The organism is Dickeya sp. MK7, from assembly GCF_000406305.1.
GTDB classification, from domain to species: Bacteria; Pseudomonadota; Gammaproteobacteria; order Enterobacterales; family Enterobacteriaceae; genus Dickeya; species Dickeya fangzhongdai.
In genome coordinates this window covers 835,525-893,195 of the sequence record NZ_CM001984.1, presented here as the reverse complement: position 1 = coordinate 893,195, position 57,671 = coordinate 835,525, and the positions used below count along the sequence as shown (strand labels likewise).

Below are 57,671 nucleotides of genomic sequence, written 5' to 3'. Positions count from 1 at the left end.
TGGCAGTGCCGCCACTACTACCCGGTATTGCAGCGTTTCGCCGAGCGTTTTCCTGATGTGGAGTTCGAGTGCCTGATTGCGGAAGACGAGGACGTCGTGGACCTGCTGCAGTCGCAGCGCGCCCATGTCGGCGTGTTGCAGGCGCAGGCGCATTACCCCATCGACATTGCGGTATCCCGGCTGCAGGTGAAAACCGAAATGGCGATCTACGCGGCCCACAGCCACCCGTTGGCGCAGCACGCGCCGGTGACGCAGGAACAGCTCGCCACGGCGCGTCAGTTGTGCCTTCACACCTACAGCCAGCGGGAGCGGCCGCAGTCCGAAGGCGCTACCTGGTCGACGCCGTCGTATCTGATGCTGCTGGAAATGGCGGAACAGGGGTTTGGCTGGAGTATCCTGCCGCGCTGGCTGGTGAACGAGTACGCGCGCAACCGGCTGGTGGAACTGGCGCTGCCCGGCTGGCCGCGGAAAATTGAGGTGGACATCGCCTGGTCGCGCCCTTTTCCACCCGGCCCGGCCGGCCTGTGGCTGATCGATACCCTGCTGGAACAGCGTGAATGAATATCCGCTCGTAAGGCCTGATGCCCTATTCAATTGGGTAATCAATAAACCTTATTTATTTAATGGATATTGCGTTGTCGCACGCCGCACTTAATTAATTTAAATAAATGACTTAATATGGCGCGCCCAGCGGTCATTTTTGCCGGCAACCTCGTCACGTTTCGGTCTGAGATATATTTTCAACGAAAACATGACAGAGATAAAAATAATGTGACTTGTTGGCGTGGTACTCCCTGTCATAAAGCCATAGTATGTGAGGCGGTATCCCTCAAGGGGCGCGGTACTGGCGCAAGTTAAGGAATATCACCCGACGTTTATTGCTTTTGTCGTCGTGCCCGAGGCGATTGACACAACAATAAGACCGGCACAAAAGCCCTAGACGGAAAATAAGACCCGATGAATCACTCAATTATGCGGCTGCAAGTGAGAAGAATATGTCGAATAAACCGTTCTATTACCAAGATCCGTTTCCATTAGCGAAGGATAAAACCGAATATCGCTTAATCAGCAGCGATTTTGTTTCCGTTAGCCAGTTTGAAGGCCAGGATATTCTCAAAGTCGACCCGCAAGGGCTGACGCTGTTAGCCCAGCAGGCATTCCACGATGCCTCTTTCCTGCTGCGCCCTTCCCACCAGCAACAGGTCGCCGATATCCTGCTCGACCCGGAAGCCAGCGAAAACGACCGTTATGTCGCCCTGCAGTTCCTGCGTAACTCCGAAATCGCCGCCAAAGGCATCCTGCCTACCTGTCAGGATACCGGCACCGCCATTATCGTCGGCAAGAAAGGCCAGCGCGTATGGACCGGCGGCAACGACGCCGAAGCGCTGTCGCGCGGGGTGTACAACACCTTTATCGAAGACAACCTGCGTTACTCCCAGAACGCGGCGCTGGACATGTACAAAGAGGTCAACACCGGCACCAACCTGCCGGCGCAGATCGACCTCTACAGTACCGAAGGCGATGAGTACAAATTCCTGTTCGTTACCAAAGGCGGCGGTTCCGCCAACAAGACCTATCTGTATCAGGAAACCAAAGCGTTGCTGTCGCCGGGCAAGCTGACAAACTACCTGGTGGAAAAAATGCGTACGCTGGGTACCGCGGCCTGCCCGCCGTACCACATTGCCTTCGTCATCGGCGGCACGTCGGCGGAAACCAACCTGAAAACCGTCAAACTGGCCTCCACCCGCTACTATGACGAACTGCCGACCGAAGGCAACGAGCACGGTCAGGCGTTCCGCGATGTGGCGCTGGAACAGGAACTGCTGGAAGAAGCCCGTAATCTGGGGCTCGGCGCCCAGTTCGGCGGCAAATACTTCGCCCACGATGTGCGTGTGATTCGCCTGCCGCGTCATGGCGCCTCCTGCCCGGTCGGCATGGGCGTGTCCTGCTCGGCGGACCGCAACATCAAAGCCAAGATTAACCGTCAGGGTATCTGGCTGGAGCAGTTGGAAACCAACCCCGGCAAATACATTCCGGACCACCTGCGTCAGGCCGGCGAAGGCGAAGTGGTGCGCATCGACCTGAATCGTCCGATGGCCGACATTCTCAAGACGCTGTCGCAGTACCCGGTGTCCACCCGCCTGTCGCTCAACGGCACCATCATCGTGGCGCGCGACATTGCGCACGCCAAGCTGAAAGAGCTGCTGGACAACGGCGGCGAACTGCCGCAATACGTGAAAGATCACCCGATCTATTACGCCGGGCCGGCCAAAACGCCGGAAGGCTATGCCTCCGGTTCGCTCGGCCCCACCACCGCCGGCCGCATGGACTCCTACGTTGATCTGCTGCAATCCCACGGCGGCAGCATGATCATGCTGGCCAAGGGCAACCGCAGCCAGCAGGTGACCGACGCCTGTAATAAACACGGCGGTTTCTACCTCGGCAGCATCGGCGGCCCGGCGGCGATTCTGGCGCAAAACAGCATCAAGAGCCTGGAGTGCGTGGAATACCCGGAACTGGGTATGGAAGCTATCTGGAAAATCGAAGTAGAAGATTTCCCGGCCTTCATTCTGGTGGATGACAAGGGCAACGACTTCTTCCAGGTGATTCAGTCGCAGAAATGCACCCGCTGCGGTTGATTATCCGTTAGCTTGTCCTTCAAACCCTGGCGCATGCCGGGGTTTGTTATTTTATTCCCAACCGTTTTGCCATTCGGTGCAGGTTGCCGCTATCCACCGCCAGTTCGCGGGCGCAGGACGACCAGTTACCCTGATGTCGCGCCAGCGTGTCGCTAATCACCTGCCGCTGATAATGCTCCGTCGCGTCCCGCAGGCTGATGCCGCGCCACGGCGGCACGGTATCGACGGCGGCCGGGCGAGGCGCGTCAGGCAAAACGCCGTCCAGATTCAAATGTTCCGGACGCAATGTCAGATCGCCGGTCGCCCCACCGGCCCGCGCCACAATGGTCGCCCGGTAGATCACATGTTCCAGCTCGCGCACATTCCCCGGCCACGGATAACACGTCAGCAAATGGGTCGCTTCCGGCGACAACGCCAGACGCTGCAACCCCAGCCGGGCCCGGCTGCGTTCGCAGAAAAACCCGGCCAGCAAGGCAATATCCTGACCTCGCGCCCGCAGCGGCGGCACCGACAGCGGAAACACGCTCAGGCGATGGAACAGATCGGCGCGAAAAGCGCCTTCCTGCACCGACTGTTTTAAATCCCGGTTGGTGGCCGCCAGCACGCGCACATCCACTTTCAGGCTACTGTCGTCGCCTACGCGCTGCAAATCGCCGTACTGCAATACCCGCAGCAGCTTGGCCTGTAACGTCAGCGACAACTCGCCAATTTCATCCAGAAACAGCGTACCGTTGTCCGCCAGTTCGAACTTGCCGGTACGATGGTGGATCGCGCCGGTAAACGCCCCTTTCACGTGACCAAACAGCTCGCTTTCCGCCACCGACTCCGGCAGCGCGGCACAGTTCAGATACACCAGCGGACGGTCCGCACGCCGCGACCCCTGATGGATGGCCCGCGCCACCAGCTCCTTGCCGACCCCGGTTTCCCCCATGATCAGCACGTTAAGATCGCTGTCGGCCACGATAGCCACCTCTTTTTTCAACTGCTGCATGGGTGCAGACAATCCCACCATCTCGTCAGCATCCACCTCCGTCATGAGAGCGGCGTCTGACAGCGGCGCCAGCGTTTGTCGTTCCAGTTGCTCCATCAGCAGCGCATTGCTCAAGGCAACGGACGCCATCGCGCCAATCAGCCGCAGTTCTTCATCGCTAAAATGATCGAACTGGTGGGGATCCATACCATCAATGGTCAGCACGCCGATCAAGGTGTGGTGAGCAAACAGCGGCAGACCAACGCAGGCATGGACCTTCAACGCTTCCTGACCGGGAATCAGGCCATCGTAAGGATCCGGAAGCTGGCTGTCCGCCGGGAAACGCACCACGTCGCCCGCCCGGGCTATCGCCTCCAGCCGGGGATGCTCGGATAACCGGAAACGTCGCCCCAGCACGTCCGGCGCCAGTCCATCGGTCGCCAGCGGACGCAACAGCTGGCTTTCATAACGCAGCAACGCTGCCGCATCGCAGCATAACAGCTGGCGCAAGCCGTTGAGCAGGCGCTGAAAACGGTCCCGGGTTGAAAGCCCTTGTTGCAGTTCAATGGCAATGTGCGCAAAGGAATCTATCGATAGCGGCATGGTGTGTCTTTTTCACAAATAAGTGTCAAAAAGACATTACTCAGTCATTGTCATAATGACAATGTTTATTTTTAAAGTACTTAAAAATCAAATAAATAAAATCTGGCACGGCTCGTGCAATCACATCGTATCCACCTTAAATACGCTAATGGAGTGTTACGATGTCTATTCATGTTAAGAATAATATTCACTGGGTCGGGCAACGGGATTGGGAAGTGCGTGACTTCCACGGAACCGAATACAAAACGCTGAAAGGCAGCAGCTATAACAGCTACCTGATCCGGGAAGAAAAAACGGTGCTGATCGACACCGTTGACCACAAGTTCAGCCGTGATTTCGTCCAGAACCTGATGGCGGAGATCGATCTGGCGCAGATCGACTACATCGTCATCAACCATGCCGAAGAAGATCACGCCGGGGCGCTGAGCGAACTGATGTCCCACATCCCCGATACGCCGATCTACTGCACCCATAACGCCATCGACTCCATTACCGGCCATCACCATCACCCGGAATGGCATTTCCACACCGTCAAAACCGGCGATTCGCTGGATATCGGCAATGGCAAGCAGCTGGTATTCATCGAAACCCCGATGCTGCACTGGCCGGACAGCATGATGACCTACCTGAGCGGCGACGCAGTCCTGTTCAGCAATGACGCTTTCGGCCAGCATTACTGCGATGAGCATCTGTTCAACGATGAGGTCGATCAGGGTGAACTGTTTGAACAATGCCAGCGTTATTTCGCCAATATCCTGACGCCGTTCAGCCGTCTGGTCACCGCCAAGATCAACGAAGTGCTGGGGTTTAACCTGCCGCTGTCGATGATCGCCACCTCCCACGGTGTGGTGTGGCGCGACGACCCGGCGCAGATTATTCATCACTATTTGCGGTGGGCCGACAGCTATCAGGAAGATCGCATCACGCTGTTCTACGACACCATGTCCAACAACACCCGCATGATGGCTGACGCCATCGCGCAAGGCATCCACGATGTCGATCCGGGTGTCGCCGTAAAAATCTACAATGTGGCCCGCCACGATAAAAACGAAATTCTGACGCAGGTCTTCCGCTCCAAAGGCGTGCTGGTCGGTTCTTCCACCATGAATAACGTGATGATGCCAAAAGTAGCCGCCATGCTGGAGGAAATCACCGGTCTGCGTTTCCAGAATAAGAAAGCCTCCGCCTTTGGCAGTTACGGCTGGAACGGCGGCGCGGTTGACCGTATCCAGACCCGGCTGATGGATGCCGGCTTTGAGACCACGCTGTCGCTGAAAACCAAGTGGCGTCCGGACGGGTCTGCGCTGGCAATCTGCCGGGAACATGGCCGTGAAATTGCCCGGCAGTGGGCCTTGCATCCGTTAACCGTATCGCCCGCCGCCGCTATCGAAGCCTCCCAAACGGCGGAGTTGGCGGAAACACCGGCGGTAATGGCGGCGGCATCGACCTGCGCCTGCAACGGCACGTCAGCAGCGCAAGATAGCAACCGGATGCAGTGCAGCGTATGCCAGTGGATTTACGACCCCGCCATCGGCGAACCCATGCAGGACGTCACGCCGGGCACGCCCTGGTCTGATGTGCCCGACAGCTTCCTGTGCCCCGAATGCGGCTTAGGCAAAGACGTGTTTAATCCTATCCATATTTAATCCTATCCATATTTAATCCTATCCATTAACTAAGGAACGGACATGTCCGACGAAATCATTGTTATCGGGGCGGGTTTCGCCGCCCGGCAGCTGATTAAAAACCTGCGTAAGCAGGATACCCAACGCCCGATTCGCCTGATCACCGCCGACAGCGGCGACGAGTACAACAAGCCGGAACTGAGCCATGTGCTCAGTCAGTATCGCCGCGCCGACGATCTGACGCGCATGAGCGCGGCGCAATTTGCCGAAGAACAGCGGATTACGCTGTTGGCGCACACCCCCGTCACCGGCATTGATGCCGGACGGCGGCAGGTCATGTGCGATACCCGGCGCTACGATTACCACACGCTGGTGCTGGCGACGGGCGCCAGCGCCGTGATACCGCCGATTCCCGGCCATCAGTGGATGCTGACGCTCAACAGTCAGCAGGAGTATCGCCGGGCGGAAACGCGCCTGACGCAGGCAACCCGCATTCTGATACTGGGAGCGGGTTTGATCGGCAGCGAACTGGCGATGGATATGGCGCTGGCCGGTAAGCAGATCACCCTGGTGGATCGGGCATCGCACCTTCTTTCTGCGTTGCTGCCCGTCGAAATCAGCGCCCGGCTGCAAACCGCCCTGCTGCAACAAGGCGTGGAACTGATGCTCAATACCGGACTTCAACAGCTGGAAAAAACCGACGCCGGCCTGAAGGTCACGTTGATGTCCGGGCGTACGCTGGAAGTCGACGAAGTGATCTCCGCCATCGGATTGCGCGCCAATACCTCGCTGGCCGCTGCCGCCGGACTTGCGGTTAATCAAGGTATAGTGACCGACAACCGGCTGCGTAGCTCTGATCCGCATATTTACGCGCTGGGAGACTGCGCTGAAATCAGCGGCAAGCTGCTGCCCTTTTTACAACCGATTCAGTTGACCGCCAGCATCGCAGCCAACAGCATTATCGCAGCCAGCAGTACTGCGGCCAGCACCGGTAATAGCGCGGTCAAGCATGTGCCGGAAGGGAACGGTTCCCTCACCCTGCCCGCGATGCTGATTAAAGTGAAAACCCCGTTGTTTCCATTACAGCTGGCTGGCGAAACGCAGAACCCGGAACTGGTCTGGCACCTCGTCGCGGATCATGGCGGGATGGTGGCAAAAGGTATGCTGGGAGAGCAGTTGCGGGGGTTCGTCGTGGGGGGCGATCGCATGAAAGAAGCCTTTCCGCTGTTACGGCAATTGTCATCATGAGCTGCATCATGTCGATGGCAACAGCCGCCATGCAGGCAGCAGCGTTATTTCATGCATTTATAATACATATTTCTGGTCACACCATTGCGTGATTAATAGAATGTCCCCCAAACAATTCGAGTTGCAGAAAGGCGGCGACTGGGTGAGTGGCAAATCGGCTTACGCCGGTTTGAACGCCGCCAACGCATCTGCAACGTGAAGTATGACGGATATAGCGGGATACGCGGACGCACGAGGTCTTTATGCAAGAACTGATTTGCTATAAACACATGCCGGTATGGAACAGCAGCACGCTGCCAGCGGCATTCCAGGAAAAACACAACACCAAAGAAGGCACCTGGGCAAAGCTACATATTTTAAAAGGCGAGCTGACTTTCGACCTGCTGACAGAACAGGGCGACACCAAAGAACGCTTCCACTTCTCGCCACAACAGCAGCCGCCCTACATTGAACCGCAGTGCTGGCATCGCATCGTCTCGTTTTCAGACGATCTGGAATGCCAGTTGGGGTTTTACTGCACGGCAGAAGACTATTACCACAAAAAATATGAGCTGACGCGCACCCACTCGGAAGTGATCAACGCTGTGCGTCATGTGCAGCCGGGAAAAGCGCTGGATCTGGGCTGTGGCGGCGGGCGCAACGCGCTCTACCTGAACCTGAAAGGGTTTGACGTCACCGCCTGCGACAAGAACGTCATGAGCATTGATAAGCTCAATAGCATCATCGCTGATGAGCCGCTCAGCCGGATTGAGGCGTTCGTCCACGACATCAATCAGGCCGATATTCGTCACCAGTACGATTTCATCCTGTCGACAGTGGTGTTCATGTTTCTGGAACGAGCGCGCATCCCGGCGATTATCAGCAATATGCAGGAGCACACCGTCGCCGGGGGCTATAACCTGATCGTCGCCGCCATGTCCACCGACGACTTCCCCTGCCCGATGCCGTTCTCGTTCACCTTCGGGCACAACGAGTTGCACGACTATTACCGTGACTGGGAAATCGTGAAATACAACGAGGATGTGGGAGAACTGCACAAAACCGACGCCAACGGTAACCGCATCAAACTGCGCTTTGCCACACTGCTGGCGCGGAAACCAGCCTGAACCTGACGCCTGAAAAATCAGGGCCGGAAAACCGGCCCTGCAGGAAGAAGAGTCGACGGCGCGCCGTCTGATAATCAGCTGGCTTTACGCTCAGCCGCCTGACGGTAAGCCACCAAATCCTCGATGGTCAGTACCGGCATATCGTGCTGTTTCGCAAATGCGATCACTTCCGGCGCGCGGGCCATAGAGCCATCGTCATTGGTCAGTTCGCACAGTACGCCGAACGGTTTGAACCCAGCCAGACGCATCAAATCCACAGTGGCTTCGGTATGACCGCCGCGCGCCAGCACGCCACCCGGCTGCGCACGCAACGGGAACACATGACCGGGACGGTTCAGGTCGCTCGGGCGAGCATCATCGGCAGTCGCCGCACGAACCGTGGTCAGACGGTCAGCGGCGGATACGCCGGTGGTAACGCCTTCGGCGGCTTCAATCGTGACGGTGAACGCAGTTTGATAATGGCTGGAGTTGTGTTCCACCATCATCGGCAGCTCCAGCTTTTGACGGCGTTCTTCGGTGAGGCACAGGCACACGATGCCGCTGCCGTGACGAATGGTCAGCGCCATCTGTTCAACGGTCATGGTTTCGGCCGGGAAAATCATGTCACCTTCGTTTTCCCTGTCTTCATCGTCCAACACCATCACGCCACGGCCGTGACGCAACGCATCCAGCGCACGTTCAACACGTTCAGCGGGAGTACCAAATTCGGAAAGTAAAGTCTGATTCATGGTAAAAAAACCTCATTATTAATATGGATTACCAGAATCAGGGCGAACTTGAGGAGTCGTTTTTGCACTGAAAAACAGCGGCAAAAACGCAAAAATAACGCGTGCAGGCGCAAACCTGTCAGAAACCGTTACTCTCTCCCATCCGGACTATTACCGTCGGCCCCGGAATTACACCGGATCTGCTGACCTCAAACGATATCGTCTGAGCGCTCGCGGGCTTCCAGCCGGCCTGATGGCGCAAACTGGTTTACCGCCGGTGGGGAATTACGCCCCGCCCTGAGAATAAGCAGGATTACTATAGCGCTAACTGGAGGGACGGGCAATCTCTAACCCCGCTTATGGATCGCAAAATTCATCGTATGAAAATCACTTTTTGTTTATACAACGCTAGTCTGGCATTACACTTGGGTTATATTCGCCATTCGTCAAACAGTTCAGGAAAGCGTCATGATTGACCCGAAAAAGTTAGAGCAGATTGCCCGTCAGGTGCAGGAATCCATGCCGAAAGGCATCCGGGAATTTGGCGAGGATGTAGAGAAGAAAATCCGTCAGATTCTGCAATCACAGCTGGGCAAGCTGGATTTGGTCAGCCGCGAAGAGTTTGACGTGCAAACCCAGGTATTGCTGCGAACCCGCGAGAAACTGGCACTGCTGGAACAGCGTCTGAGCGCGCTGGAAGCAAAAGCCGCCGGCAACGAACCGACGCAACAGTCGCCAGCCGATCCGCAATAATTCCCGCCGGCGCGACGCCAGACAGGGCTTGCCGCCCTGTCTGCTTTCAGTCAGCCGTCACCGCCTCGCGCCTGGCCGGCAGCATCAGCCATAGCGCCGCCAGCATCCCCAACGCATACAACGACTTCCAGCCGAGCGTCAGCAACAGCGCCGCGCACAGGACGCTGCCGATGATCGCCATTACGCGGGAACGCCCGCGCAACAGACGCCAGCCCGCCAGCATGCACAGCAGATAAATCAAAAATGAAAATGCCGTTGGCGTAAACAATCAGTTCGGACAGCGGCAGGTTCAGCCAGTAAATGATCAGACAGCAGATCAAACAGCAAGCCACCACCAGCGACAACGCATTCACCGGCGTACGCGATGCCGATAGCTGGGCCAGACGGCTTTCTTCAGGCGCCTGTGACCACACCAGCCGGGCAAAACCCTGAGTATAGATATTCACACTGGCGAAACAGGCGAGATAACCCACGATGCAGGCCAGCCACAAGGCATGATCGCCGAACAAACGCACCACAATACTGGGCAAAGATGCGGTAGCCGCCTGATGAGGGCCATAAGCCCCGAAGTGCAGCACTGCGACAGTACATCCCCAGTAAACGGCGCCCGCCAGCAGCATGCCGATCAGCAACGCTCGAGGAAAATCCCGCTCGGGCGATTTGAACTCCGTCGCCAGATGGGCAAAGGCTTCCAGCCCGACGAAGCACCAGAACATCACCGCCAGCGCATCCAGCATCTTCGCTCCGTTAATGTCCGCCAGCGCAGGCCACGAAATCTGGGACGGCGTAATCCGGCCCTGCCACCAGATCGCCGCCACCAGTAAGACCACCAGCAGCGCAATCAGCGTCTGTACCGTGGCGCTGGAGCCGGCGCTGCGCATTCCCAGCAGCCAAATCACGGCCAGCGTCAGCAATTGCACCAGCAGCAAACCGCCGGCATTGAGGCCAAAGGCCGCCTGCCAGAAACCGGCCGCGATTTGCATCGCCGCAGGCAAACCGACCGGGATGACGGACAAGAACAACCAACCGGTGACCCTGGCCAGACGGGGGCCAAACGCCAGCCGAACAAAGTGCGCCGCGCCGCCGGCATTCGGAAAGTGCCGGCCAAGCGACGCAAAAGCGATGGCAATCGGAAACACTAGCGCAATCAGCAGCGGCCAGGCCCACAGGCTATCGCCCCGCGCCTGCTCCGCCACCAGTGCGGGTACGGCAAACACGCCGGTCCCCAGCAACGAGGTCGACAACAACCCGATGCCCTGAACCAGCCCCAATTCCTGTTTTAACGTATTACTGCCGCCCACTGTCTGCACCTTGTCGCCGGCCGGCGCGCATCTCGCCCTGCGCCGACACACTGAACGTGAACGCCGCCAGGACGATCACGATGAAAGTAAAAAGCCCCCGCGGACGGAGGCTTCTGAAAAGTATAAGAATTAACAACACATTCGCCGTTATTCGCCCTGAACGTTATTCGCCATTAGCCTTGAGTACCGCACGAATACGAGCTTTATAGGCTTCCACTTTCTGCGGCGTCACCAGACGACGCTCGTCGTCCAGCACCACGCCGCCCACGTCATCGGCGATACGCTGAGCCGACTGCAGCATCAGCTTGAAATTCTGGCTGGCGTCGCCGTAAGACGGCACCATCATAAAAATCGACACGCCCGGCGTGGTGAACTCGGACATCGCTTCTACGTTGAAAGAACCGGGTTTGACCATGTTGGCCAGGCTGAACAGCACCGGGCCGCTGCCTGCCGGGTTGACGTGACGATGGAAAATGTTCATTTCGCCGAACTGGAAACCGGACTGCAATACGCTTTGCAACAACAATTCGCCGCCGATCACGCCGCCCTGATGAGCCGCCACATGCAGCACCAGCACGGCCTCCTGCTGCGATTCATGTTGTGCGGTCGCAGGCGCTTCAGGCGCCGCCGGCTCGGATTGCCGGTCATACGTTTCCGGCGGGGTTTCGTCGACAATGCGCGCCGCCGATTCGGATACCGGCTGCGGTTGCTGATACTGGGGAGCGGACTGAGACTCGGCGCGCGGCGCCGCAGGCTGAACGGGTTGACGCAACGGCGCTTGCGGCTCGACGTCATCCAGCAATGGATCATAGGCCGCCGGTTCCTGCCCGAAGGACGGCGCTGAACGCTCGCCCGAAGGCGCATAGTTGCCGGACGAAGGATTCTGCTGGCCGCGGGAATGCGTTACCCGCACCTCGCCGACCCCTTCGTCAAGCTCTTCCAGCGGGGCGTCATCACGCTTTGGCTTCAGGCGTTTTACCGGACGATCGCGGAAAAGGGACGAGCGTTCCTTACGGCTTGTCCAAAGACCGTGCAGTAACAGTGCTATAATTGCGATCGCGCCAACAACAATCAAGATCAGACGCAGGTCCTGCATCATTGCTATCCCAGTTATTCCAATACGTTGCCACTACGGCAAATACACATACCTCTAACTGTATTTGCCTGTGTACCCAAGTGCAAGTCTGGGCGCTAGTTTATGATAATAAAGATCGACAGCGGGCATTTTTTTGCCGTTTTTTCATGCAAATCGCAACTAGCCAGCTGAAAATCATCCCGATATGATGCCGTAACCTGCATATCATAGGGTGAGAACAGCACCATGTCTTATACGCAACACCTTGATCCCAAACACAGCGGCCTGCATTACTTTCTGAAAGGCTGGCAACTTCTCTCACTGCCCGGCATCCGCCGTTTTGTCATTCTTCCCATGCTGGTTAATATCCTGCTGATGGGCGGCGCCTTCTGGTGGTTGTTCCGCCAACTCGGCACCTGGATACCGCAATTGATGACCCATGTGCCGGATTGGCTGCAGTGGCTGAGCTACCTGCTCTGGCCGCTGGTGACCCTCTCCGTGCTGCTGGTGTTCAGCTATTTCTTCAGCACGATCACCAACCTGATTGCCGCGCCGTTCAACGGCCTGCTGGCGGAACAGTTGGAAGCACGGCTGACCGGTCAGCCGCTGCCGGCCAGCGGCATCCTCGATATCGCCAAAGACGTCCCCCGCATCATGCGGCGCGAAATTCAAAAACTGGCCTATTATTTACCGCGGGTGCTGGTGTTGCTGTTGCTGTATTTCGTGCCCGGCATCGGCCAGACGGTGGTGCCGGTGGTGTGGTTCCTGTTTGGCGCCTGGATGCTGGCGATTCAGTATTGCGATTACCCGTTCGACAACCACAAAGTCGGTTTTTCAGCCATGCGCCAGGCGCTGCAGCAGAACAAGCTGACCAATCTGCAGTTTGGCGCGCTGGTCAGCCTGTGCACCATGGTGCCCTTGTTGAATTTGTTGATCATGCCGGTAGCCGTCTGCGGTGCTACGGCCTTGTGGGTGGATCGTTACCGTCATCTTTCCGCTACGCTGCATCGGTCCTGATCAAGACGGCGACAGTAACCTGTTCTATAACTGGATATTGATGAAAATATATTTCTTCAGAACATATCGATATAGCGATTCTTTACTTCACTGGCTGTCCCGAACGAGTATTCTCTCTAAGGTTCGCAAAAATTTCATACAGTTATTAAGGACGGGCTATGAGTAAGATCTACGAAGACAATTCTTTCACTATCGGCCATACGCCGCTGGTTCGTCTGAATCGCATCGGCAATGGGCGTATTCTGGCTAAGGTGGAGTCACGTAACCCGAGCTTCAGCGTAAAATGCCGCATCGGCGCCAACCTGATTTGGGATGCCGAAAAGCGTGGCGTGCTGAAACCCGGCATCGAACTCGTAGAACCGACCAGCGGTAATACCGGTATTGCACTGGCGTATGTGGCGGCGGCGCGTGGTTATAAACTGACGCTGACCATGCCGGAAACCATGAGTATCGAACGTCGCAAGCTGCTCAAGGCGCTGGGCGCCAATCTGGTGCTGACCGAAGGCGCCAAAGGCATGAAAGGCGCGATTGCCAAAGCCGAAGAAATCGTGGCCAGCGACCCGCAACGCTACCTGCTGCTGCAGCAGTTCAGTAACCCGGCCAACCCGGAAATTCACGAAAAAACCACCGGCCCGGAAATCTGGGAAGACACCGACGGCGAAGTCGACGTCTTTATTGCCGGCGTGGGCACCGGCGGCACGCTGACCGGCGTTAGCCGTTACCTCAAGAACACCAAGGGTAAAGCCATCATCTCTGTTGCCGTTGAGCCAACCGACTCTCCGGTCATCACCCAGGCACTGGCCGGCGAAGAAATCAAACCCGGCCCGCACAAGATCCAGGGGATCGGCGCCGGTTTCATTCCCGCCAACCTGGATCTGAAGCTGGTCGATCGCGTTGAGCGCGTCACCAACGAAGACGCTATCCACACCGCGCGTCGTCTGATGGAAGAAGAAGGCATTCTGGCGGGTATCTCTTCGGGCGCAGCGGTAGCGGCCGCCCTGAACCTGCTGAAGGAGGAGGAATTCGCCAACAAAACCATCGTGGTGATCCTGCCCTCTTCCGGCGAACGTTACCTCAGTACGGCGTTGTTTGCCGATCTGTTCACCGAACAGGAACTGCAGCAGTAAGTTTCTCCTAGTCGAATAAGTTTCCCCTGGTCGCAAATGTGATTTAAAAGTTAAAAAAGCACCCTGCGGGGTGCTTTTTTGTGGCCGAGTTCAAACTTTCTGTTACTTACACATTGCTTTTCACGGTCAGGTTTAGTATTTAACCGAACAATTATTTTGATGCGTGAAATTAATATCCGTCGAGGCCCCCACATACGGATATCATTCCAGCGACATGGAGCAGCACGGCCGGACGCTTCATCAATCGCAGGATCAACAACACGGGGCCATGTCGACGTTAACCAGGGGTAAGCGCACACCGTTTTCCTCAACCGCATCCCGGCCTGTCCTGAACCATTCAGGGCAACCAAACAGGCTAAAGTTCAGTACATACACTAAACTTTAGTTCCACAACATGAACCTAATCCAACAAGTTGGGGAAAACAGAATGTTCCAGCAAGAAGTAACGATTACCGCGCCAAATGGCCTGCACACTCGTCCCGCCGCACAGTTCGTGAAAGAAGCCAAAGGGTTCACCTCTGAAATCACCGTTACCTCCAACGGCAAAAGCGCCAGCGCCAAGAGCCTGTTCAAACTGCAGACCCTCGGTCTGACCCAGGGTACCGTGGTCACCATTTCCGCCGAAGGTGAAGACGAGCAGCAAGCCGTTGAACATCTGGTTAAACTGATGGCTGAGCTTGAGTAAACGGCCCACTCTCTTTAGTGAACATCAGAATCAAGTAAGGTAGGGTTATGATTTCAGGCATATTAGTATCACCGGGAATTGCTTTTGGTAAGGCGCTGCTACTGAAAGATGACGAGATTGTCGTCAACCGGAAAAAAATCTCTGCAGACCAGGTCGATCAGGAAATCGAACTCTTCCTGACGGGTCGCGCCAAAGCCTCAAAACAGCTGGAAGCGATCAAGCAAAAAGCGGCTGAAACGCTGGGGCCAGAGAAAGAAGCCATCTTCGAAGGGCATATCATGCTGCTGGAAGATGAGGAGTTCGAGCAGGAAATCATCTCCCTGATTAAAGACGACCACGCGTCTGCGGACGCGGCGGCGTTTTCCGTCATCGAGACCCAGGCGAAAGCGCTGGAAGAACTGGATGACGAATACCTGAAAGAGCGCGCCGCAGACATGCGCGACATCGGCAAGCGCCTGCTGAAAAACATTCTGGGCCTGCACATCGTCGACCTGGGCGACATCCAGGACGAAGTGATTCTGATTGCCAAGGATCTGACCCCGTCCGAAACCGCGCAGTTGAACCTGAACAAGGTGCTGGGTTTCATTACCGATATCGGCGGACGTACGTCCCATACCTCGATCATGGCGCGCTCGCTGGAGCTGCCGGCCATCGTGGGCACCACCGACGCCACCCAGAAAATCAAGAACGGCGATTTCATCATTCTGGACGGGGTAAACAACAAGATTTACCAGAATCCTGATCAGGCCACCATTGACCAGCTCAAGGCCGTTCAGGAACAGTACAACACCGAGAAATACGAACTCGCCAAACTGAAAGATCTGCCGGCCATCTCGCTGGACGGTCATCAGGTGGAAGTGTGCGCCAACATCGGCACCGTGCGCGACGTCGCCGGCGCTGAGCGTAACGGCGCGGAAGGCGTGGGCCTGTATCGCACCGAATTCCTGTTCATGGACCGCGATGCCCTGCCGACCGAAGAAGAGCAGTTCCAGGCTTACAAAGCCGTCGCGGAAGCAATGGGCGCTCAGGCGGTGATCGTGCGTACGATGGACATCGGCGGCGACAAAGACCTGCCGTACATGGATCTGCCGAAGGAAGAGAACCCGTTCCTTGGCTGGCGCGCGATTCGTATCTGCCTTGATCGCAAGGAAATTCTGCATTCGCAGTTGCGCGCAATTCTGCGTGCGTCCGCGTTTGGCAAACTGCGCATCATGTTCCCGATGATCATTTCGGTGGAAGAAGTGCGTACGCTGAAAGCCGAACTGGAGATGCTCAAAGGCCAGCTGCGGGCGGAAGGCAAAGTGTTCGACGAAACAATCGAAGTCGGCGTGATGGTGGAAACCCCGGCCGCGGCGGCCATCGCCCACCATCTGGCGAAGGAAGTCGACTTCTTTAGTATTGGGACAAATGACTTAACCCAGTATACTCTGGCGGTAGATCGCGGGAATGAGCTGATTTCTCATCTCTATAACCCGATGTCTCCAGCCGTGTTGACCCTGATCAAGCAGGTGATCGACGCGTCGCATGCCGAAGGCAAGTGGACAGGCATGTGCGGTGAACTCGCGGGCGACGAACGTGCTACACTACTGCTGCTGGGGATGGGTCTGGATGAATTCAGCATGAGTGCCATCTCGATTCCTCGCATCAAGAAAATTATTCGCAATGCCAACTACGAAGATGCGAAAGCGCTGGCGGAGCAGGCATTAGCCCAGCCGACAGCTGAAGAGTTAAGCAGTCTGGTAAGCCGGTTCATTAAAGAAAAGACGCTTTGCTGATACCGCTGTGCTGACCCAATATTAATGCTTAGGAGAAAATCATGGGTTTGTTCGATAAACTGAAATCTCTGGTTTCTGATGACAAAAAAGAAACCGGCAGCATCGAAATCATTGCCCCGTTATCCGGTGAAATCGTCAACATCGAAGACGTGCCTGATGTGGTATTCGCAGAGAAAATCGTCGGCGATGGCATCGCTATCAAACCTAGCGGTAACAAAATGGTCGCGCCGGTGGACGGCACCATTGGTAAAATCTTCGAAACCAACCATGCTTTTTCCATCGAATCAGACAATGGCATCGAGCTCTTCGTTCACTTCGGTATTGATACCGTTGAACTGAAAGGCGAAGGCTTTAAACGTATCGCGGAAGAAGGGCAGCGCGTCAAAAAAGGCGACGTGGTGATCGAGTTTGATCTGCCGTTGCTGGAAGAGAAAGCCAAGTCTACCCTGACCCCGGTCGTGATCTCCAATATGGACGAGATCAAAGAGCTGACCAAACTGAGCGGCACCGTTGTCGTTGGGGAAACCCCGGTTATTCGCATCAAGAAGTAAGCGACTTTCCGTCATGAAAAACGGCACCTTCGGGTGCCGTTTTTGTTTCTTCGCGCCACGTAATCATCATCAGCCCTGATCAAGCCGCCGGGACCACGCGAGACTGTTGCCAGAAAAACCATTCCAGCAAAATTTATTGCCAGCGAGGGATGCAAATACGGATCTGCAACCCGCCCTGCTCCCGGTTCTCCGCTTCGATGCGGCCGCCGTGCGCCACCACCGCTTTGCGGGCGATGGCCAGCCCCAATCCGTACCCTTTGCCCGACTGCGGCGAATCGATGCGCATGAAAGGATCGAAAATACTGGAGAGTTTGCTTTCTTCCACGCCCGGCCCGCGGTCCGCTACGCCGACGCACCACTCTTTCTCATCCCGTGACAGCGTGACCAGCACCTGCTGACCGCGCGAAGAGAAACGCAGCGCATTGCGAATGATGTTATCCAGCGCATGCCGCATCAGCTCCGCCGAGCCTTTGACGGTGTAATCATCGTAATCGCTAATATTGAGTGCGATGTCCACGCCCGGCACCTGCGCTTCATAACGCGCATCGTTGACCACCGCATTCACCAGCCCGAGCAGATCGAAATACTCTTCGGTGTTGACCGCGTTGTTTTCCGCGCGGGACAGCGTCAGCACTTCGCCGATCATCTTGTCCATCCGTTCCGCTTCACGCTCGATGCGCTGCAAGGCGTTTTCCACGTTGTCAGGGTTCTGACGCGCCAGCCCGATCGCCAGTTGCAGTCGAGCCAGCGGCGATCGCAATTCGTGGGAGACGTCGTGCAGCAGTTGCTCGCGCGCGCCTACCAATACCGACAGGCGACCAACCATAGCGTCAAAGTCGCGCGCCACATCGCCGATCTCATCATGGCGGCGGCGCATCGACGGATAAAGCCGTACCGACAGGTCGCCCTGCGCGACACGCTCGAAGCTGGCCCGCAACCGGCCCAGCGGACGCGCCAGGTTCCACGCCAGCATACCGCTGAACAGCAACCCGCCCAGCGCGCCAATCCAGATCATCGGCGGCGGCAAATGCAGGAAAAACGGCATCGGCGCCGGACCGTTCTCCGGCATCAAATCCTGCCGCCAGCGAGCGGTATTGAAACTCACCCGGTAGCGCTGCCCGTCAGGGCCTTCCACTACCTGTAACGACGCGGCGTCCGGCCGTTCCGGCATTCCGCCCGGCCCAGGTATTGGCCCCGGTCCGAACCCCGGCCCCGGGCGTCCGGACGGTTCGCCCAGCATCCCCATTTCCGGCGGCGGTTCAGCGCCTATCCCGGCCACGTCCTCGTTGTCGCCGATAATCGAGACATTGATGTAACCACGTTCGCTCTTCGGCCAGTCGGCCAGCGTGCGCCCCAGTTCAGCCATGCCGCCCTGACGCAACGCCTGCGTCGCCAGCGCCATTTGCAACGACATGGTGTGTCTTCCCAGACGAACCTCCGGCGGCTCGTTACGCCCGCCGTAAAACGAGAAGCCTACCCACAGCAGTTGTGAAATGACGAAAAACGTCAGCCACAAACCGAGCAGGATCTTCCAGAACAGCCTTCCATGCATGATTAACGGATCCGGTATCCGACGCTGCGCACCGTCTCGATGGTCAGGTTACACCCATCCAGCGCCGCCAGCTTTTGACGAATATTGCTAATATGTACATCCACGCTGCGGTCATAGGCCTCCCGGCGGCGTCCCAGGCATTTCTCCGACAGCTCATCCTTGGTCACCACCCGCTCGGACGAGCGCATCAGCAGCTCCAGCAGGTTGAATTCCGAAGCGGTAAGATCAAACGCCTTGCCGCGCCACTCGCTGCTGCGGGTAGAAGGGCAGATCGCCAGCTCGCCGTAGTTCACCGTCCCGGTGTCCTCGCTTTTTTCCGCCTTGTCTTCATAACGGCGCAGCACCGCACGCAGACGCGCCACCAGCTCACGCGGATAGCAGGGCTTCGGCACATAATCATCCGCGCCCATTTCCAGCCCGATCACGCGATCGATGTTATCGCCCTTGGCCGTCAACATAATGATGGGAATCGAGCGGTTGCGACGTACTTGCCGCAGTACGTCAATTCCGCTCATATCCGGCAGCATGATGTCCAAAATCATCGCGGTATACTGATCGGACATGGCGCCGTCCACTCCTTCCTTGCCGGTCATCACCTGTGAAGTGCTGAACCCTTCCGCCGTGAGGTATTCACACAGCATGTGCCCCAGTTCAGCGTCATCGTCTACCAGTAAAATTTTCATACTTTCATTCCCATGCATTGTTACCGCTCCTATTGTCAGGGCTGGTTGCAATCTGCGCAGCACCATTTACGGAATCCTTACCTTTCACTGTTCGAAACATAACGCATTCGAAGCGGGATGACGGGTAAATTATACGCAGCCCGTGTTCCCTGATTCAGGGATACGTCGCGTATTTTGTCCCGGTTCTTCGTTTCGGCGTTTTACTTAGCCAAGGATGCTTTTGTTTTGATGAGATTCCGACCCAGCTCCAGCCGTTTCTGGTGGCTTTTGGCCGGCCTTGCCGCCATTACCCTGTTCGTCGTCTTTCGCCTGTCCCGGCCGGCGCCCCCGCCGAATTATATTACGGCCACGGTGGATGTCCGCGATCTGCAACAGACTGTGCTGGCCGACGGTACCGTCAACGCGCGTAAACTGGTTAGCGTCGGCGCGCAGGTTTCCGGGCAAATCAAAGCGCTGCACGTATCGCTGGGCGACAAGGTGAAACAGGGGCAGTTGCTGGCCGAAATCGACGATTTAACCCAGCAGAACGCGCTGCGGGACAGCAAGGCGGCGCTGGATAACATTCAGGCGCAACGCGCCTCCAGGCAGGCCACACTGCGTAATAACCAGCTCAGTTGGCAACGCCAGCAAAATCTGATGCAAAAAGGCGTCGGCGTGCGGGCGGATTACGACAGCGCCAAAGCTACGCTGGAAGCCACGCAGGCCGATATCGACGCGCTGGACGCCCAGATTGTACGGGCGAAAATCGCCGTCAACACCGCGCAGGTCAATCTGGGTTACACCAAGATCGTCTCGCCGATGAACGGCACCGTGGTGGCGCTGCCGGTGGAACAGGGGCAAACCGTCAACGCGGTACAGAGCGCGCCGACTATCGCCAAGGTCGCCAACCTCGACACCATGACGATCGAAGCCAAAATCTCGGAAGCGGACGTTATCAACGTCAGGACCGGCATGCCGGTGTGGTTCACCATTCTCGGCAACCCGAACAAACGCTATCAGGCGGTGCTGCGCGCCATCGAACCGGCGCCGGAATCCATCAGCAGCGAAAGCAGCAGCACCAGTGGCAGCGGCACCACCAGCAACAGCGCCAGCACCAGTTCCTCCAGCTCCGCCATCTACTACAACGGCCTGTTCGATGTCGACAACCCGGACGAAACCCTGCGTATTTCCATGACCGCGCAGGTCTATATTCTGTTGTCCGAAGCGAAACACGCCATCGTGGCGCCGGTCAGCGCGCTGATTAACCGTCAGGGAAAACTGTTTGTTCAGGTGACCCAGCCGCAAGGCCGGCCGGCGCTGCGCGAAGTGACCACCGGCATCAGCGACAACGCCTATATCCAGCTGATTTCCGGCGTGCTGCCCGGCGAGGAAGTGGTGATCAGCCAGCAGACGGCAAGCGACGGCAGCGGCGCGTCGTCCCCGCCACCGCCGCCGATGGGATTTTAAGCCATGAGCGCGCCTCTGTTAGCGCTGCGCCAGGTCCACCGCAGTTTTATCAACGGTGAACAACGCGTCGATGTGCTGAAAAACATCAACCTGACGATTCATGCCGGTGAAATGGTGGCGATTGTCGGCGCGTCCGGCTCCGGCAAGTCCACGCTGATGAATATCCTCGGCTGTCTGGATAAACCGACTCAGGGGGATTATCAGGTAGCCGGCGTCTCCACCCTGACCCTGAATGACGACCAGCTTGCCGCGTTACGCCGCGAGCACTTCGGGTTCATCTTTCAGCGTTATCACCTACTTAATGACCTGAACGTGGGCGATAACGTAGAAATGCCGGCGGTGTATGCCGGTCAGGCACGCCACAAACGCCGCCAGCGCGCTGCCGCCCTGCTGGCGAGGTTAGGTCTTGCCGGTCGTCTGCAGGACTCGCCCAACCAACTGTCGGGCGGGCAGCAGCAGCGCGTCAGCATCGCCCGCGCGTTGATTAACGGCGGCCAGGTGATTCTGGCGGACGAACCTACCGGCGCGCTCGACAGCGCCAGCGGCGAGGAAGTGCTGTCGATTCTTCATGAGTTGCATCAGCAAGGGCACACCATCGTGCTGGTCACCCACGATATGCGCATCGCCCAAATGGCCGGCCGCATCATCGAGATTCACGACGGTAAAATCGTGGCCGACCGCAACACGGCCGACGACATGACGCCGGCAACGCCGACGCCCCCGGCGCCGCTACCGGCCAAAACGCTGACCAGCGGGTACGACCGGCTGCAGAATGCCTTCAGGATGGCGCTGCGCGCCATGAACGCCCAGCGGATGCGTACCTTCCTGACCATGCTGGGGATTATTATCGGCATCGCCTCGGTGGTGTCGGTAGTAGCGCTCGGCAAAGGCTCGCAGCAACAGGTGCTGGAACACATCAACGCTATGGGCACCAGCACGCTGGAGATCTTTCCCGGTAAGGATTTCGGCGACATGCGCTCCGCCGCCATTCAGACGCTGCGCGTCAACGACCTGCGCCCGCTGGAACAGCAACCCTACATCCACAGCGTCACCCCCACCGTCTCGACATCGGTGACGCTGCGTTACGCCAATAAAGCGGTATCGGTCAGCGTCAGCGGCGTGGGCGAGCAGTTCTTCACCGTGCGCGGCTATGTCCTGTCGGAAGGCGACGGGTTCTCGCCGCTTAGCGTTGAACGTCTGACGCAGGAGGCGGTCATCGATCAGAACACCCGCAATAAGCTGTTCCCCAACGGCGAGAACCCGCTGGGACAGGTGATTTTTCTCGGCACCCTGCCTTGTCGCATCATCGGCGTCGCCACCCGCAAACAGTCCGGCTTCGGCAGCGATGAAAACCTGAATATCTGGGTGCCCTATACCACCGTGATGCGCCGCATGGTCGGTCAGTCATACCTGCGCAGCATTACCGTGCGGGTTAAAGACAATATCGACCTGAGCGTAGCGCAACAGGGCATCACCCAGATTCTGACGCGCCAGCACGGCAACAAGGATTTCTTCGTCATGAACACCGACAGCATCCGTCAAACCATCCGGCAGACCACCGCCACCATGACGCTGCTGGTGTCCGCCATCGCGCTGATTTCGTTGATTGTGGGCGGTATCGGCGTTATGAACATCATGCTGGTGTCGGTGACCGAACGCACGCGGGAGATCGGCGTCCGCATGGCGGTCGGCGCGCGCACCGGCGACATCATGCAGCAATTTTTGATTGAGGCGGTGTTGGTGTGTCTGTGCGGCGGAGTATTGGGCGTGATGCTGTCGCTGCTGGCCGGCGCAATCGCCAGCCATGTCAGCGGCGTGACATTCCTTTATTCCGCCGCCTCGATGGTGGCGGCGTTTCTCTGCTCCAGCCTGATTGGCGTGATTTTCGGCTTCTTCCCGGCGCGGCGCGCGGCCCGTCTGCAACCGATCCACGCGCTGGAGCGGGAATAAACACAGGCGTGGCGCTTAGCCAAACACGCCGGTGGAAAGATAGCGATCGCCGCGATCGCACACCACGGTGACGATCAGGCTGCCGGGCTGTTCGGCGGCGATGCGCAGCGCCCCCGCCACTGCGCCGCCGGAGCTGACGCCGCAGAATACCCCTTCCACCCGCGCCAGTTGCTGCATGGTGGTTTCCGCCTCCTGCTGCGACATATCCATAATCCGGTCCACCAACTGCGGCTGAAAGATACCCGGCATATAGTCCGGCGACCAGCGACGGATCCCTGGGATCTGGCTACCGTCCTGCGGTTGCAGGCCGACGGTGCAAACTGTCTCACTCTGGCTTTTCAGGTAGCGGCTAACGCCGGTGATGGTGCCGGTGGTGCCCATGCAGGAGACGAAATGGGTCAGGCGGCCCTGCGTCTGCCGCCAGATTTCCGGGCCGGTGGTGGTGAAGTGCGCCAGCGGATTGTCCGGATTGTTGAACTGGTCGAGCAACTTGCCTTCGCCCGCCTGCGCCATCTGCCGGGCCAGATCGCGCGCGCCTTCCATTCCCTGCTGTCGGCTGACCAGCAGCAGTTCCGCCCCGTAGGCGCGCATCGCGGCCTGCCGTTCCAGGCTCATGTTTTCCGGCATCAGCAGACGCAGTCGGTAACCTTTCATCGCCGCCACCATCGCCAGCGCGATGCCGGTGTTGCCGCTGGTAGCCTCAATCAGCGTGTCGCCCGGCGCAATCTCGCCCCGGCGTTCCGCCTGCTGGATCATCGACAGCGCGGCCCGGTCCTTCACCGAGCCGGCCGGATTGTTGCCCTCCAGCTTCAGCCAGATTTCGCTGCCGGTATGCTGGGCCAGACGTTGCAATTTAATCAGCGGCGTATTGCCGACGCAGTGCTCAAGCGTGGTCACATTCTCTCTCCGGGTCGTCAGAGGACGCCAAAAAAACAGGCACCGCGATGCAGTGCCTGCCTGTAGCAAAACCGGATTCTGTTATAGCGATAACAAACGATCAAGCGAAGGGGCAAAGAAGTAACTGCCGCTGACCGCGCGGGTAAAGCGCAGCATATCGTCGCGTTTGCCGTCACGGTCGCCAAACATGCTCAGCAGTTGCTGTTCAATGTTGTAGAGACGGGCGCAGTAGGCGGTGAAATACAGGCCGTGCTTGCCGCTGGCGGTGCCGTAAGGCAGGCTCTGACGCAGGATTTTCAGCCCCTTGCCGTCTTCCTTGAGGTCGACGCGGCTCAGGTGCGAAGTCACCGGCCGCGACTCGGACGACAATTCTTCGTTATCTTGTTTGGTGCGGCCGATCATCTGTTCCTGCTGTTCCACACTCATGCGATTCAACTGGCGCAGATTATGCTCCCAGCGCTGGACAAACACATAGCTGCCGCCTTCGCCCGCCTGCCCGTCCGGCACGATGGCGACGTCACGCCGGGCGTCGCCCTGCGGGTTTTCGGTGCCATCGACAAAACCGCTCAGATCGCGGTCTTCCACCCAGCGAAAGCCGTGGGTTTCTTCTTCGATGTTGATGGTGTTGCCGAACGCCGCCAGCACCGCCTGCGCCAGCGAAAAGTTGACGTCATGACGCAGCGACTGGATGTGAATCAGCATGTCGCGCTGAGTGGCAGGCGCCAGCCCGTTGCCCAGCGGCGTGAAGGGTTTGAGTTCCTGCGCGCTGTTGTCGCAATCCAGCTCGCGCCAGACGTCGTAGCCAAAGGCGATTACCGCGCCAAGACCCGCGTCGGGGAAACGTTGCTGCAACTCGGCCAGCGCCTGACAGAACTTCTTACACCCCTGGCGGATGGCATCAAATTCTCCCTGTACCATAGCCTCCATGAAAATGGCAAAACGGCGATGCTCCAGCAAAATACCGCTTTGAATTTGTGTCATCTGTTGCTTCCTCACATTACTCAGTGCAGTTTCTCTCGCGCCGGCAAGCCATGCCGGGCTGCTATCTCAATGCTGCTCTATCAATAAGGGCATGAGGCGTGACCGCCACGCCCCAATTCTGATCACATGATATCAGACGATGTTGACGATAACAGGATAACCTTACCGATAACGATGGAAAGCATAGGTGACTGTTTTCGCAAGAATGATCAACCAAGAGGCCGCAACCCACCTCGGATGGATTTCACTGTCGGTAGCGTCACCTTGATTAACCAGTACAGCAAACTGGCCGCCAGCAGCGAATTAAGCGCCGGAATACCCCATTCGGTGAACAACCCGACGACGCTCCCCGCCAGACTGGCGATAATCGCCGACCAACCGACGTATGGCGTGCTGCCTGCATCCGGCAGTTCGCCATGCCGACGGCTCTCGTCCAGCAACTTCCTGCTGGTGCGCAGAATATAGTAATCCACCAGCATCACCCCGATAACCGGCGGGAAGAACACCCCCAGCAATGTCAGGAAATCCACAAACCGATCCAGAATGCCGATAACCGACAGAAAAGTGCCGATAAAACCAATCAGCAATGTGATGGACTTGTAGCTCAGCTTTCTGCCGGTGATGCCTTCCACAGCATTGGCGATGCCCAGCGACGATGAATACAGATTGATATCGTTGATGCGCAAGGTAGAGAAAATCACGGTAATCAGCCCGATTCCGCCTGCGGTTTGCGACATGATCGTCACGATGTCGGCGGTATTGAGCGCGCGGGCAATCAGGATCGCCAGCCCATTGACGACAAATTCACCGATCATGATCGACAGCATCGTGATCCAGAAAACATGCCGCCCGCGGCGAGAATAACGCGTCATGTCAGGAGTAATCAGACTGGCCACAATACAACCGCCGACCACCATGGTCGCACCGGCGCTCACCGAAATAGCCTCGCCGGATACGCTCTTTTGCAGCAACTCGGTAATATTGTGCCCGGTCAGCGTCATGGTCGAAATATAGCCGACTACCATGATAAACAGCGGCACCGCAATTCTGGCGGTATAGCGTAAGGCACTGAAACCGAAGGTGACCAGTAGCGTCAGCGCGCAGCCGGAAAGCGCCGCCGACCAGCCAAATCCCAGCCGATCGCCCAACGCAAAATTAAGCGATTTGGCAAACACCGCGTTTTGTACACCAAACCAGCCCAACAGGCTGACGGCGATAATCGCGCCGATAAACACCGCGCCCATCCGGCCAAACCCGCACCAGCGCGCCAACAGACTGCCGGACAATCCTTCCTTCATGCCCGCGTAACCCAACCCCAGCGTGACGACGCCGAAAATCGCGCTGCCGATGGCTATCGCCAGAAAAGCCTCGCCGAGCGTCATCGAATGACCCAGCACCGCCCCCAACATAAACTGGTCCAGTGCGGTGAGCATGCCAATATGAACCAAAGCCACATTGAAAAATGGCAGCCGCACCGACGTCGGAACCCGGCTCACCGGATAATCATCAATGTTTTCCATTGCTGCTTGTCCCTGCTAGATAAATAAAATGCCTTTGGTCAGCAATGAGTGAGGTATAAAGCCGTCCAGCCCCTGCTGATAACAGAACTCTTCAAACTGATTGAACGAATGCACGCCGGCTTTTTGGTACATGTTTTGTATTCTATTTTCGATCGTCCGGCTGGACAGGTTAAACCTCTTCGCGATTTCCTTACTGGAAAAACGCCGCAACACCAGAAAGAGCGTATCCAGTTCAGCACGAGTGAACAGATCGGTGGTTATTTCGGTTTTCAGTACCGTGGGTTTACGTCGATCAACATGAATAAGCGGTGACAATGTGGTCATCGGCCGGGCATTCCACAAAATGCCCACGCATTCTCGTGCCGGATTAAAGAGAGGAATTTTTTCACTGATAAACGGCGACAGCTCCGCTTTGCCAAACCAGTAATGGGTTTCAATGACGGTAACCCGTTCGGCACGGCTCTCCGTTCGCTGATCGTGCTCAATGAAATCACCCGATAATTCCGCCCAGGCGAGCGGAAATTCTTCGTCGAACTTTCCATCAATATCAAATTTCACCGGCGTATTGGTGTAACTGTACGCCGGCGTGTTCATATATACATGACGAGACGCCAGATCCTTGATTCCCCATGGCTCACTCAGCCCGTCCAGCAAGGGAATAAACGAGCGTAAATAATCGTGGTTAGCGGTCATTACAAACGACATCCTGTTTAACAAATATCTTTTGCCAAATCTGGTGATAGCACTGGCATTCAGCAACACCAATTATTAATTCGATAATTAATTTATAATTAAATATATATTATTGAATTTATTTTACCCCTCATACTTTCACAACCAATCGTATTCAATATATTTTCACTCATGAAATATATCAAACACATCACTTCCTGGTTCCTTAATGTAATTAGGTACAAATCTGACTCCACCCCGTTCGGGCACATAATATCCCTAATTTTATTAAATTAAATTTAATTCAAGAGTATTTTTTACCTATAAAAGTGTGTAATAGTAAAAGTCTGTCACAAACAAAATAGTAATCAGCCACAAGCATCGAGGATAAGTCATGCGCTCAAGGAGAATGGACTGGCATTCCGCCGATATCATTGCTGCATTGAGGAAGAAAGGGACATCACTCTCAGCGGTCTCACGAGAAGCAGGATTAAGTTCAAGCACACTGGCAAACGCGTTATATCGCCCCTGGCCGAAAGGGGAATTGCTGATCGCCAACGCATTAGGCGTTAAACCTGAAGAAATATGGCCGAGCCGTTATTATGATCCCCAAACCAATACTTGGGTTGATCGTAAAAAACTGATGCGCAATACCGCCAATAAACCACAGCCCTCAGCCTGAATATCCGCCGACACGCAGACAGAGATAATTCGCCATACCACCGCATCGGGGTGAAAAAAACCACCGCGCGGATGGCGGTGGTTTTGCCGTCAATATCAGTTACTCAAGAAGATCAGTCAATCAAAGCCAACCGCACACACTGGCAAGCGCTTACCCGATCGCCCCCACTTCTTCCGCGATCGCCTCCAGCGCATGATGACGCGCGCAGTCCGCCTGTACCCAACGCGCCCGCTGGGTATAACCGGGTTGATCGAGGATGCGCATCACCGCCTCGGCAATCTGCTGCTCGCCCGGCGTGCTGGTGCCGAGATTCAACCCGCAGCCGGCAAACACCACTCTCGCCGCGGTTTCCAGTTTGTCTTCTCCCGTTCCGGCCACAATCAACGGCACGCCGTGAGACAACGCCGCGTTGAGCGAACCGTACCCCCCGTTGGTAATCAGCAGCGCCGCCTTCGGCAACCAGTGTTCCAGCGAGACAAAGCGGCATACCCGCGCGTTTTCCGGCGCCGAGGCGGCCAGTTCTTCCACCGGTCGGCCGCCGGTGGTCGCCAGCACCCGAACGGGAAGATTAGCCAACGCACGTAACGTCGGGCCAATCAATTGCTGCAAATCCACATTCGCCAGCGTTCCCTGCGACACAATCACCAGCGGCCGGGTGTCCTGTGGATCCCACAGCGCGTGTTCCGCGTCCTGTTCCGCCACCTTCAACGGTAACGGCCCCACAAAGCGTACGCACGACGGCAAATCATCGCGGTGATATTCCAGTTCGGTGGTGGACAATTGCAGGAAGCGGTCGCAACCGCTGATCAGCGCGTCGGTAAAGGGTGCGGATAGCGGCAGCTGTCCCGACTGCACCATCACCGTATCGAACGCCTCCTTCACGCCGGCGATCAGCCCGCGGGTCTCTTCGTCGATCAGTTGCTCGCGGGTCAAATCCGGCGGCAACAGCGCAGGCGGAATACGCGGCCCGTAAAAGATCGAATCGCGGGAAGAGAAAGACAGCGGCGTCACGCCGATGCCGATCACCGGCGGGCGATCCTCGCTGGCCAGCAGCGGCAGAATGCCGTAGAAACAGTTTTCCGCCATCACTACGTCCGGCTGAGTTTGCGCCAGCACCGCGCGCAATTGTCGGTCGATCAACGGGATAGGCGCGGAAAAGAATTCGCGCAGCGCCAGCGCCATCTGCGCGTTGCCGGGCGGCAGAGTGGCGCGTTTGGGAAAATGGCGTTCCAGGTAGCGGTAGTCAAAATCGATCTGTTCGTCGAACGCGACAAATCCAACGCCGGCGGCCTGCGCCTGCTCACGAAACAACGCGCCGCTGAACAGGGTTACCCGGTGCCCTTTGGTCAGCAGATGACGGGCAATGGTCAGCATAGGATAAACATGCCCCGGCGTTGCCACCGCGGCCATCAGGATGTGGGACATCAAAACTCCTTATTGATCATTATCGGTGTGCGGATCCAGATGCGATGCGAATGCGCACATCAGACTTCCTGTACAGGTGATATCCGCAGCCAACGGTACCGCTGTCGGCTGCCGGCCGTACACAGCGCCTCATGTCGGCAATCTGTATGCAGATTTATATGTTAGCGTCAGGCCGGCGCAGATACAGCACCGGATGCGATCCGGATCATATTCAGAAGAAATGACAAACCAGTGGAACAGGACGTGGAGGTAACGATGATGAAAGGTAATAAAAGTAGTGAGTCATCAGGAGATTTTTCAGTAATTCAGCATAGAATAAGCGCCAAATTCTTTAACAAACTTCAACAATAAATCTGATAAAAATTGCATTACAGCGCCAAACGCGGCGGCGGCATGAACCGGGACAACCTCATCCCGGCCATGCATTAATAAATAATACTGATGAATTATTCTCGTTCCTGCGCATGCCAGACGATTTTGCTGACCTTCCAGTTTTTGAGAATATCATCGGACGGCATCAGCCCTTCCGGACCGCTCCAGTCGCCGGAGAACAGGTAGCTGACGTGTTTACCCTGCGGCGCCACGCATTCAACGCTGCGGGCATCCGCGCCTTGTCCCGGCTGGCAGAGGCCAAACGCCTTGCTGTAAAGCGAACTGAATTCATCGCCGATTTTCACGCCCCATTCGCTGGCGATCGCCTTGTCCATCACCGCCACCTGTTTGACCTGGCCTTTCGGCGCGCCGCTGATTTCCAGCCTGACGCTGTCATCCTTGAGCGCTTCATAGATCGATACCAGCTTGCCGTTGCGGGTTTCCATACCGCCGCGCAGGCGATAATCACCGTTCAGCGCGTCGTTCAACGCTGACTCCAGCATCGGCGTTTTGGCATTAATGTCCCCGACGCCGGCGTCCGATACCGTCAAACGATGGCCGAACCAGTTGAACGGCGACAAACTGGACCAGGAAAAACTGGAAAGGGTGCTGCACCCCGCCAGCAATAACGGGAAAGCCAGAAACAACGGACGCACTTTTGTCACTCTCGACTCCTCAACATAAAACGGCGCCGACTCAACGAGCCGGCCCTGCCATAGCGCTGGCTCTTTGAGTGCGCCGCCGGCAGAAAGTGCCGTGAAAATTCGCGCCGGTTAATCCACGGCGCGTACATGCCGTCAAGATTACCATTGTTCAGACGGGCCGGGGAAACGTTCATCCCGAGAAAAACGTCACCCCGGCCGAAGGGAGAAGGGTTAGCGGAAAGCAGCCAGATCGATGTGATAATGGAACAGATCGGCCAATTCCTGCTGGTGAGTTACCGCGATCACGGTGCAATCCGGCAATGCCTGTCGGATCACCCCCAGCAGGTGCCGGGCCGCATGCTGGTCGAGATGGCTGGTGGCCTCGTCCAGATACAGGTGATCCGGACGGTTGACCAGCGCCCGCGCCAGCGCCAGCCGCTGCCGTTCGCCGCCGGAGAACACCCGATCCCAGTTCATCTGCTGCTGTAATCGGTCGCCCCAGTCGCCCAGACCAACCTGATCCAACACCCGACGCAACGCCGCTTCATCGTCCAGCGGCGCCCGCGGATAACAAATTATCTCCGCCAGCGCTCCCTGCCCCAGATAGCTTTGTTGCGGCAACAGCAACGAATGGCCGCGCCCGGCCTGCCAGGCGCCGTGGTAATAGGGCCACAACCCGGCCAGCGTGCGCAGCAGGGTCGATTTCCCCAGCCCGCTGTGGCCGGAAAGCCGGTTCCAGCTGCCGGGCGCGCACTGGAACGTCACGTTGCGCAGCAGCGGTTGTCCCTGCGGGGTGGAGAAACTGAGCCGCTCCACCTGCAGTTGCTCACCTTGTACGACAGGTATCGCCGTATCCTGATGCGCCTCGATTTCCCGCCGGAACTGATCCAGACGCGTCATGCTGGCGGAGAGTTCCACCAGCGAGTAATACACCCGAATAAACCAGCTCAGCGCGCTGTGCACCTGCCCGAACGCGCTGCGAATCTGCATCAGCCCGCCGAGCGTGACGGTCTTGCTGAGAAACGCGGGCAGCGCGGCGAATACCGGCACAATCAGGCTGACGCGGGTATAGCCGACGGTAAACAGGCCCAGGTTGCGCTCGGCATTCATCAGTGAACGCCAGTTGCTGACGATCGACGAAAAATAACCGCCCAGTTGGCGCTTTTCCTGCCGCTCGCCGCCGTACAGCGCAATCTGCTCCGCGCTGTCGTGTTTGCGCAGCAGCGAGGCGCGGAAATCCGCTTCCGCCTGCTGTTTATGGTAGTTGATGCCATGCAGCCGTTTGCCGATCCACTGGGTAATCAGGCTGCCCAGCAAGGTATAGATCACCGCTACCCATACCAGATAACCGCTGACGGTCACGCTGTGCCCCCACAGCGTGAACTGCTGCACGCCGGAAAGATCCCACAGGATCAGCAGGAACGAGAACAGCTGGGCGAAGGTGATGATAAACGACACCAACAGCCGCACCGTTTGGGTGACGAACAGGTCGACATCCTGCGCGATGCGCTGGTCCGGGTTATCCACCCGGCCACTCAGCGACAGGCGATAAAAGGCGCGCTTCGCCAGCCAGCTGTCGATAAACGCCGCCGTCATCTGTTCGCGCCAGCGAATAATCAGCAGTTTGGTCAGCCATTCCTGATACACGAAGACGCCGATATAAATCAGGATATAGAGGCAATATTCCTTGATCAGGCGGTAAAGCAAGCCGCTGTCGAATGCCCCCAGCGCATCATAAAAGGTTTTGCTCCAGTCATTGATGCGGACGTTGAGGTAAACAATGCTGCCGCCCATCGCCACGATAGCAGCCAGCAGCATCCAGCTTTGCCAGTAACGCCGGTTAAGCCAGAACGGACGGCACAACAGGGCAAAAGCCTGCAGGAACGGTTTCACGATTTTTTCTCCTGCGGCAACGTGATATACAGCACCTGATTCTGCGGATGCCACAGCCGGGACGCCGCATCGCGCACTGCTTCAAACGTAATCGCCGGCGCCAGACTATCCAGTTGGGTCAGATAGCGGGGATCATGATAGTTCCGGTAACTCAGCATCAGCCGCGACATCAGGGTGGTGCTGTCCTGCTGGCGAGCGCGCTCGCCGTGGATAAACTGCTTGCGCTCCTGCTCCACATCCTGCGGCGTGATGCGCGCCGCCAGCGTTTCCAGCACCTGCTGCGCGTTGCGTCTCAATTCCTGCGCCCGCTGCGGCGAGGTGGTAAAACGCAGCGACGTTTCAATACGCTGACTTTTATCATTCAGACGGCTTTCCATCCTCAGGTTATAAATTCCCTGCGCGTCATCCCGCAGGCTGGCCTTGAGATAGCGGGCCGCCAGCCGGGAGGCGATATTCACCTGCACCGCCTGCTGCGGCGTCCATGTCTGCGGCGAGAAGCTCCACAGGTAGATATCCGCCTTCGGTTCCAGATTGATGGCGGAGACACGCTCGCGTTTCCCCGCCAGCGCCAGATGCTGTGGGCTTTCCGCGCCAGCCTGACGCGGCAGCGAAGCCAGATAGCGCTCCACCAGCGGACGCAACTGCTCCGCCGGCAGGTCCGCCAGCAGGTAATAGGTCACCGGCGCCGCCACGGTCTGCCGCCACTGATCCGCCAACTGTTCGGTGGTGACGGTATCCAGCTGTGTCGGCGTCGGGAAAGGCGTCGGCGCGTTGCCGAACTGCAGCTCGGCGCTCTCCCGCTCCCGTCGGAAGCCAACGCTCTGCTCGCGGGTAACCTGTTGCCGCTTCAGTACCGACAGGCTGTCGCGCATATCGTTTTCATCAATAGCGGCCGACCGATTCATCGCATGATAGAGATGCAACAGCGCGTCCAGCTTGTCCGGGCTGACGCTGCCGCTCCAGCGCAGTTCGTCCGGCTGATAATCCAGACTGAGCGATAGCCGCCGCTCTTTTTTCCAGTCGTTCAGATCCCGGCCTTTCCAGCCAGCCGGCCCGCTTTGGCTGATCAACTGACCAGCCAGTTGGGACAGCCACGGCTCGCGTCCCGGCGTCATAAAACCGGCCGGCGACTGCACGGCCAGCGACACTGATTTGCCGGCCTGAGCGCTGCGCAGCCATACCAGCCGATCGCCGTTGCTCAGTTGCCACTCTTCCACCTTCTGCTCAGGGAACGCTCGCACGCCGGTGACCTCGCCACGGCCTTCAGCCGCAGGCAACGCCGGCGCTACCCGCACAACAGGCTTTTGTAGCGGCGCCAGCTCGCTGCGAGCCGCCTGCTGACGCTGTTGCTCAATATCGGCCGCCGACGGCGGCGTGAACGGCAGAGTGCCGGGAACACTGAACTGCACCAGTTGATCGGGCGATGACAGCCAGCGCTGCAGGCAGGCATTGATATCCGCTGCGGTAATGGTTTTCAGCACTGCCAGAACCTGCTGCCCCAGCTGTTGTTTACCGGTATAAGGACGCTCCTGCTGCCAGGACACCACCAGTTGCTGCACCCAGTCGGAAAACTCGCGCTGTTCCGGCGTCGCCGCCATCTTCTCCGCCGACTGGCGGATCTCATCTTTGACGGCCGCGATATCGGATTCGTAGAGCGGGTAATGGCGCAGGCGCGCAATCTCCTGCACCAGCACGGTCACCCCCTGTGGGTGGCCGTCCGGCAGCACCGAGGCGAACAGCCCCAGCGCCACCGTGGTACGCCCGATGTCGGACTTGCGCACCACCAGACTGCTAACCGCCGTTGCCGGAGCGATCGGTTGACGCTGCACCTGCCGGCTCAGGGTGTCCAGCGCGATCTGGTTGATCAAACGGTGGCGCAGCCCCTGCTCGTCTGTCGCTCTGGCCGCCGCGTCATCAAAACGGAACACGAACGACACCTGGCTGACGCTGCTCTGGCTGTCCTGCAGGCGCACCACATGCAGTTGCGGGCGCAATGCGGGTTCATACCGATCCCGCTGCGGTATTTTACCGTCCGGCAGCGTGCCCATCGCCTGCGTAATCGCCTGTTTCACCTGTTCGGGCTGCAGGTCGCCGATCACGATCAGGCGCATATTCCGCGGGTGATACCAGCGGGCGTAAAAATTGCGCAGCACCGTCACCGGCGTGGTCTGGATCGCGCTTTCGGAACCGATGACCGGGCGATCGGGATAGCGGGAGTCATGCCGGATAGCGGCCACCCGCTGTTGATTCATGCGTTCCGCCACACCGAGCTTGCCGCGCCACTCCTCCAGAATCACCTGGCGCTCGCGCTGCCAGTCCTCCGGCTCGAAGCGCGCCTGCCCGGCTATCTGCGCCAGCACGTTCAACGCCAGCCCCAGAGACGGCTTGCCGGCAGGCGGGCTCAGCATGTAAACCGTGCGCTCGTAATTGGTCATCGCATTGTAATGCTGACCGCGAACCCAGCCCTGCTGGCCCAACGTCTGCGCCAGACCGGCCGGATAATCCCGCGTGGCGCGAAACACCATGTGCTCCACCATATGCGCTACGCCGGACTCGTCATCCTGCTCGTCCAGCGAACCGGATTCAACGCTCAGCCGGATGTCCAGCCGTTGCTGCTGCCCGGCCAGCGGCACAATGGTGTAACGCAGGCCATTGTCCAGTTGCCCTTCGGTGATCACCGGCAACGGGCTGGTGACGGTTTGCGCTGAGGCCAGCGCGCTGAACAGACAGAACGCTATCGTACCTATCCAGCGGGAAGTCATTTTTCTCATTAATCGCTCAATCATGGGTATGTAAAACCGACGGGATATCTCAGGCAATCACTGTGTTATCGCCGGGAACGGGACGCACCCGCTCCCGGCGTCAGACCATTACCAGTTGTAAGCCACACCCAGCCAGAACTGACGACCCAGCTTGTAGGTCACCGTATTGCCGGAAGTCTCCTGCGAGGTGGCGATCACGTTGTCGAGCACGTTGATCACATCCAGCGTCAGGTCCAGCGACTGGTTTTTATAGGTGGGCAAGGAGTAGTTGAATCGCCAGTCGTAGGAGACGTAATCCTGATACTGGCGCTCGGTATACAGCGTGGCGCTACCGGTATAATCGCCGCAGGCGCTGACGCTGCTGGAACTGCCGGAGCAGGTAACGCTGGAGGTACGGTAGCCTTTGTAACCGGAGGTATAGGCTAGGTTATGATCCCAGTTAAGACGAATGGCCGGGAAATAGGTGTTGATATTCAACGCCACCGACCACGGGGTGTTATAGTCAAGCGCGTCCATGTCACGACGATCGGTCAGGCGGCCTTTGAAAATCACCTTGCTGTCGTCCAGGTTTCCCTGGTCGTAGTAAAGCTGTGAGCTGGTCTTGTTATCCGCCATGCTGGCGCTCAGCCCCCAGCGAACATCGGCGTATTTCAGTTTATACGGGCTGATAGGCTCCACCGTCAGCGAAAGCGTATTGCCTTCAGTACGGGCGTCATTGGTCAGGTAGTAATAGCGTTGACCGCTGTCATCGGTTCTATTGCTGCGGCCGAACTGGTTACGCCCCTGACGATTAACCCATTTCAGCGTCCACACGGTGTCGTACACCCGCTGCGACAGCCCCAGCGACAGCTCGTCGCTGTACGGCGTTTTCAGGTCGGAAATATCGTAGTCATAACTGCCATAACTGGTATTACTGCTGGTCCAGCTGCTGCCGGCGCTGGTACGACTCTGCACTACCGACTCGTTGATCCCGGAGCGCAGTTTGTACGCCAGCATGTTCTGGGCGTAGTAACGGTTGGCGCCGCCGAAAACACGGGTGGAGCGATCGCCAAACACATCGTAAGACGCCGCCAGACGTGGGGCGATGTTCAGGTTTTTCAGGTAATCGTCATACTGCAGGCGCACGCCCGGCGTCACTTCCAGGTTCTGGTAACTGACGCTGTCCTGCAAATACACCGCATAGTTGACGTAATTGCCTTCCACCTGACGCGCCGGGAACAGATTGCGATTGCGGTAATACTGCTCGCCATTAATACAGAAGTCGTCGCCGGCCTGGCACACCACGCTGGTGCTGATGGTGGGCGTATTACGACTGGTATACACATTGCTAAAACGGCGATATTGCGCGCGGTAAGAATCTACCTGCCAGCCCATATCCAACTGATGGCTGGTGCCCCACAACGCCAGCGGGTTGAGCTCGTAATCCTGCTTGAACGTGAAGGTCTGTTTTTCTGTGGCATATTTGCCATAACCACCGATTCCCGATAGCTGGGAGTTACCCGCTACCCCCGTACCCCAGTCCACAACATTGGAAACAAACCGGGATGTGCGGTTATAGCGATACCAGGACTGATAGGTATCGCCCTCATGCTCGATGCGGTTTTCCTCAAACTGGTAACCCGCCAGACTGCTCACTTTCCCCCAGTCCGCATTGTGTTCCCACTCGATATTGCCGCGATAGCCGCCGCCGGTATTGGTATAGCCGCCGTTTTTGATGTCTTTTTTGTAATAGCCGGATTCATGCGGCGCGTACATGCCGGTCAGGCGGAAAATATCGCCGTTATCCGCCAGATAGGTGCCTTTGAGCAAATAGGTTTCCGCCTCGCGCTTCTGCGTAACCCATTCGTCCATGACGCTGTTATAAAACGGGATCGACGACTGCTGGCGGTTATAGGCAAAAATAAATCCGGCCTTGTCGCTTAATGGCTGATTAAAGGTGGCGGAATAAAAATTCTTGCGGAATTTCGGTTGATAATAGAGCTGGCTGGCTGAATAAAAGTCGCCTTCAATATCATCGTCAATATGATAACGGGTCCAGCTGTCGCGGGTGGTGCGATAAGAAACCCTGCCGGAAGCGCGGTCCAGTTTCGGGTCTTTTAATTTGGCATCGACCACGCCGCCGGTAAAGTCGCCATATTTCGCGGAGATATTGCTGTCGAATACCTGTAATTGCTCGATCAACTCCGAGTTAATCCAGAATGATTGCGCGCCGCCGGCAGGCAGGTCGGTTGGTGAATATCCATCCGGTGTATTGCTCAGTTCGCCATTATTCGCGCCGGGGTTGATGACGTTATTGTTGGATAACCCGTCGATCATGTAGTTATTTTGGTAAAACTTCTCGCCATGAAACGACACGTTTTCCGGCGCCAGTTCACCGGGCGTCTGGCTGCTGTCGAGGCTATTAGAAAAACGCACGTTTGGGTTGGAGCGCAATAATTCCGTGACGCTGCCGTTACGTGTCGGCCGACGCTGAATCTGCTCGCTGGTAATCACCTGGGTTCCCATCGTCTGGCTGGTGGGAGTGGAGCGAACCAGGATGGTATCCTCATCGGTATTTTTCTTTTCTGCCGCCGGTTTACCAGCAGAGGTATTTTCTGTCTGAGTCGTCTGTTCGGCAGCCGTCGCCGTTGATGATACGCCGAGTATCATCATCAAATAGAGATGCTTATTCATGTAATTATTTCCTGTACCCTGATGATATTGAAAACAAAAAAATCAATTCTGAAGTTCGATATGGCCATTCAGCCGAAAAATGACGGATACCGTCTGGTCGGCAACCGGTGAATCGGCCTGATAACGCCAGCGCGCCATGTCTTTGATAACGTCGCTGCTAAACATCCCGTCAGGGTTCTCCGACAACACCCGAATATTGGTGACCGTGCCGCTGGCCGTGACGTCGAACCGCAGTCGAACCTGGCCTTCCACCCCCATCGAGCGCGCGCGCAAGGGATAATTCACTCGTCGTTGCAACGCCTTCAGCGTGCCGGTCTGGCTATTGCCCGCGCCCTGATGCGCCTGCCCTTGCGTACTCTCGCCCGCCGGTGCGGCCTGGCCGCCTGCCGATGCGCTGGCGGGCGCTGACGCCGTTGCGCGATTTCCCGGCTCAGCCGGACTCGCCGCGTCTGCCACAGGCGTCGGCGTATCACGAGTGTCACTGCGTGGAGAGGCGGGTGTTTTTTTGACGTCCGCTTTTTCCTTCACCGGCACAGGATCTTTTGGCGGGCGTGAGGATTCGCGGGTTTTCTCCGTCGGTTTTGGCGGGCGTGTCGTCGCAGCAGGATCGGAAGACGTAGCCGTCACCACGGCGCGCTCATTCACCGGCAGCGGCCGCATTACCGCTGGCGCCACAGCTACCGGCGTCACTCTGGTGGCCGTAACCGGCTCGTCGGCAGACGATGTTGCGGTGCTTGCGGAAAGCAGCCGCACTGCGTGGGCGGAGAACGAGGTGACATGCATGCCCGTCACGCTTTCTCCGGCACGCCCGGCCTGCAACACCAGTTGCTCGTGAGGCGCATACCCCCACAACAAGGCCCAGACCACCGACAGATGTACCCCGACGGACAACAGAAGAGAATGTGTAGCTTTCAACGTAATACCATGTTTTATTTATAGAAATAAGTATCAAATTATGGACAGGACAACGACGACGGCGCCCCTGATTCCCATCCCAAAACAAGCAGAAACATCCCTTTATAGATAATGAGAATTATTTTACAAATGATATCCATTATCAATGAATTTTTACAGCACGTCAGTACAAACCTGACCTTTTGGACAGGCAAAACACCACTAATGAGAAAATTGCGCGGAGGCGCGGACAGAAACAGGCGGACAGAAACAGAAAGAGAAAATGCAGCAGGCAAGCGGGATATCGGTCGGCGTCAGACGGAGATAAGGCGGCCTCTCCCCGTCATCGACCGGATGGGAACGGTCAATACTCCTGGTCTTCAATCAGGCGTTTACCCAGCGTGATGCTGTCGACCATGTCGTAATTCATCTTTTCATACATGCTGATGACGGCCGTGTTGCTCTGACGCACCATCAGGTGGATCTTCGGGCAACCGCGCGCGATCAGTTTTTTCTCCAGACGGCTGATCAGCGCATTGGCGATGCCGCGGCCGCGGTAATCCGGATGCACCCCCAGATAGTAGGCCGAACCGCGGTGACCGTCATATCCGCCCATCACTGAGCCGACCACCTCGCCGCCCACTTCTGCTACCAGAAACAGGTCGGGATCATGGTTGAGCTTGCGCTCAATATCCATTTCCGGGTCATTCCAGGGGCGCAGCAAATCACAGCGTTCCCAAAGGGTAATCACTTCTTCAAAGTCATCTTGCCTGAATACGCGGATTTCCATCGCTGCTCGCCATCTAGAGTCAATAGGTGATACTCGATTATCCCGTGATTCACCGCAGACGCAACATCTTCGTCATACACTTTTCAGCAATGACATCGATTCACATCGACGGCATTTACCGGCGATGGGCGGCCTGCCGAATTTCGATATACTAAGGCTGCAATAAGTCCAACCGCCTTTCAACATCATCATAAGGGACACTATGAGCTCACCTGATATCGATGCGATCAAGCACTTTCTGCTCACGTTACAGGACAACCTGTGCCGGCAGTTGGAACTGACCGATGGCGCCGCCACCTTTATTGAAGACGCCTGGCAACATGCTTCCGGCGGCGGCGGACGCAGCCGCGTTCTGCGTCAGGGGCGGGTATTCGAGCAGGCCGGAGTGAATTTCTCTCACGTTTCCGGCGCATCGCTGCCGCCGTCGGCCAGCACCCACCGCCCGGAACTGGCTGGGCGCAGCTTTCAGGCGATGGGCGTTTCGCTGGTGATCCATCCGTTAAACCCGTACGTGCCGACCAGCCACGCCAATATACGTTTCTTCATCGCCGAAAAACCGGGCGAACCGGCGGTCTGGTGGTTTGGCGGCGGCTTTGATCTCACCCCGTACTATGGTTTCGAAGAAGACGCCGTCCACTGGCATCAGACCGCGTTCGACCTGTGCCAGCCGTTCGGCGACGACGTCTACCCGCGCTACAAACAATGGTGCGACGACTACTTCTTCCTCAAACACCGCAACGAAGCACGCGGCGTCGGCGGCCTGTTCTTCGACGACCTCAACACGCCGGATTTCGACACCAGCTTTGCATTCATGCGCGCGGTGGGCGAAGGCTTCCGGCACGCCTATTTGCCGATCGTCAATCGCCGCAAAGATATCCCGTGGGGCGAGCGGGAACGCCAGTTCCAGCTTTACCGCCGAGGACGCTACGTGGAATTCAACCTGGTGTGGGACCGGGGCACGCTGTTCGGCCTGCAAAGCGGCGGGCGCACCGAGTCGATCCTGATGTCGATGCCGCCGCTGGTACGCTGGGAATACCAGTACCAACCGGAGCCGGACAGCCCGGAAGCGGCGCTGTACCGCGACTTTTTGCCCGCCCGTGACTGGCTCGGCCTGAATACGCCGTCGGGAGCACGCGGATGACCGCCATCTGGGTGGACGCCGACGCCTGTCCCAACGTCATTAAAGACGTGCTTTACCGCGCCGCCGACCGCACTGCGACCCGCCTGACGCTGGTCGCCAACCAGCCGCTCAGAACGCCGCCTTCGCCGCACATACACAGCCTGCGCGTCGCCGCCGGGTTCGATGTGGCGGATAACGAAATCGTGCGCCGCGTTCAGCCGGGCGATCTGGTGATCACCGCGGATATTCCGCTGGCGGCCGAAGTGCTGGCAAAACACGCGGTCGCGCTTAACCCACGCGGTGAACGCTACACCCCGGACACTATCCGCGAGCGGCTGACGATGCGGGATTTCATGGATACGCTGCGCGCCAGCGGGGTACAAACCGGCGGCCCGGCGGCATTAAGCCAACGCGATCGCCAGCAGTTCGCTAACGAATTGGAGAAGTGGCTGCGTCAGCAGGCGTAAAAAAACCGGCAGGTCACCCTGCCGGTTTAGTCTTTTCGTTACAGGCTACCTTGCCGGATTACAGCGGCGCGGTTTGTGCTTCCACCACCGCCAGCGCCACCATGTTGACGATACGGCGCACGGAGGCGATCGGCGTCAGGATGTGTACCGGCTTGGCAACGCCCATCAGTACCGGCCCGACGGTTACACCTTCGGAAGACGAGACGCGCAGCAGGTTGTAGCTGATGCGGGCGGCTTCCATGTTCGGCATGATCAGGATGTTGGCCGCGCCTTTCAGCGGGCTGTTCGGCATCTGCTCACGACGAATGGCTTCCACCAACGCGGCGTCGCCGTGCATTTCGCCGTCAATTTGCAGCTCCGGCGCCATCTTGTTCACCAGTGCCAGCGTGGCGCGCATTTTCTTCGCCGTCGGCGAATCGGAGGTGCCGAAGCTGGAATGCGACAGCAACGCCACTTTCGGCTCAATGCCGAAACGGCGCACGGTGCTGGCCGCCATCAGGGTGATTTCCGCCAGCTGTTCCGGGGTCGGATCCGAGTTGACGTAGGTGTCGGCGATAAAGGTGTTGCCGCTCGGCAGCAGCAGCGCGTTCATCGCTCCCGCCACATGCACGCCGTCACGGTAGCCGAACACTTTCTCCACCACGTTGAAGTGCTCTTCATAGTTACCGACCGTACCGCAGATCATCGCATCCGCTTCGCCGCGGTGAACCATGATGGAGCCGATCAGCGTCGGGTTGCCGCGCATATCGCGCTGCGCCTGCTCCTGAGACACGCCGCGGCGTTTCATCATCTCGAAATATTCGGTCCAGTAGGCCTTGAAACGCGGGTCGGACTCGTTGTTCACCACCTCGAAGTCCTTGCCGATAGCGATCTGCAAGCCCAGTTTCTGGATGCGTTTTTCGATCACGCCCGGGCGACCGATCAGCACCGGGAATGCCAGCCCCAGCGACACCAGTTCCTGTGTGGCGTGCAGCACGCGCGGGTCTTCCCCTTCCGCCAGCACCACGCGTTTCGGCTGGGTGCGGGCCTGAGAGAAGATAGGTTTCATGAACAGGTTGGTTTTGTAGACGAACTGCGTCAGTTTTTCGATGTAATCATCGAAGTTTTCAATCGGACGGGTCGCCACGCCGGATTCCATCGCCGCTTTCGCTACCGCCGGCGCGATCTTGATGATCAGACGGGGATCGAACGGTTTAGGAATCAGGTATTCCGGCCCAAAGGACAGGTCCTGATCGCCATAGGCGGACGCCACCACTTCGCTCTGCTCCGCCAGCGCCAGATCGGCAATGGCGTGCACGCAGGCCAGCTTCATCTCTTCGTTGATGGTGGTCGCGCCCACATCCAGCGCGCCGCGGAAGATGAACGGGAAACACAGTACGTTGTTGACCTGGTTCGGGTAGTCGGAACGACCGGTGCACACGATGGCGTCCGGGCGCACTTCTTTCACCAGCGGCGGCAGAATTTCCGGCTCCGGGTTAGCCAACGCCATGATCAGCGGGCGCGGCGCCATGGTTTTCACCATGTCCTGCGTCAGCACGCCCGGACCGGAACAGCCGAGGAAAATGTCCGCGTTCGGGATAACATCGGCCAGCGAACGGCTGCCGTTATCGTCAATGGCGTACGCCGCTTTGGTTTCCGCCATGTTGGCTTCGCGGCCTTTGTAGATCACGCCGCGGGAATCGCACACCACGATGTTTTCATGTTTCAGACCCAGCGCCACCAGCAGGTTCAGGCAAGCGATGGATGCCGCGCCCGCGCCGGATACCACCAGCCGAACGTCAGAAATCTGTTTTTCCACCACGCGCAGGCCGTTAAGCACCGCCGCGGTACAGATAATGGCGGTACCGTGCTGGTCGTCGTGGAATACCGGAATCTTCATGCGCTCACGCAGCTTCTGCTCGATGTAGAAGCACTCCGGCGCCTTGATATCTTCCAGGTTGATGCCGCCGAAGGTGGGTTCCAGCGCGGCGATCACGTCGATCAGCTTGTCCGGATCCTGTTCATCCACTTCGATATCAAACACATCGACGCCGGAAAACTTCTTAAACAGCACCCCTTTGCCTTCCATTACCGGCTTGCCGGCCAGCGCGCCGATGTTGCCCAGGCCCAGCACCGCGGTACCGTTGGAGATCACCGCCACCAGATTGCCGCGCGCGGTATATTTGTAAGCCGCCAGCGGATCTTCAGCGATTTCCAGACAAGGCGCAGCAACGCCCGGGGAATAGGCCAGCGCCAGGTCGCGCTGCGTGGCCAGCGGTTTGGTCGGGGAGACCTGGATTTTTCCCGGCACCGGATATTGATGGAAGTCCAGTGCGCTTTGCTTCAGTTGTTCATCCATAGTTTATTACCTTGTCTTATCGCTTTGTTAGTAGGGTGGCGAGTCACCCAGTGTACCGTGTCTGTGATTTTCGAAACCATGAAGCATTACAAAATCCACGCCGGAATACCGCTTAATATAGTTAATTAATGAGAGTGAAAATCACTCACCATAACGACTATTTCCCCGACCAAACATGACCAAATACCGATGATATCGCTGCCGGCGTTTCCCTTGTCACACGCAAGCCGATACGAATTGACTATGCTTAGAGCCTATCCCGATAGGCGTAATTGGCGCAGCCAGTTTGGATTCGGACAGCGCGCAGAACCCTCACGTACACGTAGTACGTGAGGGTTCTGCGCGCTGCCCAGGTCCAAAATGGCAAGTAAAATAACCCTATTGGGATAGGCTCTTAGCCCGTGTTACGACATGGATAATCAACCTGCCGATGACTGCAATCAGAAAAAACGCATGTCATTCCGCCACAGAATCCTGCAGGGTGATTCCGCCAATTTTCTCTTCAGGGAGCCAAGCCATGAACCAACTAGACGCATTGAAACAATTCACCGTGGTAGTGGCAGATAGCGGCGATATCGAATCTATTCGCCACTTTTCACCGCAGGATGCCACCACCAATCCATCCTTGATTCTAAAAGCCGCCAGCCTGCCCGCTTACCAGCCGCTGTTTGCCGATGCGCTGGCTTACGCCCGCCAGCAGGGCGGATCCAGAGAAACGCTACTCATCAACGCCAGCGACCGTCTGGCGGTCAACATCGGCGCCGAGGTGCTGAAGAGTATTCCCGGGCGGATCTCCACCGAAGTGGATGCCCGCTTGTCGTTTGATCGCGGTATGTGTGTAGCTAAAGCACGTAAACTGGTGGCGATGTACGAGGAAAAGGACGTACATCGTTCACGTATTCTGATCAAGTTGGCGGCCACCTGGGAAGGGATCCGCGCCGCCGAAGAGTTGGAAAAAGAAGGGATCAACTGCAACCTGACGCTGCTGTTTTCGTTTGCACAGGCCCGCGCCTGCGCGGAAGCCAACGTCTATTTGATTTCGCCGTTTGTCGGCCGCATTTACGACTGGTATCAGGCCAGACAACCCTCCGCCGACTACGATGCCGAACAGGATCCGGGCGTGCTGTCGGTGCGGCGTATTTACGAGTACTACAAACAGCATCGCTATCGCACCATCGTGATGGGCGCCAGCTTCCGCAAGGTGGAGCAGATTCTGGCGCTGGCCGGGTGCGATCGTCTGACCATTGCCCCGCCGTTACTGGAACAGCTAAAAAACAGCACCGCACCGGTGGAGCGCATTCTCAGCCCGTCAACCGAAGGCTTCCATCAGCCGGCGCCGCTGTCGGAAACCGAATTCCGTTGGCAGCATAATCAGGATCCGATGGCGGTGGAGAAACTGTCCGAAGGCATCCGCCTGTTTGCCGCCGACCAGCAGAAGCTGGAAGATTTGCTAGCCGCCCGGTTGTAAATAGGGTTCCGCCACAAACAACAAGGGGCCTGCCGGCCCCTTGTCATCTACAGTTTTCGTATGCCGTTAACGCACGTTGGCGAACCAACCTTTAATCTGCGCGTGCTGCAGCAGCATGATGGTTTTACCATCACGAATACGACCGTCCTTGATCATCGCCAGCGCTTCGCTAAACGGCAATTCCAGCACTTCGATATCCTCATCATCCACACCGCCGCCGTTCGTTTTACGCTGTGAATCGTCATATTCCGCGGCAAAGAAATGCACCAGCTCGGTGATGCCGCCCGGCGACATGTAGGCTTCAAACAACTTTTCCACTTCACCGATCTGGTAACCGGTTTCTTCGATCGCCTCATTTCGGATGCACTGCTCCGGCGACTGATCGTCCAGCAAACCGGCGCACGCTTCCAGCAGCATCCCGCTTTCATTGCCATTCAGGTAAGTCGGCATCCTGAACTGTCTCGTCAACACCACCGTCCCCCGGGCACGGTTGTAAAGCAGGATGGCGGCGCCGTTGCCGCGGTCATACACTTCCCGCATCTGGCGCACTATGCCGCCATTCTTACGTTTCAAATCGAACACATATTTATGCAGCACAAACCAGTGATCGGATAACAGTTGCTTATCAAGAATAGTAATGGGCGACGACATCATTGAATCTCTGTATCAAAAAATCAGTCCCAGATAATAGGACGGAGCTTGCCGGAATGCACGTGATCGTAAGATGAAAGCAGAAAAGTCGGAACCGAAAAGACAAACGCCCCCGCCCATAACCGGCGGAGGCGTCGCAAAGAACAGGCGGGCGCGTTAACCCAGCAGCGTATCCAGCAGCAGATACAGGTTGAGCGCAATCACCATACAGACGATCACCTTGCCAAGGTTCTGTACCCGGCGGCTGTTCACCAGGCACCCCATCAGTTCGCGGTTGCCGGTAAAAACCAGCAGCGGAATCAACGCCAGCGCAATACCGAAACTCAACAGCACCTGGCTCAACACCAGCACCCGGGTCGGGTTCATGCCGGATAGAATCACGATAAAAGACGGCAGCATGGTCACCACGCGGCGAACCCACAGCGGAATATGAAAGCGCACAAACCCTTGCATCACCACCTGACCGGCCAGCGTTCCCACCACGGTGGACGACAGCCCCGCCACCACCAGACTCAGGCCGAAAATAGTCGCCGCTGCCTGCCCCAGTAAGGGTTTCAGCGTCAGATACGCCTGATCCAGTTCGGCAATCGAGGTGTTGCCGCTGAAGTGGAACGCCGCCGCCGCCGTCGCCATCATCGCCAGATTCACAAACCCGGCGATGGTCATCGCCACCGCGACATCCACCTTGGTGGCGGAATAACGTTCGGCGCGGGTTATGTTGCTTTGTTGCTGTGTCAGCGATGAATGCAGGTAAATTACGTGCGGCATAATGGTCGCGCCCAGTACGCCGGCTGCCAGCAGCACCGCGTCGGAATTGGGCAAGCTCGGTATCGCCATGCCTTTCGCCAGCGACGACAGTTCCGGGCGAGAGAAAATCAGCTCGACGATATAGGCCGCCGCCACGAACAGCAACAACCCGCCGATCACCATCTCCAGCGGCTTTTGCCCACGTTGCTGCAGCGTCAGGATCAGAAAAGTGGCAATGCCGGTGAGGATCGCACCTTCCAGCAGCGACACGCCAAGCAATAACTTAAAACCGATCGCCGCGCCGATGAATTCCGCCAGGTCGGTCGCCATAGCGATGATTTCGGCTTGCACCCAGTAAGCCCAGACAGCAGGTTTCGGGAAACGATCGCGAATATGCTCCGCCAGATTCTTGCCGGTGGCGATCCCCAGTTTGGCGGAGAGCAATTGAATCAACATCGCCATCAGGTTGGCCCACACCACCACCCACAACAGCTGATATCCATAGGCGGCGCCCGACTGAATATTGGTGGCGAAATTACCGGGATCGATATAACCGATCGCCGCGATAAAAGCCGGCCCCATCAGTGAAAGCTTGAGCTTCCGCGACGTACGGCTGACTGACTCCACTACACGACTCCCCGGCATATGAGTAACCCTTCTAACACTATTGTTTTATTACTCTCGCAAAGTTGATAATGATTATCAAGTGCATTTAGAATGGCAGTGATGATTGCTCTGATAGGTTATGATAATGATGCATTCACCCGACAAACGACACACGTTTTAATACGTAAAGATTAACAAAATATAAACAAAAAAACGATCGGTACAGCATCACGCGACTAAACGGTTTCCATGCGATAACGACAGAAAAAACGGTGTAAGCAACCGGGAAATGCTGTCGTGAAGCCAGCAAGAGAAAACGAAGGGGAATAAAAGGAGGGAAAGAGCAACAAGGCCACATTCACAATCCGGGAAGAAGATTCACAATCCGGGAAGAAGCCTGCTGGCCGCTCCCCGGAGAAAGCCGGCAACGATTATTCCTTGGCTTTGGACACCGCGACCATCGCCGGGCGCAGCAAACGACCGTTCAGGGTATAGCCCTTCTGCATCACCATCATGACATGGTTCGGCGCGTGATCGGCTGATTCCAGCAGGGTCATGGCCTGATGAATTTCCGGATTAAACGGCACGTTCACTTCCGCCACCACGTCGATGCCGAACTTATTCACGGCGGAAAGCATCGCTTTCAGCGTCAGTTCGACCCCTTCAATCATGCCCGACAGCGCTTCATTGGATTTGTCCGCCATCTCCAGCGCACGTTCAAGGTTGTCGATCACCGGCAGCATTTCGCCCGCAAATTTTTCCAGAGCGAATTTATGCGCTTTTTCCACATCCAGCTCGGCACGGCGGCGGATGTTCTCCATTTCGGCGCGGGCGCGCAACGCGCTTTCACGCTCACGCTGCTGGGCATCATTCAGTTGCGCTTCCAGTTCTGCGATACGCTCATCACGCGGGTCAGCGACATCTGTCGTCTCTGGTACGGCATCCGCTTGCTGACCTTCCGCTGCTCCTTTTTGATCCAAGACTTGCTCGTCAGGCGACTTCTGTTCTTTACTACTCATGAAATTCTCCGCGTTTTTCGCATTCATCTCGCTAGTTCGCTTATTATGGGGATCAAAACCGGGGTTTCAAGGGAACCACTCACATATTATTGGTCCGGCTATCGGTCCAAAAACCATGAGCCTCCGGTGCTCTCATGAGGATAATGCACCCAAATGAACAGATCGTTTAACTGCATTGGCATTGTCGGTCATCCACGTCATCCAAATGCCTTGACCACCCACGAAATGCTGTATCACTGGCTACGCGCACAGGGTTATCGCGTGGTGATCGAACAACAGATCGCCCGCGAGTTGCAGCTAACGGACGCCGCCACCGGCAGCCTGTCGGAAATCGGTCAGCAAGCGGACCTGGCGGTGGTGGTCGGCGGCGACGGCAACATGCTGGGCGCGGCGCGGGTGCTGTCGCGCTACGATATCAACGTCATTGGCGTCAACCGCGGCAATCTCGGCTTCCTGACCGATCTCGATCCGGATCATACCCAGCAACAGCTAAGCGAAGTGCTGGCCGGGCGCTACATCCGCGAACAGCGTTTTATGCTGGAGGCGCAGGTGTGCCGCGCCAACCACCCCAACAGCAGCAGCACCGCCATCAACGAGGTGGTTCTGCACCCGGGTAAAGTGGCGCACATGATTGAATTTGAAGTGTATATTGACGACAAGTTCGCGTTTTCCCAGCGCTCCGACGGCCTGATCATCTCTACGCCTACCGGCTCCACCGCCTATTCGCTATCCGGCGGCGGCCCGATCCTAACTCCGTCGCTGGATGCGATCGCGCTAGTGCCGATGTTCCCGCACACCTTGTCGGCGCGGCCGCTGGTGATCAACAGCAGCAGCTCTATCCGGCTGAAGTTTTCCCACATCACCCAGGATCTGGAAATCAGTTGCGACAGCCAGATCTCGCTGCCGGTGCAGGAAGGCGAAGAAGTGCTAATCCAACGCAGCCAGTATCACCTGAACCTGATTCACCCTGAAAATTACAGTTATTTCAATACATTGAGTAGCAAGCTCGGCTGGTCGAAAAAATTATTCTGAAAGTGGCGCTGGCTACTTTACTGTACAAAAAACCAGTCTATACTGTACGTAATAACAGTTGTTGTTACATACAGGACACTATCATGCTGGCGCAACTCACAATCAGTAACTTCGCCATTGTGCGCGAACTGGAAATTGATTTTCAGGCAGGGATGAGCGTCATTACCGGCGAAACCGGGGCGGGGAAATCCATTGCTATTGACGCCCTCGGCCTCTGTCTCGGCAACCGTTCCGACGCCAGCATGGTTCGACCCGGCGCCAGCCGCGCCGACATCTGCGCCCGCTTCTCGCTGGCGGATACCCCGGCCGCGCTGCGCTGGCTTGAACACAACCAGCTTGATGACAACAACGAATGCCTGCTGCGCCGGGTCATCAGCGCCGACGGCCGCTCCCGCGCCTTCATCAACGGTACGGCGGTGCCGCTGTCGCAACTGCGCGAACTGGGTCAGCATCTGATTCAGCTTCATGGGCAGCACGCCCACCAGTTGCTGCTAAAACCGGAACATCAGCGCCATCTGCTGGATGCCTACGCCGATGAATCACAACTGCTCAGCGCCATGCGCCAGATCTGGCAGCAGTGGCATCAAAGCTGCCGCGAGCTGGCGCAGCACCAACAAGCAACCATCGAGCGGGAAGCTCGCCGGGAATTGCTGCAATATCAGCTCAAAGAGCTGAACGAGTTTGCTCCCCAATCAGGCGAGTACGAACAGATCGATGTCGAATACAAGCGGCTCGCCAACAGCGGACAACTGATGTCCCTCAGCCAGCAGACGTTGCAGATCCTCAGCGAAAACGAAGACCAGAATCTGCTTAGCATGCTGCATAGCGCCAGGCACCAATTGTCGGAGCTGGTGAGCATGGATGACAAACTCTCCGGGGTATTTTCCATGCTGGAAGAAGCCAGTATTCACATCAGCGAAGCCAGCGATGAACTGCGTCATTACTGCGATCGTATGGATATGGACCCGATTCGTCTGTACGAACTGGAACAACGCCTGTCGCGCCAACTGACGCTGGCGCGCAAGCATCACGTAACGCCGGAAGAGTTACCCGCATTCCATCAGCAGTTATTGCAGGAACAACAATTGCTGGAACAACAGGAAAGCGATCACGAAACCCTGAATCGCGCGGTGCAAGAGTTCCACCAGCAAGCCCTGCATGTGGCCGAACAACTTCACGCCCGACGCTGTCAGCACGCCAGCGAACTGGCGGAATTGATCACCACCAATATGCATGAGCTGGCGATGCCGCACGGTCATTTCACGATTGATGTGACCTTCACCCCGGACTCACTGACCGCCAACGGCGCCGACCACATCGAGTTCTGCGTCACCACCAACCCCGGCCAGCCGCATCAGCCGCTGATCAAGGTGGCTTCTGGCGGTGAGCTGTCGCGTATCGCGCTCATCATCCAGGTCATTACCGCCCGTAAGATGGATACCCCGGCGCTGATTTTCGACGAAGTGGATGTCGGTATCAGCGGCCCGACCGCGGCGATTGTCGGCAAGATGCTGCGCCAGCTTGGGCAATCCACTCAGGTAATGTGCGTCACCCATCTGCCGCAGGTAGCGGGATGCGGCCATCACCACTACTTCGTCAGCAAACACACTGACGGCGCGGCGACCGAAACGCTGATGCAGCCACTGGGTAAACGCGAACGTCTGCAGGAACTGGCGCGCCTGCTCGGCGGTTCCGCCGTCACCAAAAACACGCTGGCGAACGCCAGAGAATTGCTGGCGGCATAGTGAGGATCAACTTTTTCGAATTCCCGCGGTCTTACAGACGTCTTGCAGGTTTTCAAGTCAGGCAAGGTCTATTATCATCTGCAACCTATGCCCTTAAGGAATGTAATCACTATGCGCTGTAAAACGCTGACTGTCGTCGCCGCGGTGGTTGTTGTTATGTTGACTGCCGGTTGTTCCACGTTGGAACGTATAGTCTATCGGCCTGACATCAATCAGGGGAACTATCTGGCACCCGCTGACGTTGCCAAAATCCGTAACGGAATGACCAAACAGCAGGTCATCTACACGTTGGGCACCCCCATGCTGCAGGATCCGTTTGGATCAGACACCTGGTACTACGTCTTCCGTCAGCAACCGGGGCACGAAGCCGTGAAACAGCAAACGCTGACTCTGACCTTCAACAGTCAGGGCGAGCTGGCTAATGTGGACAACAAGCCCACGTTGCAGACGCAGTAAGTGAACAGCCCGGCGAGGCTAACACTCGCTGACTGGCCCCAAAAAATAAGGCACGTTACCGTGCCTTATTTTTTGAACGTTCCGCGCGCTGACGACGCAACTCTTTAGGGTCTGCCAGCAACGGGCGATAAATTTCCACCCGATCGCCATCGCTGAGAACATCGGTCAGTTTCGCCGGGCGGCTAAAAATGCCGATTTTATTGACGCCAAGGTCGATATCCGGGCGTAGGGCCAGCAGGCCGGATGCTTGAATAGCCTGCTCCGCCGTGCTCCCTTCTTCCAGCGTCAACGGTCGTAAGTACTGACGCTCCGGCAACGCGTAGACCACTTCCACGTGAATCTCAGGCACAATAGACCTCTTTGGCGCGCTGGGTGAACGCCTGCACCATATTGTTGGCCAATTCTTTGAAAATCTTGCCGAATGCCATTTCAATCAACACATTCTTGAATTCAAAATCCAGATTCAGCTCGACCTTACAGGCATCATCGCTCAGCGGCGTAAAACGCCAGTCGCCGGTCAACTGACGGAACGGACCGTCCACCAGTTGCATTAAAATACATTGGTTATCAATAAGCGTATTGCGGGTGGTAAACGTCTTGCTGATGCCGGCTTTAGACACATCAACCGCCGCCGTCATTTCACTCCCGGAGGAAGACAGTACCCGGCTACCAGTGCATCCAGGCAGAAAGGCCGGGTAAGACGAGACATCATTCACTAATTTATACATCTGCTCGGCACTGAACGGGACCAGCGCAGACCGGCTGATTTTAGGCATACAATTTTCCGTGATTCATAAAACGCGCAAAATAATACCATCGATGAGCGGTCAGACAAAAATTCTGCGAGGGGCATCGCACCCGTTCACAAAGAACGGTATGAATCCCGGCGAGGGATTTCATTCACGACGACAACCAGTATAATGACGGCACTATGACAAAGAAAAAAGCACATAAACCCGGTTCTGCCACCATTGCGCTCAACAAGCGCGCCCGCCATGAATACTTCATAGAAGAAGAGATTGAAGCGGGATTGGCACTTCAGGGGTGGGAAGTCAAATCACTGCGCGCAGGCAAAGCCAATATCAGCGACAGCTATGTGTTGATGCGTGATGGCGAAGCTTACCTTTTCGGCGCCACATTCACTCCGTTGCACGGCGCCTCCAGCCACGTGGTCTGCGATCCGACGCGTACCCGCAAACTGCTGCTGAACCAGCGCGAGCTGGACTCGTTGTACGGTCGTGTCAACCGCGAAGGCTATACGGTAGTGGCGCTGTCGCTGTACTGGAAAAATGCCTGGTGCAAGGTCAAGATTGGCGTAGCTAAGGGTAAGAAAGAACACGACAAACGTGACGATATCAAAGAGCGCGAATGGAAGTTGGACAAAGCGCGCATCATGAAAAATGCCGCCCGCTAACGGTAGATTAGCGAGTCATCTTTCTGTTATAATAGTGAAATATCTTGGGGCTGATTCTGGATTCGACGGGATTCGCGAAACCCAAGGTGCATGCCGAGGGGCGGTTGGCCTCGTAAAAAGCCGCAAAAAAATAGTCGCAAACGACGAAACTTACGCACCTGCTGCTATCGCAGCTTAATCAGCCTAAGAAACTGAAGGTGTCCTCTCTCCCTAGCCTCCGCTCTTAGGACGGGGATCAAGAGAGGTCAAACCCAAAAGAGATCGCGTGGATGCCCTGCCTGGGGTTGAAGCGTTAAATCCAATCAGGCTAGTTTGTTAGTGGCGTGTCTGTCCGCAGCTGGCAAGCGAATGTAAAGACCAGACTAAGCATGTAGTACCGACGGTGTAGGAATTTCGGACGCGGGTTCAACTCCCGCCAGCTCCACCAAAATTCTCCATCGGTGATTACCAGAGTCATCCGATGAAGTCCTAAGAGCCCGCACGGCGCAAGCCCTGCGGGCTTTTTTACGTCTACTGGTTGCTGTGGCGATCTTGTAACTTCCACCATTGTTAGGCACAATTTTAGGCACTCTATGCAGTTTCCCTCATTCCTGTTGGGCCTAAACTTAGTGGAGGTGCCTATGGCAAGGCAAACAAGGCCGCTTAGCGATACCGAGATCAAAGCGGCCAAACCCAAAGAGACCGACTACTCCCTGTATGATGGTGACGGGCTTGAGCTTCTTATCAAACCCGGCGGCAGCAAACTTTGGCAATTCCGCTACTATCGACCTTTAACCAAAAAGCGCGCAAAACTGAGTTTTGGTTCCTATCCTGCCGTCACTCTGGCCGACGCCCGAAAACGCCGCACTGAAACCAAATCGTTAATTGCCAAAGATATCGATCCTCAAGAGCATTACCACACGCTAAAGCGGCAAGCGCTGGAAACCCAATCCAACACCTTTAAGGTCGTTGCCGAACGCTGGCTACAGTTAAAAAAGAGCAGCGTCACCGCCGACTATGCCTCCGATATCCAACGCTCCCTCGAAAAGGATATCTTTCCCGCCATCGGCGATATCAGCATTGCGGATATCAAAGCGCGCACGCTGGTGCAGGCTATTCAGCCGGTGCAGGCCAGAGGCGCGCTGGAGACGGTAAGGCGGTTATGCCAGCGGATTAACGAGGTGATGATCTATGCGATGAACGTTGGTCTGATCGATGCGGCGCCCAGCGTCAATATCAGCAAGGCGTTCGAGAAACCGCAGAAAAAGCACATGCCCAGCATCCGCCCGGATCAACTACCGCAACTGATGCAAACGATGCGGCTGGCAAATATTGAGTTGCCGACCCGCTGTCTGTTTATGTGGCAGCTTCTCACCCTCACCCGCCCTGTCGAAGCCGCTGAGACACGCTGGCAAGAGATCGATCTGGACGCTAAAGAATGGCGCATTCCGGCCGAACGCATGAAAATGAAGCGGGTGCATATCGTTCCGCTGTCAGAACAGGCGTTGGCGATTCTGGCGCTAATGAAACCCTTAAGCAGCCACCGGGAATATGTTTTCCCCAGCCGCATTAAACCGTTACAGCCAATGAATAGCCAGACGGTCAACGCCGCGCTCAAACGCGCCGGGTTAGGCGGCATTCTGGTATCACACGGCATGCGCTCCATTGCCAGCACTGCGCTCAATGAGCAAAGCTTTCCACCCGATGTCATCGAAGCCGCACTCGCCCATGTGGATAAGAATGAAGTACGCCGGGCCTATAACCGCAGCGACTATCTGGAACAACGTCGCCCCATGATGCAATGGTGGGCTGACTTTGTGAAAGCGGCGGACAACGGTAGCGTGCTGGAAGGCGGGATCCGGGGACTTAAGGCGATCGGGTGATTATATGAGGCCGTGTTTTTCTCCCGCCTCACACCATAAGCAAGTGATGGTGTGAGGCGGGAGACGCGTTATTTTTCTTTGCGGCGGGAGCGCTCAAGGTACAAATTCAGCACATCTTCTGCGAATTCATCGTCAACAATGTAAAAGTAGCACTCCGGCACATTGAGTACGCGGGCAAATTCGCAGGCCAATTCAAACGTGGGTTTATGCGTGCCATTTTCATAATGAGACAGACGCGAATAGGCGGTAGCCTCTTCGATACCAGCCAGTACACCGAGCTTCTCCTGCGTAAGATTCGCTCTTAATCTGGCCGCTTTCAAACGCTTAGGAATCATTCAGTTATTACCGGCAGTTAATGTCTTGCGGTAATCTTTAGCATTCCTCAATATGAATTTTCTTTAGAGTTTATAAAGATGGCGACGCACTTAATGTGTGTCCTGCCCTTATTTGCCATCTGGTGTACGTTGCCAGCGAACGGTTTCACCGGCATACAGTGTCAGGATCGCTTCTGCAAAGCTATCGTCCACGGTGTAGAAATAGCTCTCTGGCACGTTCAATGCGTGTGCAAAGGCGCAAACCGTTTTGAACGATGGCGTATGCGTTCCGCTCTCATACTGCGAGAGACGAGAATAGGCCGTCTCTTCGCCAATCCCGGCTAATACGCCAAGCTGCTCTTGCGTCAGATTAGCCTGTAACCTCGCATTTTTAAGACGTTCAGGGATCATAAGGATATGCCATCAATAACTGTATTGACAGAATCTTTAGCATTCCTTAAGATTCATTATCTTTAGACTTCCTAAAGAAGAAACACAAACATGCCTGAGTCGGAAGAAGGCAACTTCGCTGACTCTGTCTTATGACTACTAACGAGGGTAACTTCCGATGACCGAACAAGACTGGCATCCGGCAGATATCATTGCTGGTTTAAGAAAGAAAGGCACAACGCTGGCTGCGGTTTCCAGAGAAGCGGGACTCGCCTCTTCCACTTTGGCAAATACACTGACGCGCCATTGGCCTAAAGGAGAACGCTTAATCGCCGAAGCCTTGCATAAACGCCCCGAAGAGATCTGGCCTTCGCGTTATAACAGCGGACAGCATCAACAGTACCGAGATAGAACTTCGGATTAGCCACTAAAAATTTACAAAATTTTTTTCATCCTATCAGTGGATTTAGACGCTCCTTACTGGATTTCTATGGAATAGAGATCCAGTAAGGAGCCAACAAGCGCAGCGCGTTAGCCGCTTGATATAAGGATTTTGGCGCAGTAAATTGTAGTGCTACACCGCTGCTGCACGCAGCACTCCCATGTTGCCACGACCTTCAAGGCAACGCGCAGGGCCAACCTGTGTGGTCGACGCCCAACCCGCCTCGCTACCTGTTTGCGGGTGATCGCTGCGGCGATGGTAGCTACCTTATCCCAACGCCTTAGGGCGGCATCCTGTTTGTTCTTGCCTTTCGCATACGCATTGATGCGTAACAACCTTATAGCTGGCGCACCCGTCTGCGGCCTTTTGCTGCCTCAGCGAATACTTCAATGAGGCTGCGGCGTCACTTCATACGGCGAAAAGCCGTTGCAAGTGACGCCGCGAACAAACCCTGCGACAGCCCTTACGCCACAGCGCTTTCCGGCGCGACCTGTCATCTGACGCACATTTTCTGCGTCAATTCTCATCAACCCACTTATCAGAGGAGGACTGAACCGATACCTGAGGCAGGCTTTCAGCCTGAGGGGATTACCCTGCTGATGCAGGCGGCTGCACCGAGTGCATAACCGATATCTCCGTCATACCTCAACCGCTGCCGCTCCGGCGCACAGGTATTGTTCAGTGCGGCACGGTAAATCCGTGTCGTGAATCACCGTGCGCCGGAGAACAGAGGTTATTGAGTATGGAGGGGATAGCATATGTCACGATTAAGCCGGGAGATGCAGACGCTGGCCCGGCAGGCTGGCGGCAGCCATAAGACGGTACATGACCGACTAAAGATTGCAGGGCGGCTTGCCAGTCATCTGCTGTCTTTGAATATTCAGATCCGCACGGTGCAGCATCTGAAAGCGAAACATATCGAATGCTATATCGCCGAACGGTTAGAACAGGGAATTACACTGCGCACGCTGCATAATGAAATGGCGGCAGTGCGGGTGATGCTGCGCACCGCCGGGCGGACTAAACTGGCGGATGCGGAACGGCTGAGCAATAAGGCGCTAAGTCTAGGTGGCGCTAGTCGCGATGGCTCACGGCAAGCAATTACGCCGGAGCGCTATCAGGCGACGCTGGCAATCCTGCAACAGAAAGACGCCGGACTCGCGCTGACGCTGCAACTGGCTCGGATGATGGGCCTACGTTCGCAGGAAGCGGTGCAATGTTCGCAGTCGCTCCAGACATGGGCCACCGCGCTGGAGCGAGGCGACGAACAACTGAAGGTGGTATTCGGCACCAAAGGCGGACGGCCCCGGCAAACGCGAGTTCTGGATCGGGAAGCGTTAATACAAACAGTAAATCAGGCGCTGGCAGTTGCCGATACTCGTAACGGTCGGCTGATTGATAAACCGGATCTGAAAAGCGCCATCAACCGCTGGCGCTCACAAACCGCGCTGGCCGGACTAAAGGGGCAATATTCCCCGCACAGCCTGCGTTACGCATGGGCGCAAGATGCGATGCGCTATTATCGGCGACAGGGGTTCAGCAACCGGGAAGCCTACGCGATGGTGTCGATGGATTTAGGGCATGGCGATGGGCGTGGGCGGTATGTGGAGCGGATTTATGGCTGATGGCTGGGTCAAGATATGCGTGGCAATTCAGACATATTTATTAGTTTCTGTAAGGAACTGGCGTTTATTCAAACTCAAGAAATTTATTTCTCTTATTATGAATTCAACTACAGCCGAAATTTTCATAGAGAAAGAAATGCAACTCTAATTCATTTGTACTACTGTTCATTTGTACTGACTCATATCCGACCTGACATTTTGTTGATCTGAGCGCAATCAAATCTGACAGTCTGCTATGTGGTAAGAGCAGGCCTTGGTGTATTAATCAACAGGGAGCAGGTAAAGAAACCACGAGAGCGATGGTAAGTTGTGTTATTTTTTGTCTAAGAATACAGAATTATCAATCAATTAGGACCAAGAATACTTTCGGATGCATCAATAAAAAATTCGCTTGCTACGTGAGGTTATGCGCCTCAAAGTAAGGTATTTTTGTTCGTCGGTGAATTTCTAATTTTCATCGGCACCCTCCCCTTTGAAGGGATATCATGTAAGAATTTTGTTTCATAACTGAAATGGAATGATATAATGATAATCCAATTTTTATATTGGAGTAGTCCCTGTGGTTTATTCGAGTTAATTTATTAGAGTAAATATTAGCGTCATATTAAAAAGAAGAAAATATATTGAATTAAAAAATTTAGACAAAGGAGATAATGGTATGAAAAGTCTAATTGATTTAGGTGTTTCAGAGCAGGATCGTCAAAGTCTTTTGATGGGGATACATGAAGGAAAATATAATCTCTTATTAGGAGCTGGTTCAAGTTACGGCTGTTTAGGCGGAGATGGAGAGCATCTGAAAGATGGAATAACTTTATCTTTAGAAATAAATAAGAAATTTAATTTGAATCTTAATGAGGATGAATCAAAGAAACTTCCAATGACGTACGAAGAAGCTATAAGTGCAGATCCAACTACACTTCAGCGTTGGTTAAAGTCTCGGTTTACTAAATGCATTCC

The 57,671-nt window shown here is 56.4% G+C and carries 49 protein-coding genes, 1 other RNA gene, 1 pseudogene and 1 riboswitch (1 of these 52 running past the window's edge); of the genes and pseudogenes, 26 read left to right on the top strand and 25 right to left on the bottom strand.

From position 1 onward, the window contains the following. Together DXXMK7_RS04070 and fumA are read left to right on the top strand one after the other, a co-directional pair. On the top strand, nucleotides 1–561 hold the 3' portion of the coding sequence (locus DXXMK7_RS04070) for a LysR family transcriptional regulator (RefSeq protein WP_038917972.1). It extends 306 nt beyond the left edge of the window; only the last 561 of its 867 coding nucleotides appear in the window; its start codon lies off the left edge, out of view; the stop codon is at nucleotides 559–561. Nucleotides 562–995: 434 nt separating this feature from the next. After that, nucleotides 996–2,639, top strand: a complete 1,644-nt coding sequence (gene fumA, locus DXXMK7_RS04065) for a class I fumarate hydratase FumA (protein ID WP_038917970.1) — start codon at nucleotides 996–998, stop codon at nucleotides 2,637–2,639. A 46-nt stretch (nucleotides 2,640–2,685) separates the two neighbouring features. Here the strand turns inward: fumA and norR are convergent, their stop codons facing one another. Next, entirely contained in the window at nucleotides 2,686–4,212 is a 1,527-nt protein-coding gene (gene norR, locus DXXMK7_RS04060) for a nitric oxide reductase transcriptional regulator NorR (RefSeq protein WP_038917969.1), read from the bottom strand. A 161-nt stretch (nucleotides 4,213–4,373) separates the two neighbouring features. Here norR and norV point away from each other — a divergent pair, with 161 nt between their 5' ends. The 3 genes from norV (at nucleotide 4,374) to tehB (ending at nucleotide 8,191) form a co-directional block, all read left to right on the top strand. Beyond that, a complete protein-coding gene (gene norV / locus DXXMK7_RS04055; protein WP_038917968.1) occupies nucleotides 4,374–5,858 on the top strand; it encodes an anaerobic nitric oxide reductase flavorubredoxin in 1,485 nt (494 codons plus the stop codon). Nucleotides 5,859–5,900: 42 nt separating this feature from the next. Then, nucleotides 5,901–7,085: an NADH:flavorubredoxin reductase NorW gene (gene norW / locus DXXMK7_RS04050; protein ID WP_038917967.1), complete on the top strand. Its 1,185-nt coding sequence runs from the start codon at nucleotides 5,901–5,903 to the stop codon at nucleotides 7,083–7,085. A 242-nt stretch (nucleotides 7,086–7,327) separates the two neighbouring features. Continuing rightward, nucleotides 7,328–8,191, top strand: a complete 864-nt coding sequence (gene tehB / locus DXXMK7_RS04045) for an SAM-dependent methyltransferase TehB (protein ID WP_038917966.1) — start codon at nucleotides 7,328–7,330, stop codon at nucleotides 8,189–8,191. A 74-nt stretch (nucleotides 8,192–8,265) separates the two neighbouring features. Here the strand turns inward: tehB and ribB are convergent, their stop codons facing one another. Then, on the bottom strand, nucleotides 8,266–8,919 hold the full coding sequence (gene ribB / locus DXXMK7_RS04040) for a 3,4-dihydroxy-2-butanone-4-phosphate synthase (protein WP_038661818.1): 654 nt from the start codon (nucleotides 8,917–8,919) through the stop codon (nucleotides 8,266–8,268). A 126-nt stretch (nucleotides 8,920–9,045) separates the two neighbouring features. Further along, a riboswitch (FMN riboswitch) is annotated at nucleotides 9,046–9,207 on the bottom strand. Between the two features lie 159 nt (nucleotides 9,208–9,366). Between ribB and DXXMK7_RS04035 the strand changes: the two genes are divergently transcribed. Continuing rightward, the gene (locus tag DXXMK7_RS04035) at nucleotides 9,367–9,651 is read left to right on the top strand and encodes an accessory factor UbiK family protein (RefSeq protein ID WP_038917964.1); all 285 of its coding nucleotides are present in this window, start codon (nucleotides 9,367–9,369) and stop codon (nucleotides 9,649–9,651) included. Between the two features lie 46 nt (nucleotides 9,652–9,697). Here DXXMK7_RS04035 and yjeH read toward each other — a convergent pair. Both yjeH and zipA read right to left on the bottom strand, forming a co-directional pair. Further along, nucleotides 9,698–10,952, bottom strand: a pseudogene (gene yjeH, locus DXXMK7_RS04030) (L-methionine/branched-chain amino acid transporter). A gap of 163 nt (nucleotides 10,953–11,115) precedes the next feature. Next, nucleotides 11,116–12,051, bottom strand: coding sequence for a cell division protein ZipA (gene zipA / locus DXXMK7_RS04025; protein WP_038917963.1), 936 nt, complete (start codon nucleotides 12,049–12,051; stop codon nucleotides 11,116–11,118). 222 nt (nucleotides 12,052–12,273) lie between these two features. On the opposite strand from zipA, the gene cysZ reads away from it, so the two are divergent. From cysZ to crr, 5 genes are all read left to right on the top strand, one after another. Continuing rightward, on the top strand, nucleotides 12,274–13,044 hold the full coding sequence (gene cysZ / locus DXXMK7_RS04020) for a sulfate transporter CysZ (protein WP_038917962.1): 771 nt from the start codon (nucleotides 12,274–12,276) through the stop codon (nucleotides 13,042–13,044). Between the two features lie 158 nt (nucleotides 13,045–13,202). Then, nucleotides 13,203–14,171: a cysteine synthase A gene (gene cysK, locus DXXMK7_RS04015; RefSeq protein WP_038917961.1), complete on the top strand. Its 969-nt coding sequence runs from the start codon at nucleotides 13,203–13,205 to the stop codon at nucleotides 14,169–14,171. Between the two features lie 427 nt (nucleotides 14,172–14,598). Next, nucleotides 14,599–14,856, top strand: a complete 258-nt coding sequence (ptsH, locus tag DXXMK7_RS04010) for a phosphocarrier protein Hpr (protein ID WP_013316619.1) — start codon at nucleotides 14,599–14,601, stop codon at nucleotides 14,854–14,856. Nucleotides 14,857–14,903: 47 nt separating this feature from the next. Next, complete coding sequence (ptsI, locus tag DXXMK7_RS04005; RefSeq protein WP_038661836.1) at nucleotides 14,904–16,631, top strand: phosphoenolpyruvate-protein phosphotransferase PtsI; 1,728 nt, start codon at nucleotides 14,904–14,906, stop codon at nucleotides 16,629–16,631. A gap of 41 nt (nucleotides 16,632–16,672) precedes the next feature. After that, nucleotides 16,673–17,182, top strand: a complete 510-nt coding sequence (gene crr, locus DXXMK7_RS04000) for a PTS glucose transporter subunit IIA (RefSeq protein ID WP_022632320.1) — start codon at nucleotides 16,673–16,675, stop codon at nucleotides 17,180–17,182. A gap of 133 nt (nucleotides 17,183–17,315) precedes the next feature. On the opposite strand, the gene DXXMK7_RS03995 is transcribed toward crr, so the two are convergent. Both DXXMK7_RS03995 and DXXMK7_RS03990 read right to left on the bottom strand, forming a co-directional pair. Beyond that, the gene (locus tag DXXMK7_RS03995; RefSeq protein WP_038917960.1) at nucleotides 17,316–18,734 is read right to left on the bottom strand and encodes an ATP-binding protein; all 1,419 of its coding nucleotides are present in this window, start codon (nucleotides 18,732–18,734) and stop codon (nucleotides 17,316–17,318) included. A gap of 2 nt (nucleotides 18,735–18,736) precedes the next feature. Further along, nucleotides 18,737–19,417 carry a response regulator transcription factor gene (locus tag DXXMK7_RS03990; RefSeq protein WP_038661845.1) on the bottom strand — a complete coding sequence of 227 codons (681 nt, stop codon included), beginning with the start codon at nucleotides 19,415–19,417 and terminating at the stop codon, nucleotides 18,737–18,739. A gap of 228 nt (nucleotides 19,418–19,645) precedes the next feature. Between DXXMK7_RS03990 and DXXMK7_RS03985 the strand changes: the two genes are divergently transcribed. Both DXXMK7_RS03985 and DXXMK7_RS03980 read left to right on the top strand, forming a co-directional pair. Next, complete coding sequence (locus tag DXXMK7_RS03985; protein WP_038917959.1) at nucleotides 19,646–20,863, top strand: efflux RND transporter periplasmic adaptor subunit; 1,218 nt, start codon at nucleotides 19,646–19,648, stop codon at nucleotides 20,861–20,863. A 3-nt stretch (nucleotides 20,864–20,866) separates the two neighbouring features. Next, the gene (locus DXXMK7_RS03980) at nucleotides 20,867–22,813 is read left to right on the top strand and encodes a MacB family efflux pump subunit (protein ID WP_038917958.1); all 1,947 of its coding nucleotides are present in this window, start codon (nucleotides 20,867–20,869) and stop codon (nucleotides 22,811–22,813) included. A gap of 15 nt (nucleotides 22,814–22,828) precedes the next feature. Here DXXMK7_RS03980 and cysM read toward each other — a convergent pair whose 3' ends face one another. The 4 genes from cysM to DXXMK7_RS03960 form a co-directional block, all read right to left on the bottom strand. After that, a complete protein-coding gene (gene cysM / locus DXXMK7_RS03975; protein ID WP_038917957.1) occupies nucleotides 22,829–23,710 on the bottom strand; it encodes a cysteine synthase CysM in 882 nt (293 codons plus the stop codon). An 81-nt stretch (nucleotides 23,711–23,791) separates the two neighbouring features. Beyond that, entirely contained in the window at nucleotides 23,792–24,691 is a 900-nt protein-coding gene (locus tag DXXMK7_RS03970; RefSeq protein WP_038661858.1) for a Dyp-type peroxidase, read from the bottom strand. Nucleotides 24,692–24,900: 209 nt separating this feature from the next. Beyond that, nucleotides 24,901–26,211 (bottom strand): cytosine permease, encoded by a 1,311-nt coding sequence (locus tag DXXMK7_RS03965; protein WP_038917956.1) that lies wholly within the window; start codon nucleotides 26,209–26,211, stop codon nucleotides 24,901–24,903. A gap of 15 nt (nucleotides 26,212–26,226) precedes the next feature. After that, nucleotides 26,227–26,916 (bottom strand): PAS and helix-turn-helix domain-containing protein, encoded by a 690-nt coding sequence (locus tag DXXMK7_RS03960; protein WP_038917955.1) that lies wholly within the window; start codon nucleotides 26,914–26,916, stop codon nucleotides 26,227–26,229. A gap of 361 nt (nucleotides 26,917–27,277) precedes the next feature. Between DXXMK7_RS03960 and DXXMK7_RS21605 the strand changes: the two genes are divergently transcribed. Beyond that, nucleotides 27,278–27,565 carry a helix-turn-helix transcriptional regulator gene (locus DXXMK7_RS21605; protein WP_049853622.1) on the top strand — a complete coding sequence of 96 codons (288 nt, stop codon included), beginning with the start codon at nucleotides 27,278–27,280 and terminating at the stop codon, nucleotides 27,563–27,565. 150 nt (nucleotides 27,566–27,715) lie between these two features. On the opposite strand, the gene DXXMK7_RS03955 is transcribed toward DXXMK7_RS21605, so the two are convergent. From DXXMK7_RS03955 to DXXMK7_RS03925, 7 genes are all read right to left on the bottom strand, one after another. After that, a complete protein-coding gene (locus DXXMK7_RS03955) occupies nucleotides 27,716–28,990 on the bottom strand; it encodes a glycosyltransferase (RefSeq protein WP_127353497.1) in 1,275 nt (424 codons plus the stop codon). A gap of 446 nt (nucleotides 28,991–29,436) precedes the next feature. Further along, the gene (locus tag DXXMK7_RS03950; RefSeq protein WP_038917954.1) at nucleotides 29,437–30,027 is read right to left on the bottom strand and encodes an RpoE-regulated lipoprotein; all 591 of its coding nucleotides are present in this window, start codon (nucleotides 30,025–30,027) and stop codon (nucleotides 29,437–29,439) included. A gap of 210 nt (nucleotides 30,028–30,237) precedes the next feature. Next, complete coding sequence (locus tag DXXMK7_RS03945) at nucleotides 30,238–31,899, bottom strand: ABC transporter ATP-binding protein/permease (RefSeq protein ID WP_038917953.1); 1,662 nt, start codon at nucleotides 31,897–31,899, stop codon at nucleotides 30,238–30,240. Next, nucleotides 31,896–34,670, bottom strand: a complete 2,775-nt coding sequence (locus DXXMK7_RS03940; protein WP_038917952.1) for a pitrilysin family protein — start codon at nucleotides 34,668–34,670, stop codon at nucleotides 31,896–31,898. Before DXXMK7_RS03940 ends, DXXMK7_RS03945 begins: the two co-directional genes overlap by 4 nt. Before the next feature lie 99 nt (nucleotides 34,671–34,769). Beyond that, the gene (locus DXXMK7_RS03935; protein WP_038917951.1) at nucleotides 34,770–37,334 is read right to left on the bottom strand and encodes a TonB-dependent siderophore receptor; all 2,565 of its coding nucleotides are present in this window, start codon (nucleotides 37,332–37,334) and stop codon (nucleotides 34,770–34,772) included. Nucleotides 37,335–37,376: 42 nt separating this feature from the next. Further along, nucleotides 37,377–38,249: a TonB family protein gene (locus DXXMK7_RS03930; protein WP_038917950.1), complete on the bottom strand. Its 873-nt coding sequence runs from the start codon at nucleotides 38,247–38,249 to the stop codon at nucleotides 37,377–37,379. 343 nt (nucleotides 38,250–38,592) lie between these two features. Next, nucleotides 38,593–39,018 carry a GNAT family acetyltransferase gene (locus DXXMK7_RS03925; RefSeq protein WP_038661883.1) on the bottom strand — a complete coding sequence of 142 codons (426 nt, stop codon included), beginning with the start codon at nucleotides 39,016–39,018 and terminating at the stop codon, nucleotides 38,593–38,595. Nucleotides 39,019–39,220: 202 nt separating this feature from the next. On the opposite strand from DXXMK7_RS03925, the gene hemF reads away from it, so the two are divergent. Beyond that, nucleotides 39,221–40,159 carry an oxygen-dependent coproporphyrinogen oxidase gene (gene hemF / locus DXXMK7_RS03920; protein ID WP_038917949.1) on the top strand — a complete coding sequence of 313 codons (939 nt, stop codon included), beginning with the start codon at nucleotides 39,221–39,223 and terminating at the stop codon, nucleotides 40,157–40,159. Next, on the top strand, nucleotides 40,156–40,605 hold the full coding sequence (locus tag DXXMK7_RS03915) for a YaiI/YqxD family protein (protein WP_038661889.1): 450 nt from the start codon (nucleotides 40,156–40,158) through the stop codon (nucleotides 40,603–40,605). The genes hemF and DXXMK7_RS03915 overlap by 4 nt, the downstream gene beginning before the upstream one ends. Nucleotides 40,606–40,663: 58 nt before the next feature. Here DXXMK7_RS03915 and maeB read toward each other — a convergent pair whose 3' ends face one another. Beyond that, on the bottom strand, nucleotides 40,664–42,943 hold the full coding sequence (maeB, locus tag DXXMK7_RS03910; RefSeq protein ID WP_038917948.1) for an NADP-dependent oxaloacetate-decarboxylating malate dehydrogenase: 2,280 nt from the start codon (nucleotides 42,941–42,943) through the stop codon (nucleotides 40,664–40,666). Between the two features lie 517 nt (nucleotides 42,944–43,460). Between maeB and tal the strand changes: the two genes are divergently transcribed. Continuing rightward, a complete protein-coding gene (tal, locus tag DXXMK7_RS03905) occupies nucleotides 43,461–44,411 on the top strand; it encodes a transaldolase (RefSeq protein WP_038917947.1) in 951 nt (316 codons plus the stop codon). Nucleotides 44,412–44,477: 66 nt separating this feature from the next. On the opposite strand, the gene nudK is transcribed toward tal, so the two are convergent. The 3 genes from nudK to grpE form a co-directional block, all read right to left on the bottom strand. Continuing rightward, nucleotides 44,478–45,062, bottom strand: coding sequence for a GDP-mannose pyrophosphatase NudK (gene nudK / locus DXXMK7_RS03900; RefSeq protein WP_038917946.1), 585 nt, complete (start codon nucleotides 45,060–45,062; stop codon nucleotides 44,478–44,480). Nucleotides 45,063–45,218: 156 nt separating this feature from the next. Next, the gene (locus DXXMK7_RS03895) at nucleotides 45,219–46,454 is read right to left on the bottom strand and encodes an Nramp family divalent metal transporter (RefSeq protein ID WP_049842636.1); all 1,236 of its coding nucleotides are present in this window, start codon (nucleotides 46,452–46,454) and stop codon (nucleotides 45,219–45,221) included. Between the two features lie 392 nt (nucleotides 46,455–46,846). Continuing rightward, nucleotides 46,847–47,434 carry a nucleotide exchange factor GrpE gene (gene grpE / locus DXXMK7_RS03890; RefSeq protein ID WP_038920803.1) on the bottom strand — a complete coding sequence of 196 codons (588 nt, stop codon included), beginning with the start codon at nucleotides 47,432–47,434 and terminating at the stop codon, nucleotides 46,847–46,849. Between the two features lie 153 nt (nucleotides 47,435–47,587). Here grpE and nadK point away from each other — a divergent pair, with 153 nt between their 5' ends. From nadK to bamE, 3 genes are all read left to right on the top strand, one after another. Continuing rightward, a complete protein-coding gene (nadK, locus tag DXXMK7_RS03885; RefSeq protein ID WP_038917944.1) occupies nucleotides 47,588–48,466 on the top strand; it encodes an NAD(+) kinase in 879 nt (292 codons plus the stop codon). 83 nt (nucleotides 48,467–48,549) lie between these two features. Then, nucleotides 48,550–50,211 carry a DNA repair protein RecN gene (gene recN, locus DXXMK7_RS03880; protein ID WP_038917943.1) on the top strand — a complete coding sequence of 554 codons (1,662 nt, stop codon included), beginning with the start codon at nucleotides 48,550–48,552 and terminating at the stop codon, nucleotides 50,209–50,211. Nucleotides 50,212–50,322: 111 nt separating this feature from the next. Further along, nucleotides 50,323–50,667 carry an outer membrane protein assembly factor BamE gene (gene bamE / locus DXXMK7_RS03875; protein WP_038917942.1) on the top strand — a complete coding sequence of 115 codons (345 nt, stop codon included), beginning with the start codon at nucleotides 50,323–50,325 and terminating at the stop codon, nucleotides 50,665–50,667. 55 nt (nucleotides 50,668–50,722) lie between these two features. On the opposite strand, the gene DXXMK7_RS03870 is transcribed toward bamE, so the two are convergent. Together DXXMK7_RS03870 and DXXMK7_RS03865 are read right to left on the bottom strand one after the other, a co-directional pair. Next, nucleotides 50,723–51,016, bottom strand: a complete 294-nt coding sequence (locus DXXMK7_RS03870; protein ID WP_038917941.1) for an RnfH family protein — start codon at nucleotides 51,014–51,016, stop codon at nucleotides 50,723–50,725. Continuing rightward, nucleotides 51,009–51,443: a type II toxin-antitoxin system RatA family toxin gene (locus tag DXXMK7_RS03865; RefSeq protein WP_038661915.1), complete on the bottom strand. Its 435-nt coding sequence runs from the start codon at nucleotides 51,441–51,443 to the stop codon at nucleotides 51,009–51,011. The genes DXXMK7_RS03870 and DXXMK7_RS03865 overlap by 8 nt, the downstream gene beginning before the upstream one ends. 155 nt (nucleotides 51,444–51,598) lie before the next feature. Between DXXMK7_RS03865 and smpB the strand changes: the two genes are divergently transcribed. From smpB to DXXMK7_RS03855, 3 genes are all read left to right on the top strand, one after another. Next, on the top strand, nucleotides 51,599–52,081 hold the full coding sequence (gene smpB, locus DXXMK7_RS03860; RefSeq protein ID WP_016942314.1) for an SsrA-binding protein SmpB: 483 nt from the start codon (nucleotides 51,599–51,601) through the stop codon (nucleotides 52,079–52,081). Between the two features lie 46 nt (nucleotides 52,082–52,127). Then, nucleotides 52,128–52,508, top strand: a transfer-messenger RNA (tmRNA) gene (ssrA, locus tag DXXMK7_RS21600). Between the two features lie 193 nt (nucleotides 52,509–52,701). Continuing rightward, entirely contained in the window at nucleotides 52,702–53,943 is a 1,242-nt protein-coding gene (locus DXXMK7_RS03855; RefSeq protein ID WP_038917939.1) for an integrase domain-containing protein, read from the top strand. Between the two features lie 68 nt (nucleotides 53,944–54,011). On the opposite strand, the gene DXXMK7_RS03850 is transcribed toward DXXMK7_RS03855, so the two are convergent. Continuing rightward, nucleotides 54,012–54,278: a helix-turn-helix transcriptional regulator gene (locus DXXMK7_RS03850; protein WP_015854887.1), complete on the bottom strand. Its 267-nt coding sequence runs from the start codon at nucleotides 54,276–54,278 to the stop codon at nucleotides 54,012–54,014. 108 nt (nucleotides 54,279–54,386) lie between these two features. Continuing rightward, a complete protein-coding gene (locus DXXMK7_RS03845) occupies nucleotides 54,387–54,668 on the bottom strand; it encodes a helix-turn-helix domain-containing protein (protein WP_038917938.1) in 282 nt (93 codons plus the stop codon). A 157-nt stretch (nucleotides 54,669–54,825) separates the two neighbouring features. Here DXXMK7_RS03845 and DXXMK7_RS21595 point away from each other — a divergent pair, with 157 nt between their 5' ends. The 3 genes from DXXMK7_RS21595 to DXXMK7_RS22780 all read left to right on the top strand — a co-directional run. Continuing rightward, on the top strand, nucleotides 54,826–55,071 hold the full coding sequence (locus DXXMK7_RS21595; RefSeq protein ID WP_071605155.1) for a helix-turn-helix transcriptional regulator: 246 nt from the start codon (nucleotides 54,826–54,828) through the stop codon (nucleotides 55,069–55,071). Nucleotides 55,072–55,847: 776 nt separating this feature from the next. After that, entirely contained in the window at nucleotides 55,848–56,714 is an 867-nt protein-coding gene (locus DXXMK7_RS03840) for an integrase domain-containing protein (protein WP_038917937.1), read from the top strand. A gap of 658 nt (nucleotides 56,715–57,372) precedes the next feature. Next, nucleotides 57,373–57,671, top strand: a 299-nt coding sequence (locus tag DXXMK7_RS22780) for a hypothetical protein (protein ID WP_193745934.1), incomplete at its 3' end; no start/stop codon positions are given.

Coding starts and splice junctions, on each gene's coding strand:
- fumA (WP_038917970.1), top strand. CDS start 996: ATGTCGAATAAACCGTTCTATTACCAAGATCCGTTTCCATTAGCGAAG.
- norR (WP_038917969.1), bottom strand. CDS start 4,212: ATGCCGCTATCGATAGATTCCTTTGCGCACATTGCCATTGAACTGCAA.
- norV (WP_038917968.1), top strand. CDS start 4,374: ATGTCTATTCATGTTAAGAATAATATTCACTGGGTCGGGCAACGGGAT.
- norW (WP_038917967.1), top strand. CDS start 5,901: ATGTCCGACGAAATCATTGTTATCGGGGCGGGTTTCGCCGCCCGGCAG.
- tehB (WP_038917966.1), top strand. CDS start 7,328: ATGCAAGAACTGATTTGCTATAAACACATGCCGGTATGGAACAGCAGC.
- ribB (WP_038661818.1), bottom strand. CDS start 8,919: ATGAATCAGACTTTACTTTCCGAATTTGGTACTCCCGCTGAACGTGTT.
- DXXMK7_RS04035 (WP_038917964.1), top strand. CDS start 9,367: ATGATTGACCCGAAAAAGTTAGAGCAGATTGCCCGTCAGGTGCAGGAA.
- zipA (WP_038917963.1), bottom strand. CDS start 12,051: ATGATGCAGGACCTGCGTCTGATCTTGATTGTTGTTGGCGCGATCGCA.
- cysZ (WP_038917962.1), top strand. CDS start 12,274: ATGTCTTATACGCAACACCTTGATCCCAAACACAGCGGCCTGCATTAC.
- cysK (WP_038917961.1), top strand. CDS start 13,203: ATGAGTAAGATCTACGAAGACAATTCTTTCACTATCGGCCATACGCCG.
- ptsH (WP_013316619.1), top strand. CDS start 14,599: ATGTTCCAGCAAGAAGTAACGATTACCGCGCCAAATGGCCTGCACACT.
- ptsI (WP_038661836.1), top strand. CDS start 14,904: ATGATTTCAGGCATATTAGTATCACCGGGAATTGCTTTTGGTAAGGCG.
- crr (WP_022632320.1), top strand. CDS start 16,673: ATGGGTTTGTTCGATAAACTGAAATCTCTGGTTTCTGATGACAAAAAA.
- DXXMK7_RS03995 (WP_038917960.1), bottom strand. CDS start 18,734: ATGCATGGAAGGCTGTTCTGGAAGATCCTGCTCGGTTTGTGGCTGACG.
- DXXMK7_RS03990 (WP_038661845.1), bottom strand. CDS start 19,417: ATGAAAATTTTACTGGTAGACGATGACGCTGAACTGGGGCACATGCTG.
- DXXMK7_RS03985 (WP_038917959.1), top strand. CDS start 19,646: ATGAGATTCCGACCCAGCTCCAGCCGTTTCTGGTGGCTTTTGGCCGGC.
- DXXMK7_RS03980 (WP_038917958.1), top strand. CDS start 20,867: ATGAGCGCGCCTCTGTTAGCGCTGCGCCAGGTCCACCGCAGTTTTATC.
- DXXMK7_RS03970 (WP_038661858.1), bottom strand. CDS start 24,691: ATGACACAAATTCAAAGCGGTATTTTGCTGGAGCATCGCCGTTTTGCC.
- DXXMK7_RS03965 (WP_038917956.1), bottom strand. CDS start 26,211: ATGGAAAACATTGATGATTATCCGGTGAGCCGGGTTCCGACGTCGGTG.
- DXXMK7_RS03960 (WP_038917955.1), bottom strand. CDS start 26,916: ATGTCGTTTGTAATGACCGCTAACCACGATTATTTACGCTCGTTTATT.
- DXXMK7_RS21605 (WP_049853622.1), top strand. CDS start 27,278: ATGCGCTCAAGGAGAATGGACTGGCATTCCGCCGATATCATTGCTGCA.
- DXXMK7_RS03955 (WP_127353497.1), bottom strand. CDS start 28,990: ATGTCCCACATCCTGATGGCCGCGGTGGCAACGCCGGGGCATGTTTAT.
- DXXMK7_RS03940 (WP_038917952.1), bottom strand. CDS start 34,670: ATGAGAAAAATGACTTCCCGCTGGATAGGTACGATAGCGTTCTGTCTG.
- DXXMK7_RS03935 (WP_038917951.1), bottom strand. CDS start 37,334: ATGAATAAGCATCTCTATTTGATGATGATACTCGGCGTATCATCAACG.
- DXXMK7_RS03925 (WP_038661883.1), bottom strand. CDS start 39,018: ATGGAAATCCGCGTATTCAGGCAAGATGACTTTGAAGAAGTGATTACC.
- hemF (WP_038917949.1), top strand. CDS start 39,221: ATGAGCTCACCTGATATCGATGCGATCAAGCACTTTCTGCTCACGTTA.
- DXXMK7_RS03915 (WP_038661889.1), top strand. CDS start 40,156: ATGACCGCCATCTGGGTGGACGCCGACGCCTGTCCCAACGTCATTAAA.
- maeB (WP_038917948.1), bottom strand. CDS start 42,943: ATGGATGAACAACTGAAGCAAAGCGCACTGGACTTCCATCAATATCCG.
- tal (WP_038917947.1), top strand. CDS start 43,461: ATGAACCAACTAGACGCATTGAAACAATTCACCGTGGTAGTGGCAGAT.
- nudK (WP_038917946.1), bottom strand. CDS start 45,062: ATGTCGTCGCCCATTACTATTCTTGATAAGCAACTGTTATCCGATCAC.
- DXXMK7_RS03895 (WP_049842636.1), bottom strand. CDS start 46,454: ATGCCGGGGAGTCGTGTAGTGGAGTCAGTCAGCCGTACGTCGCGGAAG.
- grpE (WP_038920803.1), bottom strand. CDS start 47,434: ATGAGTAGTAAAGAACAGAAGTCGCCTGACGAGCAAGTCTTGGATCAA.
- nadK (WP_038917944.1), top strand. CDS start 47,588: ATGAACAGATCGTTTAACTGCATTGGCATTGTCGGTCATCCACGTCAT.
- recN (WP_038917943.1), top strand. CDS start 48,550: ATGCTGGCGCAACTCACAATCAGTAACTTCGCCATTGTGCGCGAACTG.
- bamE (WP_038917942.1), top strand. CDS start 50,323: ATGCGCTGTAAAACGCTGACTGTCGTCGCCGCGGTGGTTGTTGTTATG.
- DXXMK7_RS03865 (WP_038661915.1), bottom strand. CDS start 51,443: ATGCCTAAAATCAGCCGGTCTGCGCTGGTCCCGTTCAGTGCCGAGCAG.
- smpB (WP_016942314.1), top strand. CDS start 51,599: ATGACAAAGAAAAAAGCACATAAACCCGGTTCTGCCACCATTGCGCTC.
- DXXMK7_RS03855 (WP_038917939.1), top strand. CDS start 52,702: ATGGCAAGGCAAACAAGGCCGCTTAGCGATACCGAGATCAAAGCGGCC.
- DXXMK7_RS03850 (WP_015854887.1), bottom strand. CDS start 54,278: ATGATTCCTAAGCGTTTGAAAGCGGCCAGATTAAGAGCGAATCTTACG.
- DXXMK7_RS03845 (WP_038917938.1), bottom strand. CDS start 54,668: ATGATCCCTGAACGTCTTAAAAATGCGAGGTTACAGGCTAATCTGACG.
- DXXMK7_RS21595 (WP_071605155.1), top strand. CDS start 54,826: ATGACCGAACAAGACTGGCATCCGGCAGATATCATTGCTGGTTTAAGA.
- DXXMK7_RS03840 (WP_038917937.1), top strand. CDS start 55,848: ATGTCACGATTAAGCCGGGAGATGCAGACGCTGGCCCGGCAGGCTGGC.